A 56,096-nucleotide genomic window follows, 5' to 3' on the forward strand; every position below is an offset into this window, starting at 1 on the left:
CGCGAACGTCGGCCCGATACTGGCGCTGATGACCGCGCTCACGACGCTCGTCGTCGCCGTCGCGGTCGGGATCGCGGCGGTCGCGCCCGACCGCCGGGCGGCGCAGCTGCTCTACTCGGTCGCGGTGCTCGTGCTGTTCGGCGGCGCGACCGCGATGGCCGGCGGCCCCGCGAACGCGGTCGCGCGGCTGGCCATCGACAGCGCGGACGCGACGACCGGCGTCCTCGTGATCGCGTACGCGGGCATCGCCGCGGCCGCGTACCTCGGCGTCCGGCGGGTCGTCACCGCTGAGGGGTTCGGTCGGTGAGCCGCCGGTCGGCCGTGCGGCCCGTTCCGGCGGCTACGACTTCCCGCCGAGGCGCTCGGTGAGCTGCGTCGCCGTCGGGAGCCGCCAGCCGTACGCCACGGCGAGGAGCCGGACGCCGACGGTCACCGCCGCGCACGCCGCGGCCGCGACGCCCGAGGGCGCGCCGAGCGTCCCGACCAGCCAGTAGGCGACGCCGCCCAACACGGCGCAGCTCGCGTAGAAGTCCTCGAAGAGGATGAACGGGGGCCGGTCGAGGAGCACGTCGGCGAGCGCGCCGCCGCCGACGGCGTTGATCGTCGCAACCGCGACCACGCCGAACGCGGACACCCCGGCGTCGGTCGCGACGATCGCGCCGGTGGTGGCGAAGGCGGCGAGCCCGACGGCGTCCGCCGCGACCGTCAGGGGGTGTTCGTCCGGGGAGGCGAGCCGCGCGCTCAGTCCCACCGCGAGCGCGACGCCGACCAGCCCGAGGAGGATCTCGACCGGCGAGCGGAGCGCGAGCGGGACACGGGCGACGAGGAGGTCGCGGGTGACGCCGCCGGCGAACGCCATCGCCAGCCCGACGACCGCGACGCCGAAGAGGTCGAACTCCTCGCGGACCGCCTTGCTCGCGCCGACCAGCGCGAACGCGACCAGCCCGACCGTGTTCATCGCCGCGAACGGGTCGCCGAAGAGGACCGCGAGCACTCCCCCCGTCACTCTCCGAACGCGCCGAGGCTCGACTGTAGCTCCCGCTCTGGCACCGCGTCGGTCAGCTCGTGGCCGACGAGGTCGCGCGCGTCGACCGCGTACGTCGACCCGCCGCGGTCGAGCGCGAGCACCCGGCCCTTCCACCCGCGGACGGTCCCCGCCGCCATCGTCTCGGCGACGGGACGCTCGGCGAGGTCGAGCCCGTAGTCGAACTCGAACCGCTCTATCGGGTCGAACCGGTCGAGCAGCGCCTCCCACGCCGCCTCGTCGACTGCGCGCCCGAACCCGTCGAGTTTCGTCGGGACGCGGACGCGGTCGACGAGGTCGTCGCCGGCCGCCAGTTCTGACTCCACCTCGCGGGCGATCCGGCCGTCCGGGAACGTCCGAATATGCGCCGCGCGGTCGGCTCCCTGCTCGCGGAGCCGCGTTCGCAAGCGCCACTCGCGGGTCACGCCCACCTTCAGCACGTCGGGCGCGAACGCGGCGAGGTACATCGCGTGCGACTCGTGGCAGTCCATCTCGTCTTTCAGACACGTTCCGGTGCACCGCGCGCACACCCAGACGTGACTGTGGTCGTCGCAGTAGGGCGCGTCGGGCGCGTCGCAGGCGACGTGGTCGCCGTCGTGGACGGTTCCCGCGCAGCGCCGATCGCCGAGTCCGAACGCGAGTTCGGTCCCCGGATCCGCCTTGACGTAGTCGACGCTCCCGCCGCTCGCGACGTAGAGTCCGCCGCCGACGGGGCCGTCCGGGTCGCCGGTCTCGCCCTCCGCCGGACCGTCGTCCGACCCCGGCGAACCGCCCGCGACGCCCGTCTCGTAGCCGACGACCTGCACGCCGAGCGGTACGGGGAGCCGAGGCTTATAGCCGTCGTCGATCGGCGAGGTATTTTGTCCGGGCGCGACGCAGACGCGACCATGCTCGACGCGGCGCTCGCGGCGACGGAGACCGACGGCGGGGTGGCACTCGCGCTGCGGATCGAAAACGACGGGTCGGAGCCGGTGACGCTCGACTTCCGGACCGGGCAGCGCGCGGAGTTCACCGCGTACCCGGCGGCCGAGGAAGCGGACGACGAGACCGGGGACGCGGACGGGCCGGACGACGGTGGCCCGCCCGACGGCGACGCGGCCGACGGCGACGTGACCGACTCGGTCTGGCGGTACGGGGCGAGCCGGATGTTCACGCAGGCGCTCGGCAGCGAGACGCTCGCGCCGGGCGAGTCGGTCACCTACGAGGGGACGTGGCGGGACCCGCCCGCCGGAACGTACCGGATCGTCGGCGACGCGGCCGCGACGGACCGGGACGCCCGCACCGACGCGGTCGTCACGATGGAGAGATGAACGCGGTCGTCACGGCGGAGGCATAAACGAATAAGTGCCGCGCGGCGCGGCCTGCCGGTATGCGCACGGCAGCCCTCCCCCCGGTCGTCGCAGCGGTCGTCGCGCTCGCGGTGAGCGGAATCAGACGGCTCGCGCCGATCCTCCTCGAATCGTCCGTCTCGATCCGGCCGGCCGAGCGGCTCACGACGTACGTCATGGGCGGCCGGTTCGCGGCCTTCGTCCTGATCTACGGCCTGCTGTTCGGCGTCGCGCTCGCGGTCGGCACGCGGGACCCGGGCGTCTCGGCGGCGTCGACCGCGCTGGCGACGGGCGCGAGCGCGACCGTCGCGTTCCTCGTCGGCTCGGCCGCCGTCCTCTCGTACATCACCCCGGACCAGAGCGTGATCGTCACCGCCGTCTTCGCGCTCGGCGCGGCGCTCGGTATCGGCGTCCAGTTCGCGGTCGTCGCGTACGCGGGGGTCTCGCTCGGCGAAGGCCGCCGCCGCGACGAGTCGAAGCCGGCCGCCGCCTGACTCCCGCTCGGCCGACTCCGGCCCGACCCTACTCCTCCGGTCCGTCGCCGTGGACCGCGTGCTCGACCGCGGCCGCCAGTCGCTCGCGCGTCCGGTGGCTGGACTCGGCGTCGGCCTCGACCTCGATGAGGTGCGACCCCGCCGCCTGGTGAGCGCGGGAGACGGCGGCCGCGAGGTCGTCGGCGACCGCCGCCGCGCGCTCCGCCGGGTTCTCGCCGCGGTCCGCGACCGCCTCGGGACGCGCGTCGATCCGGGCGTATTCGAGCCCGTGGAGCTCCGAGAGCGGCTCGAACGCCAGCCCGTGCGGCGTCTTGAACGACTCGGTGAACGGGGGTTCGAACGACTCGATCGGCAGTTTGTGGAAGATGCCGCCGCCGTCGTTGTTGATCGCCACGATCGTCGCGTCGACGTCGCACCGGTCGATCGCCAGCAGCCCGTTCGCGTCGTGGTACAGGGCGAGGTCGCCGAGGACGAGCGTGAGGTCGTCGGTCGTCCCGGCCCCCGCGCCGAGCGCGCTGGAGACGATGCCGTCGATGCCGGAGACCCCGCGGTTCCCGAGCGCGGTGACGTTCGCGGTCGTCGGCCCGACGAACCGGTCGAGGTCGCGGACGGGCATCGAGTTGGAGACGAACAGGGTCGCGGGGTCGGGGAGCGCCTCTGCGACCGCGCGGAGCGCGTCGCCCTCGTGGAAGCCGGGAGCGGGCTCGTCGGTCTCGCCCGACTCCTCGTCGATCGCGTCGGTCTCGCGGGCGTGAACCGCCTCGGCGGTCCGGTCCGCCGCCTCCCACTGCGCGCGCCAGTCCGGGTCCCCGCTCCCGCCCGCGACGAGCCGCGAGAGGCGGGCGCAGAGCCGGCTCGGCTCGGCGACGACGAGGTCGGTGGCGGCGAACTCCGCCTCGCGCCAGCGGCCGGCGGGGTCGACCTGGTACTGGTCGGCCCCCGTCTCGGCGAGGTACTTCCGGAGCCGCTTCGAGGTCGGCGACGCGCCGAGCCGGAGGACCGCGTCGGGGTCGGCCCAGCCGTCCCCGTCGATCCCCGTTTCGGAGCCGACGTCGCCGTCGCCGGCGAGGCTGGCGGAGAGGTACGCGTCGTAGCCCCCGATCACGGGCGCGACGCGCGTGTGCCCCCCGTACCGGAGCCCCGAGAGCGGGTCGGCCAGCACGGGGAACCCGGTGGCGTGCGCGAGCGCCGTGACCGACTCCGGATCGATCCCCGGCGGGTCCGCGGGTCCGGCGACGATCAGGCCGCGGTCGGCGTCAGCGAGGCCGGTCGCGAGCGCGCGCAACTCGTCGTCGCCCGGCTCTGGCGCGCCGGGCGTCACGTCGACGTAGGGGCCGTCGCGCCCGCGCTCGGCAGCTTCCGGGAGGTCGTCGGGCACGTCGCCGGGGACCGGCGTCGGCTCCAGCGGCTTCGCGAACGGGACGTTGAGGTGGACCGGTCCCTGGTCGGCCCCCTCCGCGGCCGCGACGGCGCGGGCGACGGTGGTGCGGAGCGACCGGAGCGCCCGGTCCTCGGCGGCCGGCTCCGGGAGGTCCTTGTAGTACCGGACGGCGTCGCCGTACAGCTTCTCCTGGTCTGCGGTCTGGTTCGCGCCGGAGTCGCGGAGCTCCGGCGGGCGGTCGGCGGTGAGCGCGAGCAGGGGGACGCGGGCCTCGCTCGCCTCCATCACGGCGGGGTGGTAGTTGGCGGCGGCGGTGCCGGAGGTACAGATCAGCGGCGTCACTCGGCCGGTCCGTCGGGCGCGTCCGAGCGCGAAGTAGGCAGCGGAGCGCTCGTCGAGCTGCGAGAACACGCGGAGCTCCTCGTGGCCCGCGGCGGCGACGGTCAGCGGCGTCGAGCGACTGCCCGGCGAGGCGACGACGGCGTCGACGCCCGCGGCGACGAGCTCGTCGACGAGCGCGGTCGCCCACAGGACGTTCCGGTTCGGCGCGGTCATTACCGCCGCTTCGGCCTCCGGCGTAAATACTCCGGCGGGTTCGGTCGCGGGGGGGGTTCGGTCGCGGGGCGGGTCCGGCTGCGGGGCGATCCCGATCGCAGCGCGGGTCGTCCCCCCGCCTCACTCCGACTCGGTCTCCCGTCCGGTCACCTTCCGAACGCAGGAGGAGCCGAACGGGCCGAGTTCGCCGGCGTCCAGCTCGACGAAGTGGCCGGTCGAGATCGACGCGCCGCACCGCCGGCACTCGAAGTCGCCCTCGCGCGCGACGACCTGACTCTCGTACTCGACGTACGTGCCGCCCCGCCGAATCCGGAGCCGAGCGCCGTCGCGGTCGATGACCCCGCGCTTCTCGGCCGCGTCGAGGATGTCGCGGGTGAGTCCGGGGCTGGTCGTGATCGTCTCGATCCGGTCGACGGCCGCGGCGAGGTCGAGCTCCTCGCGTTCGAGGTGCGCCAGCAGCTCGACGCCGAGCTCCAGCTTCTCGTCGCGGGTCGACGGCTCCGTCACGCCCGGCGAAACGGCGCGGTCGCTCTTAAGTCGGCTGGATGCCGGTCCGGTCGGGGTCCGACCTGCCCGGCGAATTGCGCGTCCGCCGACCCGACCGCCGCCGACCGGCAGTTTCACGTCGATCGCCAGACACGTCGGGTCGTGAGCCGATCCCGCGACCGGTCCCGGCGTCGCCCCGCCTACCGCAGCCGCCCCAACGAGTTCTACTGGCTGTGGATCGCGGCGACCGCGACGTACGGCGTCGGGGACGTGGTCTCCACGATCGCGTTCCTGCGGTACGTCCCGACGATCGAGGAGGCGAACCCGGTCGTGGCGTTCTCGCTGGAGTCGTTCGGGCTCTCGGGGCTCGTCGCGCTGAAGATCGCCGTCTACCTCGTCATGCTCTGGATCAGCGTCGAGGGCGCGCGCGACGGGGACGGGCTGCTGTACTACTTCCCGCCGGTGTTACTCACCGCGACCGGGACGTACCTCACCGCGAGCAACCTCCGGCTGCTGTGGATCGCGTGAGCGACGGCCTCGATTCCGTCCGCTGACCCGCGGATCGGGTCTCCCGACGCTCCGGTCGCTTCTGCGGGCCCCGCCGATCGCTTCCGGCGACCCCGCCGATCGCTCCCACCGACACCGACTTTCCCGCGCGGCCCCGATCGGTCCCATGCTCTCTGACACCCCCGGACTCCACCACGTCACGGGGATCGTCGGCGACCCCGAGACCCACGCCGCCTTCTACGGCGAGACGCTGGGGCTCCGGCTGCTCCGCCGCACGGTGAACTACGAGGACATGCTCCAGTATCACCTCTACTTCGGCGACGCGACCGGCTCGCCCGGCTCCGTGTTCACCGTCTTTCCGGACCCGACCGCCGACCCCGGCCGGGTGGGGAAGCCCGGCTACGAGGCCGTCGCCTTCGCGGTACCGCCGGACTCGCTCGGCTACTGGCGCGACCGCCTCGCCGACCGCGGCGTCGAGTCGGGACCTCTCGACGCCGACGCGCGCTTCGGCGACCGGGGGCTGACGCTCGCTGACCCGTCCGGCACGCGGATCGAGTTGGTCGCAACGGAAAGCGACGGCTCCGACCCGTGGACCGACGGCCCCGTCCCAGCCCGGCACGCGATCCGCGGGCTCTACGGCGTGACCGCGCTCCCCGCGGACCCGTACGGGACCGCGAGCGTGCTGGAGACGCTCGGCTTCGAGTACGAGGCGGAGGTGGGCGACCGGGTGCGCTACCGTGCGCCGGGCGACCGCGCGACGGCCGTCGACCTGCTCGACCGCGACGTCGCGTACCTCCGCGAGGGGCCGGGCACGCTCCACCACGCCGCGGTGCGCGTCGCGGACCGCGAGACGCTGCTGGAGTGGCACGACCTGTTCCGCGAGCGCGGGTACGACGTCTCGCGCGTGAAGGACCGCCACTTCTTCCACTCGCTGTACGTCCGCGGTCCCGGCGGGCTCCTCGTCGAACTGGCGACCGAGGCCCCGACCGACGACGGACCGCCGGGTCCGGGGCTAGCGGACCCGGACGCGGCCGGACACGCGACGGACCTGTACCTCCCGCCGCGCTTCGAGGCCGACCGCGACCTGATCGAGTCGCAGCTTCCGCGGTTCGACGGTCCCGGTTCGGACGGCTCGGCGGCGCGCGACGCTTCCGATGACTCGGCGCGATGAGCCGCCGGATCCGCGGCGTCTCCGGACCGCACGCGGAGGCGACGCTCGTGACCGGCGGCGCGCCGGCCGCGGCCGCCGAGGCCGCGGTCGTGCTGGTCCACGGCCGCGGCGGCACGCCGGAGGGGCTGATCCGGCTCGCCGACGAGTTCTACCGGTCGGGCGTCGCCTTCCTCGCGCCCGGCGCGGTCCGGTCGACGTGGTACCCGGCCCCGCACGAGGCGTCGCTGTCGGCCAACGAGCCGGCGCTGACCGCCGCGGTCGACTGCGTCGCGGCCGCGGTCGACGCCGCGCGCGACGCCGGCGTCCCGCCCGAGCGCGTCGTCATCGTCGGCGTCTCGCAGGGCGGAGCGGTCGTCGCCGAGTTCCTCCGTCGTCGGCCCGGCCGGTTCGGCGGCGCGTTCGTCGTCTCGGCCGCGCTGCCGGGCGACGACCTCGGTGCGGCCGACGTTGAGGGGACGGAGCGAGAGGCGGACGGAGGCGGCCCCCTCGCCGGGACGCCCGTCGCGCTCGACAGCAGCGAGGCCGACCCGTACGTGCCCGCCGACCGCGTTCGGGCGACCGCGCGGGTCTTCGAGCGCGCCGGAGCCGCGGTCGATCTCAGGATCGACCCGGGGGACGGCCACGGACTCTCGGACGCGACGATGGCCCGGATCGGCGAGCGACTCGATGAACTGCTCGGCGACGGCGACTGATCCCGCTCGGCCGAACGTGTTCGCGCCGCTCGACATGTGACTGTGGCGTCGACGGTGAACTGCGATGACCGAACTCGACGTCAGGGAGATCCCGCCGAACGAGCGACACGACCGGATCCACGACGCGTTCGACGACTTGGAGCCGGGCGAGTCGCTCACGATAGTGAACGATCACGACCCGAAGCCGCTCTACTACGAGCTGTCGGCGGAGGTCCCCGCGTTCGACGACGAGGCGTACGCAGTCGAGCGCGAGGGACCCGAGCGGTTCGTCGCCGAACTGCCGAAGTCGGCGTCGGGATCCGAGCCGGAGAAGGTCCGGCTCGACGACATCGACGGCGAGCCGGCCGCGCAGGCGTTCCCGGGTACCGAGCCGAAGACGGTCCGGCTCTCGCTGCCGGCGGGAGAGGGCGTCGCGGAACACGACCACCCCCACAGGGACGTGCTGTTCCACGCGCTGGAGGGGAGCTTCGACGTCGCGCTCGGCGGCGAGAGCCACCGCGTCGAGGCCGGCGAACTGCTCCGGTTCGACGGCGAGCGACGCGTGGAGCCGACCGCGCGCGAGGACGCCACCGCGCTGATCGTGTTGGCTCCGCGGGGCGAGGCGTAGTCGGAGCCGGCCCCTCGGCGGGGTCCCGGGAACTCGGCGAGGCATCTGTGCCGAACATATTCGTCGCGTTCTCGATCGGCGACGCGGCGCGCAGGGCGTTACAAATGTACGCATCCAACTGACGACCGAACGCATGACCGACGACACCACACTCGATCGACGACGGTTCGTACAGGCGACGACCGCCGCGGGCGCGACGCTCCTGCTCGCCGGCTGTTCCGGCGGGGGCGGTGACGGCGGCGACGGAAGTGACGGCTCGGACGGAGGTGACAGCAGCGACGGCTCTGACGGCTCTGACGGCGGAAGCGGTGGCGACGGAGGGGACACGCAGTACCTCGCCGAGGAGCCGGACTACGGCGGCTGGTTCGACGGCGCGAACAACTACGAACAGACCGTCGACGCCACCGGGCAGGATGAAGTCACGGTCGATGTCGGCGCGGGAGACGGTCTCGCGTTCGGCCCGGCCGCGGTGGCGGTGAGTCCGGGGACTACTGTCGTCTGGGAGTGGACCGGGCAGGGCGGCGGCCACAACGTCGCCGCGGAGTCGGGCGACTTCGAGAGCGAAACGGTCCAAGAGGAGGGACACACCTTCGAGTACACCTTCGAGGAGCCGGGGACGTACGAGTACGTCTGTACGCCCCACAGTTCGGTCGGTATGAAAGGCGCTGTCGTCGTTCAGTAGGCCTCTCGACGACCGATCGCACTTCACTTCTCGGCTCGACGCCGGTTCGGTCGGTGGTTTTCGAACTCGGTCGAGACGATGACGTCACACGAGCGCGAACGGGGCCGGGAATCGAACGAGGGTTCCGTCTTGTTCTACTGTTGGTCCGGTATTCCGTCGAGACCGATTCCGGCGTTCCGGCGGTGGTTCCCGGCTCGGCCGATCAAGTCACCACGTCAGCCCCTCGTAGGTGATCCCGTCTCGGCGTTCGACGATCCGCCGGCCGTCGACGACGATCGGGTTCGTCATGGCGTCGAACTCCTCGTCGAGCGCGGCGAACTCGTCCCAGTCGGTGACGACGACCGCGCCGTCGGCGTCGGCGAGCGCCGCCGCGGCCGAGTCGGCGTACTCGACGTCGTCGAGGTACGCCTTCGCGTTCTCCGTCGCGACCGGGTCGTAGGCGGTCACGGCCGCACCGTGCTCCTGGAGCTGTTCGACGACGGGGATCGCCCGAGAGTTACGCACGTCGTCGGTCCCGGGTTTGAACGCGAGCCCGAGGACGGCGACGCGAGCGCCGACGAGGTCGAGGTGGTTCGCAAGGAGGTCAACCAACCGGCCCGGCTGGCCGTCGTTGACCTCGACGGCCGCGTTGAGGACCGGCGGTTCGTATCCCTGTTCTTCCGCGGCTGCGATGATCGCGGCGACGTCTTTCGGGAAGCAGTTGTGGACAACTAAGCCGTCAGTCGTCACGAACGTGTGATTGTCAGCGACTTCTAGTGAGTACACGTCTGCGGTGGTTTCTTCAACACTGACGTCACGGACGGGAACGGAGGTGAAGCCACCATCTGCGGTGTGACCTGTCGGTGCGATATCCCGATCGTACTCAGCGAGCCGATTTTCGATCCGATGCCGCTCTTCAGACAAGAACATCTCTTTGAGTGCCGCAATCTGTCGTTTTGAACTCACACGCAAGAAATGGGCTGGCTGCGTCGATTTCGCTGACTGGGATTTCTTATAACTCGGGACAATTTCAAGACTGTGTAAAAGCAGCGTCATGCCGTCAATAAGGTCCTCGCTTACCGACCCGTAATCGTAAACGACAGCGTTTGAGTGGTTGGTGTACTCAACGTGGCCATCACCTCGGAACAGCCCCGACAGGAGTGCCTTTCGCTCGTCTTCCGTCGCTTGGAACGCTTCGTCGGGGAGCGCCGCGGAGTAAGAGCCGGTTCCACAGCCGAGCCACTCCAAGAACTCGGCGAAGACACGGCTGGAAACAGAGACGGCCGTCGCGGTCTCCTGTTGTCTCGTCTGATACCGGACCCCGAGCGTCTCGTAGTATGATTCGACATCGCTGACGTACTCCGGCTCGTCGGTCGGATGAAAGCTCAGCTGGACTCGCCGTCGCGTCGTTGAGCCGTGGCCGGAGGTGTCGTCGTTGATGTGTCCCTCACTGAGGTAGTAGCCGATGAATCGCCAGAACTGCTCGTCGACAGGAATGATCGCCGGGATATACGTCTGTCCCCTGCCTCGCGTCGTGTACAGCGAGAGATCCGCCCTGTCGACGGGCAGCTCATCCTCGTATTTGAGGAACACATCAAGGGGGAGATAATTATCCCGAACGAGGTCGTGGACCTTGTGATAACTGAACTGTCGGTTGTACTCCCGGAGCGTCTCATAAAGCTCCTCTTTGACCGTCTCAAACGATGTCGACGGTTTCAGATAGACGCGATCGTTCTCGAAGGCGGACGACGCATCGACGATGTCGATGAGATCAAACGTTGAGACGGGGTCGCTCGGGATATCAGCCACTACGGGCAGTGAATCACCTGCTTCGAGCGCATCGGCTGGCTTGACGGTGGTTTCGTCGCCGTCAAGCGTAAGCATGGGGTGATCGTGGGTGACGGTGACGCGCTTGTTCATTTTTGTCTGAATCGTGTGGAGCGGGCCCTCGTACTCCCGACGTGTCGCCGCATCGACCGGGTTGAACGCGAACGTTCCATCCGCGGACCGACTGAGAACGGAGACATCCTCAAGCGTTCCTTCGGAGACGTATCGCTCGAAGAACTCGGCGAGCGTGAGATGCTTCGTCCCTGTGTCATCTTTTGCGACAACGTGTTGGTCGCCCGTGAGACAACTCCCGCCCCACCCCACGCCGCTCCGGAGGAACTGTTCGCCGATGCGGTCGTCGAGACCGATCGCGTCCGCGACCTCGTAGGAGTCGATGCCGAACTCCTTACAGATGTTTCCGATGTCGTTTATGAGGCTGATCTTCGCCGCGAGGAACCCGTTGTTGGCGTACTTGATCATCTCGGCGGTCCGGGTGTCGGTCTCGACGACCGGGGCGTCGGCTCGGTCGACGAGCGGGTCGAACACCTCGCGCACGTCGGCGAGCGCCCGCTCGTCGTCGGCACCGAGAACGACCTTGTCGGGGTTCCGGAAGTCGTCGACGGCGGTTCCCTCGCGGAGGAACTCCGGGTTCATCCCGACCCCGAACGCCTCGCCCGCGGTCTTGCCGCTCGCGTCTTCGAGGATCGGCGTGATTACGTCTTCCGTGGAGCCGGGGACGACCGTGCTCTTGACGACGACGGTGTGCCAGTCCGGCTTTTCGGCGAGCGCCTCGCCGAGTTGGGTCGCGCCCGCCTCCATGACCGAGAGGTCGATGCTGCCGTCGTCGTTCTGCGGCGTCGGCAGACAGAGGAAGGTCACGTCGGTGTCGCGGACGGCCGCGTAGTCGGTGGTCGCGCGGAGGCGACCGGTTCCGTCTGGACCGGCGTGGGAAGCGATGAGGTCGTCGAGGCCCGCCTCATGGATGGGCGCGTCGCCGGCGTTGATAGTCTCGACAATTTCCTCGTCGATGTCGACGTTGACGACGTCATGGCCGAGATCTGCGAAGCACGCCGCGACGGTCGTGCCGACGTAGCCGCTCCCGATAATTGAGAGACGCATTCTGGATGGCCGTTCGCGGGACCGGCACAAGAAACGTCTGGTCGGGGTGCTCTGTTCGGAGAAGAGAAGAATCGGGTCCGTCGTCTTCCGGGATCTCGCCTATGAGTCGGCGACCGCCTGATCTGCGTCGTCTTCCTCCCCTTCGGTCTCGGTTCCTTCCGTCTCATTGAGCCGTTCCTCTGCGCGGTCGCGGTCCTCGGGGTAGCCCACGTCGATCCGCCAGCCGTCGAGGCGGATCGCGTCGATAGTACGGCCGGATTGGATGAGCAGATCGATCGCGTCCGGGAGTTCGTATTCGCCGCGGTCGGAGGGCTGTACGAGGTGGCAGGCGTGGAAGATAGCGGGGGTAAACGTGTAGAAGCCGGTCATCACGAGGTTGCTCGGCGGGTCGTCTGGCTTCTCGACGACCTCGACGACCTCGCCGTACTCGTTGGTGTCCAAGACGCCGTAGCGGGAGGCCTCCTCGTAGGGGACTTCTTCGACGAGGAACGCGGCGTCGGCGCGCTCCTCCTGCTGGCGGCTCGCGACATCGCCGAGGTTCCCGCGGAACACGTTGTCGCCGAGCATCAGCATGAACGGGCCGTCGATGTGCGGCTCCGCTTGGAGGATGGCATGGGCGAGGCCGAGCTGTTCGCGCTGGTGCGTGTACGTGATCGGGACGCCCTCGTACTCGTCGCCGTAGCGGTCGATGATCTGTTCGGCCTTGTAGCCGACGACGACGACGAGTTCAGTCGCGCCCGCCTCGATCAGGTTGTCGAAGACATCCTCGATGAGCGGCGTCCCGTTCACCTCGACGAGCACTTTGGGCTTGTCGTCGGTGAGCGGGCGGAGTCGCGTTCCCTTCCCGGCGGCGAGTACGACTGCTTGCATACCTTCTGTATTTCCTGATGGTGGGAAATACTTTGTGAGCGCCGTATCACGTCACGTAAGCGAACTCGCTTATTCGATCGGTATTGTTACCGTGAGACGAATGGAAGCCCCAAGGGAAGGTTCCGGAAGACTGTCTCGCGAAATGTTCGAGAGAGACCGAGTAGGACCGCAAAGTAGGTCATAGCACCAATTCCGACGAGCAAGATGACAACCGCGAAGTTGTGACCGACCAGCCGATACGTGCTCTCGGCTCTGAGGCCAGTGTACACGGCCGCCGTCATCACGCCCGCGGCAGCGAACTGACGCACGATCTCGCCAATAGGTAGCCTGAAGTCGATGATCGCATCGACGTGCCAGTACGCAAGGACAAGACTCACAGCGACTGACGTTGCCGTCGCCACAGCGGCTCCGATCCACCCGTAAAGAGACACGAGGATAACGTTCAGCGAGACGTTAACCACGACGAAGACGAAATTCACCCGGAACGCAAGGTCGGGTCGATCAATCGCGTTTAGCGTGTTTAATAACTGGTTCTGATAGCCCATGAATAGGTTTGCCAGGATGAGAATATTCAGAATGACAGCACCCTCGGGGAACTCTGGGCCGTAGATCTGGAGAATCCGCTCACCGAGGAGGATTCCGCCAAACAGTCCGGGAATGAGAAATAGTCCGCCGAACGTCAGAGACTGTTCGACGATTTTGGAGACCGCCTGTGGGTCTTCATTCGCCGCAATCGAACTCATCTCGGGGAACAACGTCGACTGGAGCGTCCCGCTGAATAAAATGAGAAACTGGCCAACGTTCCACGCCGCCGTGTAGATGCCGATGAGTCCCGACGACACGAAGTACCCGAGTACCAGCACGTCAGTGTAGCTGAACATTCGCGACTGCAGGCTTCCGAGCCACGAGAACTTCGCAAAGTCGAAGAGTCGTTCGAAGTGCCGCCGCTCCGGCGCGCCAAGCGACGGCAGGTTCCTGAGCACGTAGTAGCCCCCGGTCGCGATAACGGCGATGAATCCCAAAATATGGCCGATGAACAAGGCCGCAGTACTAGCTCCAGCAACGATGAGGAGAATCTGTGAAACGGCCCGTCCGCCGGTCTTGATTGGCGAGAGAAGTCCGCTCACGTGAACGAGTTTGAGTCCGACAAGTAGCGCGTTCACGAGTCCACTCAGTAAGACGACAAGGAGAATTACGACGATGTAGCCGGCCGCCGGATACTCGACGTATCCGGCGACCTGCTCGCGAAAGACGACCACGCCGACGGCAACGAGGACGAACAGTCCGAGTATGATCACGGCACCAGCAACGGTGTACTCGCCCGGTTCATTCCCTTCGGAGACGCGTTTCGTTATGGCTCGTGAGGTTCCGACCTTTCCGAGAATCGCTAGCCACGAGACGAGACCGATGGCCACCTGATAGATGCCGAGCGGCTCTGGCCCGAGTATTCTCGCGATATAGACTGTCGCGACAAACCCCAGAACTGAGGAGACGAAACTGGAGGTAAAGTGAACGATAGAAGTCTGTCCGAGTTTCATCGAAATACCCCGAGGGATTGAGTAGTTGGCTGTCTTCAGAGAAATTCCTTTACTCCATCGGTTCGCGGACGGAATCCACGAGATTCTTACCCTACCCCCGGTTCGATCCTACTATGAGACATCACTTCGACCGGGCCAAGCGTGTTTATGAAGACCGTGGTCTTCTCGATCTCGCGAAGGCGGCGGTTGGATACGCTCCCATCGAAGTGAATAACGCGATCTTCCGGATGCGACACGGTACCGGTACGCATGTGATGGACGAGGACTGGGACACGCTGATCCTGCTCGACGCGTGTCGGTACGACATGTTCGAACAACGGGTGCCGTTCGACGGACGACTCGAATCCCGTATCTCACTCGGCTCGACTAGCGAGGAATTTCTCCGCCGGAATTTCGAGGATAGCCAATTTCACGACACGGTTTACGTGAACGCGAACGCGTTTCTCCCGCGAGTTGGTCTCGACCAAGATGGTACCTTCCACGCGGTTGTCGATCTCTTGGATGAGTGGGACGATGAACTCGATGTTTCACATCCCGAAACGGTTACTCAGGCTGCTATAAAGGCCCACGAGCAGTATCCAGATAAACGGGTCATCGTTCACTATATGCAGCCACATCTTCCCTTCATCGGCGAAGAGGGACTCAAATTTCGGGAGCAACTCTCACGACGTAACGTTTGGGCACCCTTCCGAGAAAGTAACGCCCCGTTCTCGGTCGATGACCTCTGGACGGGATATTACGAGAATCTGGAGATCGTGTTCGAATATACTGAAAGGCTACTTGATAATATCGACGGCAAAGTTGTTATATCCGCAGACCACGGAAATATGGTTAATGAACGCCAAGGTCCGTTGCCGACAAAACGAATGTTCGGTCATCCATGGGGCGTATACACTGAACAATTAGTAAAAGTGCCGTGGTTTGTGATAGAGACAGAGACGCGTCGAACGATAGTTGAGGATACGCCGGTTTCCAACCAACAACAGACTGAGGAGTTCATCGATGAGCGGCTTGAGGCGCTCGGCTACAGGTAGGAATTAATCCAACTTAGTCCGTATATCCAAGCGCCTCTAATCGATCCGTAATCTCGGTATCGTTCAGATCAGTCTCAGACTCAACCGGCTCCTCGCTCAACACCTCTCGGCGTTCCTCTGCATCCACGACTAGCCACGGAACTTCCCGCAGTTTCGGTGTATCGAATCCCTCCATGTGGCCCCAGACTCGCGTCGTGAAGGGAAACACGCGCTCGCCGAGCATCTCCCTGTGATCCGAACTCACAACGGACTTTCCGGGGAGCTCCGTTAGGAGTTCGTCGATGTGTTGAAGCGCTATTTCAGTACTCTCGCTGTATGCCTGACGGATTTCCTCAATCGAAACGTCTCCCTGCTTGACGGCCCCCCAAATTTGGATACCTTCGTCGTGGTCGCCGTATCCCTGTAAATCGAGCCGCCCCCGAAGTTTCTCCGCTGTCTCACCGATATACGGTCGGTGTGGCTGCATGAAATGGACAATGAGTCGCTTGTCCGGGTAGCGTTCGTGTGCCTCTATAGCGGCTGTCACAACTTCATCTGGTTGTACGGTCCCGATCCGGTCGTCCCACCGGGTCGCGTGGGGGTGTTCGACATCGAAGAAGGTCCTCTCTGGGATATCCGTTGAAAACGGGTTCGCAGTTACGTAGACGGTGTCGTGGAGTTCTCGGCCGACGAAGTTCTCCTCGATGAACTCCCAACTCTTCTTGCCTCGCGAAGCCTTCGTTCGAAGTTCTCCATCGGCATCACTCAACTCCTCGAAATAGTCGTACCGACACGCGTCAAGCAAAATCAGATTATCCCAGTCCTCGTCCATTACGTCGATGCTTTTGTCGTCGTATCGCAAATTAGTGTACTTCCCGTACGCTTGGTGAATCGGCCAGCTCGCTAGGCGAAACGCTTCTCGAGCAATGAGCACTGGGTTGTTAACAGCCCGCTTAAAATTATCGAGCGTGTAGTGGTTCTTCATTTACTACTCACCTTGAGTGGTGAAAGAGAAAAAATCTACTTGTTCTTGTAGTTGATAACTATGTTCGATAACCAAGGTTTTTGAGCTTTTGTTCAGTAGATCGACTTACTTGGCCCGATTCTTCATTAATATCGACGCGGTATTCCGGTGAATATTCCTCGGTGTCTTTTCCCGTTGTGACACTCCAAGGTACCCTACGCAGACAATCTAATCTAGACGCACCTGGGTGTCCCCATTTTCCTCGTTCCCCAAGTGCTTGGCCATGGTCAGATGAAATGATGACACGTTCTGCCTCAAGATTTGATAGCAGCGTTTTGAGATTGTCCAGAACGTACCTAAGGTTACTCAGGTGTAGTTCCCAAAGTTCTTTTTGACTGTATCCCTCGCTGGCTAGGTCCTCTACAGATTTATCTATCCCGACATCATCAGGAATGAATGGCGGGTGAGGCTGCATATAGTGTAAAATGGTACGTTCAGGGTCGAGTTCACGATGAAGTGCTATTGCTCGGTCGGTGATCTCGGATGGTAAAACAGTAGCGTGTTCATTGCTCCATCCGTCCCGCCAGACTTCATTTAGATGTAAAAAGTCATCTTCATCAACCCATTGTTCTGTGTTTGGGTTTCCCGTTATATGTAAAGTAGAATTCATTTCTTCAGCATACTCCGGCTTAAATGTCTGCCGCATCCAGGCTGCCGAACTAGTTCCCGGAGTCATATGTTCTCCAACTCTACTTAAGTATTCGTATTCGGATAAGACAGAACGAAGCATGTCTCTACGGGTACAGTCCAGTAAAATTAGTACATCCCATTTTTTTTCGTAGATATTTTGCGCATTACGCCGAGCGATGGGACCGTAGTACTTCTCGTAGAGATATTGTCCAACTCCGCGGATTCCGAACTCTTTGAAATTTTGAACTATGGAGTTAGTTGTTCTCATAGAGCTATAGATCAGAGTGACAGAGCCAAGTACAAAGCGATTTCTACCCACGAAATGGTAGTATTCGAATAAACAGGTTCCATCCAAAGGCGGAGGAATTGAAGCCAACTTTTGATGGTGTCTGCTTTGTCATGATTAAAATTTGTGAACTGATTAGTTTGCCTTTTACTTCATGAAGCCACGTTCAACGCTATTCCGATTCTCATGTGTGAAGAGTTAAAATAGGGGACGTGACGATGGCAGATTGCCTGTAACCACGGCTCATCACCAATGAGAAGGATCGCATTGTCGATCTGATGTTTATATCATAGTTCTGATATAAACATTAAGAAATCGTATTTGTCCCGTTGGATACAGCCAAACGTGGAGCAGGCGGTTCGTGTTGAGATCGGAAACAGTGTACAGCCGATATCACTCAGTACCGAGCTGAACCTCTATCTTATTGACTGTAACGTGACTCCGATCGGCACCGTTTGTTAGCTGTAGATCGGACTTCTGTACCTAACGATGACGGTGTTCAGATAAGGTTTGAAAGTGAGGCGGTGCGTTTTCAAAGTGTTCTATGCCAGAAAACGACCGCCTCAGCGGCTGTTTAGACGAGATCAACTTAGAGTTTGTGGAGCGAGAAGCAACACCGAAGCTGTTGATGAAGCTCAGTATTCAGCTCCATTTGTCTGGACTATCGCTTTCGAATACTGTTTCGTTTCTTGAGGTATTCGGTGTTGATCGAGTTCGATCGACCGTTCATAACTGGGTTCATAAAGCCGACCTACAGCCGGAATCGGATCGGAACCCGAATCACGTCGCGGTTGATGAGACCGTGATTCAACTCGATACTGAGCAATATTGGCTGTACGCTGCTGTCGATCCCGAATCAAATGATCTGCTACACACACGGCTTGAACCGACGAGAAATAACGCGATCGCAGATCGGTTTTTCGCGGAACTCCGCGAAAAACACGACGTAGATGACGCGATCTTTCTCGTTGATGGTGCGGCTCCACTTCAGCGAGCCTGTCGTAAACACGGCCTCGATTTCAGATACGAACGACATGGAAATCGGAACAGCGTCGAACGTGTCTTTCGTGAGGTAAAACGCAGAACTACCAGTTTCTCAAACTGTTTCAGCAACGCCGAAGCAGAAACAGCAAACGAGTGGCTCAGATCCTTTGCCTTCGCATGGAATCAGCTTATCTGAACACTACCCTAACGATGGACGGTAGTCTAATTGCGGTCAACACCTCATTTCTCAAGAATTAGAACGTGTCCGAAAGATGTAATCTAACCAGCTGGACTCGGGTACCAAGCTTCATTCCCGGCTTATGTGTCTCTTTTCGCTCCAAGAAATTTAACTTGATACGACCGCTATCACCGCTGAGACGCTCGAACAATAGCATAGACAACTCAATCTTTTCACCGCCTCGTCCCTCGATCTTTGCGCAACACCGACTGTATAGCTCGCCTTAACGCTTTTGAGTGTGTAGTGGTTTCTCATCCCGATGATGAGGCAGGTTAGGCCATTTCAAAAGAAAAATTCCCCTAATTAACGTAGTGGTGATGTATTTCTGGGAGAATAGTACTGCGAGATAGAGGAACACTCTTTTGTTAGAGTTAGCTTCATACGAGTGGTATGGCTCCGACACATTTTTCATTTAGAAAACTCAGACGAAAACTACATCAAGACGGCATTAAAAAAACAGTTTGGGACTCCGCTGAGGCTTTCTACCGTCGTTCTCTATATCCGCATATATTTCAGATTCTATCCAAAACGAACAGACTTCAGGTTCTAGATGGAGAGTGTATCCGGAAAGTAGCAAATAATACTGTTGATATAGGTTTGGAAAGTCATGGACCAATGCATGAACTTGATGAGGGGTATATATTTTCGGCTACTGGATTGATCATGACTAAAGATAATAAAGTAGTTTCTCAGAGTGTAGGGTCTCCCGAGTTATCTGAGAAATTTACGATTGAATCTTTGGCTCACCAAGATTTCAGTAAAACTCCGGTTACCCCTAAACTACTCCGTTCTAATAGAGGACAAATATCTTATTCATATATCGATAAAAACGTATGTCCACTTATTCCTCGATACGATAACTACTATCACTGGATGATCGGGACCGTCCCAAAGATTCGATATATAGAAAGATACGAAGAAGCAGCAGATGAACCTGTGACCTATCTTTTACCTAATAACTCCCCTTCCTGGGTTCAAGAAACACTCTCACTTCTGGGTTATCCTATGGATAAGTTTCGGTTGGCACAATCACCCATCTACAAACCAAGACGGTTGATAGTTCCACCACATCCATTTCCTGGCCAAAAAGAGGATTACAGATGGATAAAACAGAATATATTCAATAACATAGATGGTACTAATGAGAGATCAACTGAGAGAGTATTTATATCACGAAACAAAGCTATTGGACGGCGGGTTTCGAATGAGAGTGAACTTATGGATGTACTATCGGATTATGGGTTTGAGAAATACTACTTAGAGGATCAAAATATTTCAGAGAATATCCGGCTGTTCTCCAATGCGGATGTGGTGGTTTCCCCACACGGAGCAGGGTTAACAGACATCATATTTTGTCAAGACACAACAATAATAGAGCTATTCGGGTCACAAAAAACCAATTCCTATGAAACGGTGGCAAATACTTTAGAAATTCCTTACCGTAAAGTCGATTGTGAGCCAGATTCAACCGATATTCTAGTCGATCTTAATGTAATTAAAGATACTCTTGAAGATGTTTTAGGTTCGTAGTTCGGAATGGGATAGCTGATCATTCATTAATCTAAAATTCTGCTCCGAATCAGATAATATCGTGTCTCGATTAGATGGCTGCTTGAATTTTAACTTAATTTCCTCATAAGGTTTGAAGCAAGGTATGTCTGCTCTATTCGCTAGCTTTGCCACCTTGGGGGAATATGCGATAGCAAGAGAGGGTTTATTATTTAGAATTGAAAACACAAGCGAATGATACCGCATACATATCATTCTGCTAGCATTTGATACTTGACGCAATGTGTCGTTAACGTCATATGCGTATGGGAAGGATTCAACATCATAATCTTCTACGAAATCCGAGTCAAAATGGTGGAAGGGAATATGTTTAACATTCCTGATTTTGGTTAATATATTTTTTATATTCTCTTGGTACTTTTCTTTAACCTCGTTTATTGACAATGAATTATTGTATTTGAGTTGGTGTCGAAATATCCTGTTCTTCTCCTCTTCAGACGAGATTCCTTTAACGGGTAGTGGTCTTAATGAAATCCCTGTATAATCTTGTGTTGTCGTGTTTGGTGTATCCAATTGAAAAGCTGGGCAGGCAAGCGAATGTACCTCTTTATCTGTTATATCCTCCAGAAGTTGCTTTGAACGCTGATCTCGAACGGTGACAAGTGAAACTTCTTTTATTTTGTTTCTGATTAGCTCTCTTAACTCTGGATCAAATACTGGGGAAACCCCAACGCCAACTATCATCGAGTTTTCATTCAAAAGATCGAAGTCTCGTTCAATTTTTTTTCTACGATACTGGTGGATAACCCCACCACCACCCAAAATCCGAACTGGAGAATTTATACCTCTGACATACCGAGAGAAATATGTCGCATCAAACCCGGAATTAGTTAACTTATCAACAATACTCTTGCCTATCGCTTTGTCACCCACGTTCCCACTTGCGTAAGATCCAATTACGGATATACCACTTTTTTTAAATAAGCAGCGAAATTGCATTTGAGATAGAATAGCCCCTTTCTGGAATTTTTTAAATGCCATATGGGCTTGATCTGGGACATCCATACGACCTGTGGAAGGTTTGGGAATAAATATTCTAGGGGTTGGATACGGCGGTGTTAAGTTAAGAACGAGGCGGCCGGTGTTTCGAATGCTCTATGTCCGAATCCAACCGCCTCGACGGCTGTACAGGATGGATCGACTTGGAGTTTGTGGAGCGTGAGCGGACACCCCACGAGATCATTGAAACCGGTATTCGACTCCATCTTGCCGGACTATCACTCTCGAATACCAAACAGTATCTTGAAAGGTTGGGTGTCGAGCGGAGTCGAACAGCAATTCACAACTGGATTCAAAAGGCCGACCTACAGCCAGTTGACGGTGCGAGCCCGAATCGCGTTGCGGTTGATGAGACTGCGATTCAGATCGATTCGGACAGATACTGGCTGTATGCTGCTGTAGATCCTCGCACAAACGAATTCCTCCATGTTGACGTATTTCCCGTCCAAAGCAAACAATTCACGCTGGTATTTCTCCGCGATCTTAGAGAGAAACACCACGTTGAGGATGCGCTATTTCTCGTTGATGCTGGCGGACACCTCACAGCAGCACTCTCACGAACCTCACTTCGATTTCAAATCACTCGTCATGGAAATCGGAATGCCATCGAACGTGTCTTTCGAGAAGTAAAACGACGGACCTCTTCGTTTTCAAATACGTTTAGAAATGCGGAGCCGACGGCAGCAGAATCGTGGCTCCGAGCCTTCGCCGTCTGCTGGAACCGATGCTTAAGTTAACACGACCGTTGGATACAGCTATTGTGTAAAAGAAGGGGTATCTGTGACGGTCAGTTATTTATAACCGTGCCTCACACTGCCTCATAATGGATATTTATCAATGGAACGTCGCACAGATTGGTAGTGAGCCAACAGGAACGGCCAAATATGAACACGCTCTATCGCAGAATCACTCGGATATCGACGGGATTGAGGTTCATCAAATAAGGCGGCACGCTGAGGGATTTATGAGTACGATGCCCATTTCGTGGCTACTCCAATACAGATGTCACAACGCTGACCTCGTACACGCTACGTTCCAGACGGTTGCGCCTGCGGCTTTCGTTCATCGCCCAGAAAACTTTGTCGTGACTATTCACGATCTCGCGCCACTAGTGTACCCGAGTGAGGTTCGTGATATATCTCTTCGCCTCCAGTGGCAGTTGACGCCGCGGGCACTCAAATTGTCCGACAAGATAATCGCGATTTCAAACTACACCAAACAAGAGATTCAGCGCTTAACGGACATCTCTGGGTCAAAAATAGAAGTCATTCATCAGGGCATCGACCACAGTCATTACAGACCGTTAGAGCAACAAAAGGCCCGAGATAGGTTGGGACTCAGCCATCAAGACACCTTCGTGTTAGTCGTATCTTCCAGTTTGGAACACAAACGAATGGAGGAGGCAAAGCCAATTCTGGAAGCAGTAAGAGAGAAGCATCCTGACGTGAAGCTGCTGAAAGCCGGATACGGAGAGGAGCTGACGGGGGAACACGTGGTCAACACAGGGTGGATCGATGAAGATGATATGCCAGCCTTGTACAGCGCCGCAGACGTATATCTTCACCCGTCAGAGTATGAGGGGTTCGGGCTGCCCGTGCTTGAGGCAATGGCATGTGGTACGCCGGTCGTCGCCAGAGACGTGGCCAGCATCCCGGAGATCGTCGGTGATTGTTTCGACCTCGTTTCGCCGGATGCGCACCCTGAGGAGTTTGCCGATGCGATTTTCTCTAACTTGGATGTGGACTTACCGTATAGAGATGCCGTTGAGCGAAGCAGACACTTCTCGTGGGACAAGACGGCACGAGAAACTGCTGATGTGTATCGTAGTCTTCTGGACTAAGCATCTGCCCGTAGAAGTGAATGCCTGTTATCGATATCCCAAGCGCTTCAACCTCTTCTCAACCTCTTCCGGGTCGTAATCTCTCTGCTGATACTCGTTAGGAGTGATTGTAGCGTTATCTGTCGCTGTCGTTTCAACCCAGGGGACGCGACGCATTGAGGGGTGATGAACACCTCGACTGTGATCCCAGAGAAAACGTTCGCCCAGTGAGTTACCGTGGTCGCTGGTAATGGCCACCTTCGGAGCGTCGACATTGTTCAGAAGATTCTCAACCTCTTCTAGAACGTATCTCAGGTTTTCGACAAATCCGTCTTCTATATCTTCTTTTGTTAGTTCTCCAGCGAAGTGTTTCCGGTACATTTCATAGCCAAGTGACCACTCCTCTGCCAGTTCTACTTCTGTTCTATCGCCGGTGTGCTTAAGAAACGGCTTATGTGGTTGCATATAATGAACGATACACTTCTTCCAGTTATTGTCTCGAGTAGCCTGTATCGCTCTGTCGGTCACCACATGCGCTGGGGGTGCCGGAAGTTCGTCAGAATATCCCTTATAGTCGTTCACATTGTCAAAATACTTAAAATTCTGTTTGTCCATCCACTTGGCGTGATGGTTTCCAGTAATATAGACTGTATCTGAAAGTATGTCGCCATACGATTTGTCGAAGGTGTTGTCGATCCATTCGTCAGAGTGCCCACCCACCGAATAGATACTACCAACCGATTCGATAAACTCGAAATCGTCGGCAACACGCTCTACCCATTCTGCCCGACATGCGTCGAGGACGATAAGTAGATCCCAGTCTCGCTCCCAGACAACAGTCGGAGACTCACCGGAGACAATATGACGATAAATCAGCTCAGACGCTAATAGTGGAACTCCGTGCCACCCATAATTTTGTATAGGTCGAATCGGACGAGCAGCCTCCTCTAGTATTAGACTTGGATCCCTAACAGCTTTTTTTAGATTATTCCAATTATATCTGTCCCTCATCTGACTCCACACGAGCGCATGTCACACATTCGTACTTCAAAATCCCTGCGACGGCGTAAAACCGTTACGGGAATCTAATTGATGTCACGTTCTACTGTTTGAGTGGCGATTACGCTGTCGCCCTTACCGGAAGTTGTATATTTACTGGTTTAATTTGTAAGCATAATGGGGTTGCTGAAGCGGACCATATCTGCTGTTCGTGATCAGGGACTTATATACGTAGTACGCGAAGCGCTACCTCACATCCACAATCATTACATACGGGAACGCCTGTGGAGGAAAGAAAAAGTTTTGAACGGAATCAAAACCCGCTCCCACCGCATTGGGGACAACATTGTGCCTTGGCAAGCAGGACACCCTGACCCAGATCTCTACGAAGCAGCAATTATTGATAGTTTACGAGACCATGTACGGAATGGAGATAGCGTACTGATTGTCGGCGGCGGATGGGGCGTTTCAACGGTAGTAGCAGCCAAAGAAACAGGTGAAGCAGGAAACGTCCATACATACGAAGCTTCACCAAAATACTCTGGATATGTTCGCGAAACTGCGGCATTGAATGATGTCCAAGATACAGTGACAGTTACGAACAAGGCAGTATCTCACACAGTGTCTACCTTCGGAGATGACAATTCGGCTAACCCGCTACATCCGTCAGAGCTAACAGAATGTGACGTACTCGAACTAGATTGTGAGGGTGCTGAATTATCGATTATTTCGAAGATGGATATCCGGCCACGGACTATTATCGTCGAAACACATGGTGTCTACGATTCCTCAACTGAGGAAATAACGGAAATTCTCAATGAGATAGGTTACATAGTACAGTCGGTGGAGTTGGCGGAACGCGGTAATCTGGAGTCAATGTGCCGCAATCAGGACGTCCGAGTGGTCGTTGCTATTAGGGGAGAAATATGTTAAAATTTCTGAAAAACACACGAAGTAATTCTAACACCCAAGTTATTGATAAACGAATCGCCGTCGCGCACTGGGGCGAACACGCCAACGGCGGCGGCGACCGACTCGCATGGGAATTGTCTCGGGTGTTCTCCGACGCGCCGTTTTACGTGGGATACCGCGATGCCAATATTGAACCCGATGACATCGAATCGACGCAGCTCATTACGGGTCGGTTTCTGGAGCGGGCGCTGGAACGCGGCGGGATAGCTCGACAGTTCGCACACCTCTTAGGGTGGCAGTTGGCCGAGCCACTTCGCGAGTACGACGTGCTGGTCACGTCGGGAAACGAACCGTTGTTCTACGTCCCGCCGGACGACCAGGTCTGGGTGGCGTATATCCACCACACGAATCGGCGACAGTCCGATCAGATCGCGGAAGTGGCATCGTCACGCGTCCGCCCGCTGAAGCTCCTGTTGTACTACGCGATGCGGGTCGCGTACGATCACAACACACACAAACCGGACCGATTCGTCGTGAACTCGGAGATCGTAAAGCGCCGTGTGGTCAGATACTGGGGAGTCCCCGAAGAGAAGGTGGCTGTCGTGTATCCGCCGGTAGCGACAGACGAGTATTCACCGACCGAGGAGCCGACCGGCGACTACTACCTAACGCTCTCACGCCTCGACTGGCACAAGGACATTGACGGGATAGTCCGAGCATTCAACGAGTCGGGCCACCGACTGGTCGTGGCCGGTGACGGGCCTGAACGCGACCGACTCGAATCGATCGCCGACGAAAACGTCGAATTTGCCGGATTCGTGTCGGAAGCACAAAAACGAGAGTTACTCGCGGGAGCGAAAGCGTTCGTGTTCAACGGTCGCGACGAAGACTTCGGGATCGCGCCGGTGGAAGCACTCGCTTCGGGAACGCCGCTACTCGGTGTTAAGGAAGGAATGACGCAGTATCATGTTGTCCCCGGAAAGAACGGCTATCATCACTCACGATCGGGAGTTCCTCAGTCGATCGTCGATTCCGTGGAGAGGTTCGAATCGCAGGGAGTGTCGTGGGCTCCAGATCGGATCGCGGAGTTCGCCGATCGATTCTCCGTGTCGGCGTTCCACGATCGAGTTCACGAGGTCGTCGAACAGACCATCGACGAAACGGATGTTGAACCAGACTGGTACGCGGACCTCGCGTGAGGATGAATCAGGCGTTCGCCTTCTCCACTAATTCAGGAGTCACCATCGCGTACAGATACCCCAGCCCGACAGCCATAGTGAACGCTCCGATCGCCCCGAGTTGTGTCACCGCCGCCGTCGACGGCGACCGAACTAATCCCTCTATCCGCCGCGGCACTCGGTCTGTCAGCAACCACTTCAGGTAGTCTCCCTTCGCGTCGGGCGCGTCCGGATACAGGAGGTCCATCACACGTTTGGAATACCCTTGCCAGAACGACCGGTACAGGAGCCACCGGAACTCCCCACGGTACTCGAATAGCGTGTGATGAACGACCGCATCCTCGGTGTACACCATTCCCTGTCCAAGCTCTTCCAATAGGCGGATTCCCACCGGAGCCTCGTGCGCCTGAAGGTGTTTGTCGCCCTTTCGACCCGTTTTCGGGTCGTATCCGCCGACTTTCAGAAATGCCTCTCGCCGATACGAGATGTTCGACCCGTACGTGTTCCGGACTTCCTCGCCGTCCTCAGCGAACCCCGGTTCAACGCAGCCGACGAGCCAGTAGAACTCTTCAGGGAAGAAATCGGGGCGTTCGCCCTGCCAGTTCGGCCGTACATCACCACCAGCAGCAATCGCATCAGTTTCCTCGTACACCGCAACGAGGTTCGCAATCCAGTCCTCCTCGGCCACACCGTCGTCGTCGATGAACGCGACGATTTCGCCCGAAGCCAACTCCGCGCCCTCCGTCCGACTGTACGAGATTCCGCGGTTCTCGTCGTTGTCGTGAATCACGACGTTTTCACGATTCCCAAAGTCGTCGACTGCGTGCTCGTACACCTCGGGATTTCCGTCGATCACCAACACGACCTCGATCGGGTCGTACGTCTGCGCGAGGGCGCTCTCGACGGCTTCGGTGAACACGTCGTAGCGCTCCATCGTGTACGTACAGACGACGACGGAGACCTTCATTGGACTCAAATTTCCGCCCGGATCAATAAGGATTCTGAACGCGTCGTCGGGCGGTATATAACAAGCCTTATGGAGGTTTTGGTGTTCACCACGTACAATGAGCGCGCAAACAGACACCGACGAGGACGGAGAGCGGTCTGCTCTCGACGTCCTCCAACGGTGGTACCACGTCCCGCTCCTCCTCGGGGCCGTGGCCTTCATGCTGTGGACTCGCCTCCGGTCGTACGGCAACTTCACTCAAAACGGCGAAGTGTACTTCCGCGGCAACGACCCGTGGTACCACCTCCGCGAGACGACGTATCTCATGGAGAACTATCCGAACACGCTCCCGTTCGACCCGTGGACCGGGTTCCCAGTCGGCCGAAGTGCCGGCCAGTTCGGGACGCTCTGGGACCACATCATGGCGGTGGGCGTCTGGATTGCCCGTCCGATCATGGGCAGCACCGAGGAAGTCATGCTCGTCATGGCTCCGATCGCGGGCGCACTCGTCGCGATCCCGACGTACTTCATCGCGCGCCGGTTCACCGGTCGCGTCGCCGCGCTCGGCGGGGCCATTACTCTCGCGCTCCTCCCCGGAACCTTCTTCAGCTACTCGCTTGTCGGCTTCCCCGACCACAGCGCAGCCGAAGTCCTCTTCCAGAGCATCGCCGTCCTCGCGTTCCTCGTCGCCTTCGCCGTCGCAGAGTGCGAGAAACCCGTCTGGGAACTCGTCGTCGACCGCGACTTCGAGGCCCTGAAACGCCCCGTCTCGTACGCGGCCGCCGCCGGCGTCGCGCTCGGGCTGTACATCTGGACGTGGCAGCCCGGCGTTCTCCTCGTCGGGATTACCGGCATCTACCTCGCGGTGAAACTCACGAGCGACGTCTACCACGGCCGGAGCCCCGAACCGGTCGCGTTCGCCGGTGCGGTCGCGATGACCGTCACGGCTGTGATGCAACTGATCGCGCTCGACACGTTCGGATTCAATACGACCGCCTACTCGCTCCTCCAAGTCATTCTCCCGCTCGGCGTCGCGATCGGCGCGGTCTTCCTTGCGTGGCTCGCCCGCGAGTGGGAGGCGCGCAACCTCGACGTCTCGACGTACCCGCCGGCTGTCGGCGGACTTATCGTCGCGTCGGCGGGCGTCGTCTGGCTCGCCATCCCCTCGCTGTGGTCGACGCTCACCGGGAACCTCCTCAACTTCGTCGGGTTCAGCTCCAGCGCCACCTTCCGGACTATCGGTGAAGGAGGCCCGCCGCTCCAGGACGCCACGTTCACGAACTTCGTCCTCTCGCAGTACGGGCTCGCCTTCTTCCTCGCGCTCGCCGCAATTCTCTATATCCTCGCGCGCCCGCTGTATCGCTCCGACGACACCAACCACACGCTGTACATCCCGGCCGCGCTCGCCGTGGTCGGCTCCGTCTACGCGGTCCCGCAGGCCTACGACGCGATCGGCGGCGTCGTCGGCGTGAGCTGGCAGGTGGTCGGGCTCGTCGTCGCCGCGGCGTTCCTCGTCGGGGCGACGTTCCTCGTCGAGTACGACGCCGAGGAGCTGTACTTCGTCGTGTGGGCCGCGTTCATCGGGAGCGCCGCGTTCACCCAGTCCCGGTTCAACTACTACCTCGCCGTCGTGGTCGCGGTCGGGACGGCGTACTTCCTCCAGGTCGCGCTCGACGCCTTAGATCTCACGTCGCTCGACGCCGTCCGCGACATCGAGGGCTGGCAGGTGCTGACCGTCGTCGCGGTGCTCGCCGTCCTCCTCGTTCCGCTCGTCGGCGTCGCCACGCCGGTCTGGACCGCCGGCAACTCCAGTAACCCCGGCAGCGTCGTCCAGTGGGACGAGAGCCTCCAGTGGATGAACGACGAGACGCCCCAGCCGGGCGAACTCGAGGGCGCGGACAACGCGATGGACCCGTACGACACCTACGAGCGACCCGCAGACGGCGACTTCGACTACCCCGAGGGAGCGTACGGCGTCCAGTCATGGTGGGACTACGGCCACTGGATCACCACCCGCGCTGAGCGCATCCCGAACGCGAACCCGTTCCAGCAGAACGCCGGCGAAGCGGCCGACTACCTGCTCGCGCCGAGCGAAGAGCAGGCGGCCGACGTGCTCGCGAGCCAGAGCACCGAGGGGAACCAGACCCGCTACGTGATGGTCGACTGGCAGATGGCGTCGCCGAACTCCAAGTTCAACGCGCCGGTTACCTTCTACAGCGGCAACGAGACGGTCCGCGACTTCAACGAGCTGCTCTACCAGCGCGTCCAAGGCCAGAACGGCCAGCAGGGCGGGCTTCGGGCCGCGATCCAGACCCGCACCCAACGCTATCACGAGAGCCAGATGATCCGGCTCTACCAGCACCACGGGAGCGCGGTCGAACCCGATCCGGTGGTGTTGGACTGGGAGCCGCAGACGGCCGAAACGCAGTCCGGCGAACAGGTCGACATCAAGGTCCTCCCGAGCGAGGGACAGCCGGTCCAGCGGTTCGACAACCTCTCGGCCGCCCGGTCGTACGTCGAGGAGGACGGCTCGGCGCAGATCGGCGGCGTGATGGGCGTGCCCACCGAGCGCGTCGATGCGCTCGAACACTACCGGCTGGTTCACGCCACGCAGGCTCCCGGCCGGTCGCCGTACGCGCAGCAGGCGCACATCCTCGCCCAGCGGTTCGGCGTCGACCTCCAAGCGACGTTCGGCGAGTCGCTGTTCGGCGCGTTCAGCGACGATTTCGTCAAGACGTTCGAACGCGTGCCGGGCGCGACCGTCGAGGGCTCGGGCGCAGAGCCCGGTCAGGAGGTCGAGGCGACCGTCGAGATGCGGAAGCCGAACGGGCAGACGTTCGAGTACACGCAGTACGCGACCGCGGACGAGAACGGCGAGTTCGAACTCACGCTCCCGTACTCGACGACGGGCTACGACGAGTTCGGCCCCGAGAACGGGTACACGAACACGAGCGTCCGCGCGACCGGTCCGTACAACGTCACCACCGCGCAGACGACGGGTGAGGACCTGTACACCACCGAGCAGTTCGGGCAGGTCGAGGTGACCGAAGGGCAGGTCGTCGGCGAGGACGACGCGACGGCGACCGTCGAACTCGAAGAGCGGATCGTCGACTGCCCGAGCGGCGACCCCGCGTGTCCCGTCGACGACGGGGGCGACGAGGGCAGCGACGGCGGCGACACGACGAATTCGACCGACTCCGCGAGCGTGTTCGGCGCGGCCGAGCCGGTGACGGCGGTCGACGCCGCGAGCGCGACGGCGACCGGCGACGCCTCCGCCTGAGTCCGGGCCGTTAACTACCGCCGCACTGTTTTCGACGCATGGACGACCCCCGCGACTGGCTGGCGCTGTACCTGAAAGGCGTCGCCATGGGGAGCGCGGACGCGGTTCCCGGCGTCTCGGGCGGCACCATCGCGCTCATCGTCGGCATCTACGAGCGACTGATCGCGGCCGTCACGGCGATCGACCCCGGCAGAGTCCGCCGCGTGCTGGCGGGGGTCCGGCCGGGGAACCTCGCGGACGCGCGGGCCGCGTTCTGCGAGGTCGACGGCGCGTTCCTGCTCGTGTTAGGGGCGGGCATCGGCACCGCAGTCGTCGCCGTGTTGAGCGCGGTGAACTACCTGCTCGCGACGCGGCCCGTCGCGACGTACGGCTTCTTCTTCGGGCTGATCGCCGCCAGCGCCGCGGCCCTGCTGGGCGACGTCGACCTCGGCACGCCGCGCCGGAAGGCCGCCGCGCTCGCCGGGTTCGCGCTGGCGTTCCTCGCCTCCGGGGTCGCCTCGACGGGCCTCGGTAGCCCGTTGCCGCTCGTGTTCCTCGCGGGCGGGGTCGCGGTCAGCGCGATGGTGCTGCCGGGGGTCTCCGGCTCGCTGCTGCTCGTCGTCCTCGGTCAGTACGAGTACATGTCCGGCGTCGTGAGCCGGTTCGTCGACGGGGTGGGCGCGCTCGCGGTCGGGAACGGTTCCGACGCGCTCGTCGAGACGCTCCCGCCGGTCGCGGCGTTTCTCGCCGGCGGCGTCTGCGGGCTGTTCACGGTCGCGCACGCGGTCCGCTACGCGCTCGCGAGGGCGCGCGCCGCGACGCTCGCGTTCCTCGTGAGCCTCGTCGTCGGGGCGCTCCGCGCGCCGCTGGTGGAGGTGTCCGCGCGACTGGCCGAAAGCGGCGAGTCGTGGCGCGCGGCCGCGCCGCGGTTCGCGCTGGCCGCGCTCGTCGGTGCCGGGCTCGTGGCCGTTCTGAATCGGTACTCCGCGACCATCGAGTACTGAGCAGTGGGTCCGGTCGCGGTTACGAAGGGAAAGCAGGTCACAGTCCGTCTGTCGTCAGCACCCACCGCTAAATGGGTGGCATTGTCGGTGGACCCGGTTCTGGCCAACCCTACAGTGAACAGAAGAGAGAGCCCACGACAGTCGTGGGACGAAGTCAAGCTGGTTCGGTCCGGAACCGAGTGATCGCGACATCGGTGACGTCGTCGTAGTCGTCGTCGGCACCGACCAAGAGCACCCCGTCGACGTGCGCTGCTGTCCCGAGTGCAAAGGCATCACCGAGTGCTGGCGAGTAGCGGAATTTGAAGTCGGCTGCCAACGCCCATGTCTGTTCGGTGTCGACGCGACGGATGCCACTTTCCTCGAGGACGTCGACGACGGCATCAGCGCGCTCCTCGCCGTCGATCGCCCGCACGATGTAGTGGATCTCGGCAAGGTTGGCCGCCGAGATGTAGCCGTCTGCTGCGCCTTCGATGGCGTCAACGTACGTTTCGACGGTGTCGCTCCCTGGTTCGTTACAAAAATAGGCGATGAGTGGTTCGGCGTCGAAGACGATCGCTTCGGGAGTCCTAGCCCCGTCCGTCATGCGTCAGCCTCGTCGTCACCGGCGTAGCGCTGCCGCAACTCTTCTTCACTGGCTTTGTCCGCTGTACGTTCCTCTTGGAGGCGCTCGGTTGCTGAGCGCCCCTGCTCGTCGGTTTTCCCTTCCAGAACCCCGCGCAGGTCTGTAACCGAGTGGATGGGGCGAACAACGATGTCGCCCTCTTCAGTCCGAATGAACTTCACACGGCCGGGCGTGTCGATACCCAACTCCTCACGGAACTCCTTCGGGATTGTGGCTTGCCCGCGCGACGATACGGACACCACTTTTTCAGACTCTGCCTCACTCATACTATTTTCTATTATTACTTTTGTTCAGGCCTATAAAACACCAGCGTTGAATTAGGTAGTTAATATGTAAGATCAGTCATTGATTCGCCGGTCTCGAGTGTACGGCTCGTCGTGGATCTCTGACTCGACACCTGAAGTGGCTCGCAACGCCTTTTCGGCTCCCAGTCGTACGCCCGACCGACATGGTCCAGACCGAATCCGAGTCCGAACTCGACCGCGGCGACACCGCCCCCGACTTCGAACTGCCCGGCGCGGACGGGGAGACGCACGCGCTCGACGAGTTCGAGACGGACGCGCTGCTCGTCGTGTTCACCTGTAACCACTGCCCGTACGCGAAGGCGAAGATCGACCTGCTGAACGAGCTGGCGGCCGAGTACGACGACCTCGCGGTCGTCGGGATCAACCCTAACGACGCCGACGAGTATCCCGAGGACTCCTTCGAGGCGATGCGTGAGGCCGTCGCCGACGGCACGGTCGCGTACGACGCGTACCTCCGGGACGAGACCGCCGAGGTCGCGGCCGCGTACGACGCCGTCTGTACGCCCGACCCGTTCCTGTTCGGTCGCGCGGACGGCGCGTGGAGACTTCGCTACCACGGCCGCCTCGACGACGCGCTCAACCCCGACGACGAGGCGACCGAGTTCTACGTCCGCGACGCGGTCGACGCCGTCCTCGCGGGCGAAGAGGTCGACATCCCCGACCGCCCCTCTCGGGGCTGTTCGATCAAGTGGCCGGACGCGTAGGGGACCGGCCGCCAGGCCCGAACCGGATCCGCGTTCCGACGGAGACGGGTTAACAAGGGACCGGCCCGAACGGCTTCGCATGAGCATGAAAGGCGACGACCCGGACCTCCACGAGATCGATCGGTACGACGGCGGCGTCGGTTGGATCGCGTACCCCGACGAGACGATGGAGCGCGCGAGCCACGCGTTCGCGGTACACAACGAGGAGAGCGACGAGGACGACGTGTGGGTCGTCGACCCGGTCGACGCGCCCGGCGTCGACGACCTGCTCGCCGAACTGGGCACCGTCGCCGGCGTCGTGATCGGGCTCGACCGCCACGTGCGCGACAGCGACACCCTCGCCGCGCGCCACGACGTACCGGTGTACGTCCCCGACTGGATGACCGGCGTCGTCGGCGACCTCGACCCGGAGGTCGAAGTCGAGCGGTTCGGCTCGCGGCTCGCCGACACCGGCTTCGAGGCGGTCCGGATCCGCGACTCGTCGGTCCCGCCGTGGCAGGAGGTCGGGCTGTTCGACGGCGAGACGCTGATCGTCCCCGAGTCGGTCGGCACGGGATCGTACTTCCGGGGGGACCGAGAGCGACTCGGCGTCCACCCAATGCTCCGGCTCACGCCGCCGACGAGCGCGCTCTCGGGGCTGAACCCGGAGCGCGTCCTCGTCGGCCACGGCGTCGGCGTCCACGAGCGCGCCGCGGTCGCCCTCGAAGACGCGCTCTCGAACTCTCGGAGCAAGGCCCCCGGGCTGTACGCGAGCACGCTCCGGTCCGCGCTGCCGTTCTGACGCGACTCGGCGGCGACCGAACCGGTCGGGCCGTGCGTGCCCTTTTGTCACCCCGAACCGTAGGAGGGCCGACTAGTGATCTACGTCACCCGCGACCTGTTGACCGTGCTGCGGGAGCGCGCCGCGAGCGAGGACCCCGACGAGGTGAACCTCCGGCTCTCGGCGACGCCCGCCGGCGAGTTCGAGACCGACCTCGGGCTCGACCCGGAGACGCCGGTGGTGACCCACTTCACCCTGCCGTCCGTGGGGGGCTCGGTCAGCTCCGTGTTCGGCGTCGACCTCGGCACGCCGGCCGGCGAGGGGGGCGCGCGGTTCGTCTCGCACCCGGACGGCTTCCTCGGGGTGTCGCGGACCGACGACCTCGCGGGCGTGGTGTTCGTCGCTGTTCCCCCGTACGACGAGGACTCGGTCGCCGCCTTCGACCGGTCCGGGGACGGCGTCGAACTCGCCGTCGTCGACGCGGTCCCGCCGACCGAGTCCGTCCCGGAGTGAGAGAACAGGGGTTTCAAGCCGCCGGAGGAAGTAGGCCGCGGCGATGGCAGCACGGCCACCCGGCGGCGGCGATACCGACGAGCCCGAGGCGATCGAGTTCGGCATCGCGGCCCTCGACGCCCGGATCGACGAGGCGGAGGTGTCGTTTCCCGCGACGGCCGCGGAGCTACGCGACGCGCTCGGCGACCAGTCGATCCCCTACGACGCGCACGGACGGTCGCTCACCGTCTCGGACGCGCTCGACCGCGTGCCGCAACGGGAGTTCGAAAACGAGACGGCGCTTCTCAACGCGCTCTATCCGGTGTTCGACGAGGCGCGCCGCGAGGAGCGCGGCGTGATCGCCAGCCTGCGCGACGCGCTCCCGTTCTGAGACGGGGGACGAAAGGGCGGATCGATCGAAAGTACCTATCTGGGTTCCGAGCGGGCGACGTCCTCGGCCGCCTCCTCCTCCGGTTCGCCGGCGTCGTACCGCTCGATCACGTCGTTGACTAAGACGATGTCGCCGACGGCGCGGACCCAGCGGTACGGGACGATGACGCCGGTCGAGCCGCCCACCTCCCCGGCGAACAGCTCGTGGTTGAGCTCGGCGAGCGCGAGGCCGGTCACGGCGCGGGCGTCCAGATCCAGCTGGATGTCTTCGATCTCACCGACGAAGACGCCGTTGCTGGAGTACACCTCGCGGCCGACGAGCGACGTGATCTCTTCGGGGGCTGCGTTCATACTCGATACGGTCACGAGCGCGCCTAATAAGCGTTCGTTGTCGGACGACGCGCGTCGGACGCTCCGTCGATTCGCGGGTCGGACCTCGGGTGCTTCACCGGTCGCGTGACCGTCACTCTCGCGGGGCGATCACCTCGATGGGGTGCATCGGCGTCGACTCCAGCAGGGCGTCGAGCTGTTCGGTACAGGACGTGCCGGGCGCGACGACGGTGCGCTCGGTGTCGCCGAACTGCTCGCGGAGCGGCTCGCCGACGTCCATGCTCAGCTCGTAGTAGTCGGTCTTGTAGCCGAACGAGCCGGCCATCCCGCAACACTCCGTGTCCGAGACGCGCACGTCGTAGCCGAGCCGTTCGAACGTCGCGGTCGCGTACTCGCCCACCTCGACGGTGCGGGCCTGACAGTGCGGGTGGTACGCGAGCCGCCGGCCGGCCGCGACCGGCCCGGTCCCTTCGCTGGGCGCGCGCAGCGCCGCGGGGTCGCCGCCCGCCTCCAGCAGGCCGAACACGTACTCCATCGCGTCGTAGCTCGCCGCCGCGAGCCGCTCGTGGGAGTCGGCCGGGAGGAACCGCTCGTACTCGCGGCGGAACGTCGCGAGGTCGCTCGGCTCGATCACGACCACGTCGCGCCCGGCGTCGAGGTGGGGTGCCAGCCCGGCGTACACGTCCTCGGCCGCCGACTCGGCGGTGGCGACCATCCCCTGCGAGAGCGGCGGCCGCCCGCTGCCGGGGAGGTCGGGGACCCGGACGTGGACCCCAAGCGCCTCCAGCGCGCGGACCGTCGCCTTCCCGCGCTCGACGTCGACGTAGTTCGTTGCCGTGTCGGGGTAGACGACGGCCTCGCGGTCGGCCTCGGCGGGCGCGACCGACGAGCCGCCCCGGGCGTCGAACCACTCGACGAGCGACTCGCGGGCGAACTCGGGCAGGTCGCGGCGGCGATCGATCCCGACGACCCGCTCGGCGAGCGCGCGCGCCGGACCGAAGTTCGCGAGGCGGTTGGCGACCGGCGCGGTCCTGTGTCCCCACTCCGCGAGCGTCGCGTAGTTGCCGACCAGCCGGGTCGACAGGTCGAGGCCGCCCGGCTCCTCGTCGGGGACCAGCTCTTCGAACGCCCAGTCGAGCTGGCTCGGGTCGGCCTCGCCCCGGTTGATCCGGTCGCGGACCGCGGTGTTGATCCACGGGATGTCGATGCCGACCGGACACGCCGGTACACAGCGCGAGCAGCCGGTACAGAGGTCGTTGAACTCGGCGGCGGTGTCGAGCCCCTCGACGCCGGCCTCCCAGCCCGTGGCGATGCCGCCGGAGTACGTCTCGCCGCCGAACGCGTGGCCGCCGACGCTCTGGAAGTTGCCGCAGGCGTTCGAGCAGGCCGAACACCGGATGCAGTACAGCGTCTCCTTCAGCGTCTCGTCGTCGCGCATCGCCAGCCGCCCGTTGTCGATCAACACGAGGTGGAACTCGCGGTCGTCCGCGGAGCCGTCCGCGAGCGGCTCGCCGTCCGCCTCGAAGTTCGGCACCGGCGACGCGACGGGCGGTGTCAGCGTCGAGATGTAGGAGGTGACGTCCTGGCCGGTCCCCGAGCGCCCGATCAGCTCGACGAACGGCGCGAACTCCTCGACGGTCGGCACGAGCTTCTCGACGCCCGCGACCGCGACGTGGGTGTCCGTCGCGGTCACCGTCTTCCGGGCGTTGCCCTCGCTGGTGACTAGCAACATGGTCCCCGAGTCCGCCGCGACGAAGTTCGCGCCGGTCATCCCCAGCTCGGCGTCCTCGATCAGCTCGCCGAGCCGCTCGCGGGCGAACATCGTGAGCTCCTCGGCGGTCTCGGGCGGGTCGTCGAGGTCGAACCGCTCGGCGAACAACTCGGAGATCTCCTCGCGGGACTTGTGGATCGCCGGCGCGACGATGTGCGAGGGCTCCTCGTCGGCCAGCTGGAGCACCCACTCGCCGAGGTCCGTCTCCAACACGTCGACCCCGTCGGCCTCCAGCGCCGCGTTCACCTCGATCTCCTCGGAGGTCATCGACTTCGACTTGATCGCGCGCTTGGCCCCGCGCTCGGCGGCGACCTCGCGGATGTACCGGTTCGCGTCCTCGGCGTCGTCGGCGAGGTACACCGTGCCGCCGTTCGCCTCGACCGACTCCCGCACCTCGTCGATGAGGTCGGGGAGCCGCTCGATCGCGTCCTCCTTTATCGCCCGCGCCCGGTCTTTCAGCGCCTCGTAGTCGTCGAGGCGACCGGTCGACTCGTAGCGCCCCGCGTTGAACCCGCGGGTGTTCTCCGCGACCGCGTCCCCCTCGGTCGCCAGTAGCTCGCGGATGCGCCCGGCCTTCGTCTCGCGGTCGAGGCCGTCGGCCGGCTCGGTCGCGGCGTCTCCGGTCGAGTCGCCACCGGCGGTCTCGCTACTCATCGGCCGCCACCTCCGCGTTCTCGACGGCGTCGCCGTCTTCCCCGCGTAACAGCACGACGTGGACCTCCTTCGGGCCGTGCGCGCCGTGGACGAGCCCCCCCATGTCCGCGGTCGCGCTCGGGCCGGTCGCGAACACCACGTCGGTCGACTCGTCGCGGGCCCGCGGACCGAGCCACGCGAAGGCGTCGGGCACGTCCGGCACGAGGTCGGCCTCCCGGAGGACGACGACGTGCCGGTCGACGAAGAGGCTCACCGGCTCCGTCCCGTCGGCGTCGGCCTCGACCGCGACGCTTCCGTAGCTCGCGATCCCGAGCGACGCCGCGGTGACGCCCGTGTGCGCGGCGCGCAGGTCGGCGGTCGTCGGGTCGGTCTCGACGCGCTCCGGCAGCGACGCCGCCGAGTCCGCGAGCGCGTCCGGTCCGGACCGACCCAGCGGCACCCCGACCGCGGGCTCGCCGGCGGCGGCGTCGACCAGCGACGCGCACGCCGCCGCCGGCCCCTCCGAGACGGTGACGCCGAAGTCGTCGAGTCTCCCCGTGAACGTCGACGTGTCAGCAGTTGCCATGGGAATCGGTTCGACGGCCTCCGTGTTGGGTGTTGCGGCGGGATCGGAGGTGGCTTTTTCATCGCTCGACCGTGAGAGAGTCACATGGCGACCAACCCGGAGCCGGACCCGACGGACGGCGGGGACTTCGACTACGCCGGCGGTGCCGTGGAGCGGCCGGACCTCGTCGACGCGCTCGACCGCCGCGTCGACGGGGACGTGCGGTTCGACGACTACTCCAAGCGGCTGTACGCGACCGACGCCTCGGCGTACGAGGTCACCCCGATCGGCGTCGTGATCCCGGAGTCGACCGCGGACGTGGCGGCCGTCCACGAGTACTGCTTCGAGGAGGGGATCCCCGTCCTCCCCCGCGGCGGCGGCACGTCGCTCGCGGGCCAGAGCGTCAACGAGGCGGTCGTCCTCGATCTCACCGCCGAGATGGACGCGGTGATCGAGACCGACCCGGACGCGGGGACCGCCCGCGCGCAGGCCGGCGCGTACGTCGGGGACCTCAACGCCGCGGTCGAGCCGCACGGGCTGAAGTTCGCCCCCGACCCGGCGTGGCGCGACAAGTCCGCGCTCGGCGGGGCGATCGGGAACAACTCCACCGGCTCCCACTCGCTGAAGTACGGCAAGACGGACCACTACGTCGAGGAGGCCGAGGTCGTCCTCGCTGACGGCACCGTGACGACGCTCGGCGAGGTCGCGGTCGATGACCTCCGGGTGTCCGCCGACCCCGACGCCGACGACCTGTTCCCCCGAATCCACGCCGAGATCGTTCGGATCCTCGACGAGGGGGCGGCTGAGATCGACGAGCGGTACCCGGAACTGAAGCGGAACGTCTCCGGCTACAACCTCGACCGCCTGCTCGCAGAATACCGGGGGGAGTACGGGGAGGAAGGCGTCGTCAACCTCGCTCGGCTCATGGCCGGCAGCGAGGGGACGCTCGCGACGGTGACGGAGGCGACCGTCTCGCTCGTCGAGATTCCGGAGACGAAGTCGGTTGCGCTGCTGACCTACGACGACCTCCTCGACGCGATGGAGGACGTGGCGGCGTGTCTCGAACACGACCCCGCCGCGGTCGAGGTGATGGACGACGTCCTCCTCGGCCTCGCAGCCGACACGCCGGAGTTCGCCGACGTGGTCGGCATGCTCCCCGACGGCACCGACTCGGTGCTGCTCGTCGAGTTCTACGCCGAGAGCGACGCGGAGGGGCGTCAGAAGGTCGCCGACCTCATCGCGGACCGCGTGGGCGTCCGAGATACGGCGGCCGAGCCGGGCGACGGCGCGGCCGAGACCACGAGCCAGCCGCGGCGCGCGGTCGACGCCTTGGAGGCGCACGACCCCGACGAGCGCGACCGCTTCTGGAAGATGCGGAAGGCGGGCCTCCCGATCTTGCTCTCGCGGACCACCGACGAGAAGCACATCTCCTTCATCGAGGACTGCGCGATTCCGCCCGAACACCTCCCCGAGTACACGCGGGAGTTCCAGCAGATCCTCGAAGACAACGACACGTTCGCCACCTTCTACGCGCACGCCGGGCCGGGCGTGCTCCACATCCGCCCGCTGATCAACACGAAGGACGTCGACGACGTCGAGGCGATGGTCGACATCGCCGACCGCGTCACCGACGCCGTGGTCCGGCTCGGCGGCTCCGTCTCGGGCGAACACGGCGACGGTCGCGCCCGCACCCAGTGGAACCGGAAGCTGTACGGCGACGGCCTGTGGGAGGCGTTCCGCGACCTGAAGACGGCCTTCGACCCCGACTGGCTGCTCAACCCGGGTAACGTCTGCGGCGACGTCGACATGCGGGAGAACCTCCGGTTCGACGCGGAGTACGAGTACGACGCGGGATTCGACCCCGCGATGGAGTGGGCGGTCGACAACGGGATGCAGGGGATGGTCGAACTCTGTCACGGCTGCGGCGGCTGCCGCGGCCCGCAGGAGACGACCGGCGGCACCATGTGTCCGACCTACCGCGCCGCCGAGGAGGAGATCCAGTCCACGCGCGGCCGGGCGAACATGCTCCGCGGGGCCATCTCCGGCGAACTGCCCGACGACCCGACCGACGACGAGTTTGTCACCGAGGTGATGGACCTCTGTGTCGGCTGTAAGGGGTGTAAGGTGGACTGCCCGAGCGGCGTCGACATGGCGAAGCTGAAGGCGGAGGTGGAACACGCCCACCACGAGGAGCACGGGCTGGACCTCCGCACCCGACTGCTCGGTCGGTTCGAGTCGCTCGCGCCGCTCGCCTCGAAGTTCGCCCCGCTCTCGAACCTCCCGAACAAGCTCCCCGGGAGCGGCCTCATCGCGGAGAAGGCGCTCGGGATCGCGCGGGAGCGCGACCTCCCGACGTTCCGCTCGGAGACGCTCGTCGACTGGTTCGAGGCCCGCGGCGGGGCGAGCGTCCCGCGCGAGGCGGCGGACCGCGACGTGCTGCTGTTCCCCGACGTGTACACCACCTACACCAACCCCGGCGCGGGGAAGGCCGCGGTGCGCGTGCTGGAGGCCGCGAACTGCCACGTCGAGATCCCCGACGTGGACGGCAGCGGCCGCCCGCCCCACTCGAAGGGGATGCTCGACGTGTCGCGCGCGACGGCGAGAGACGCCGTGGAGGCGCTCGCGCCGCGGGTCCGGGACGGCTGGGACGTGGTCGTCGTCGAGCCCTCGGACGCCGTCATGCTCCAGTCCGACTACCACGACCTGCTCGACGGCGACGCCAGCGACGTGCCCGACGCCGACGTGGCCGCCGTCTCCGAGAACGCCTACGGGGTCATGGAGTACGTCGACGCCTTCCGGCTCGACGAGTCGCTCGCGCTCGACGCGCCCACCGAGTCGCTCACCTACCACGGCCACTGCCACCAGAAGGCGACGAAGAAGGACCACCACGCGGTCGGCGTGTTGCGGCGCGCGGGCTACGGGGTCGACCCGCTCGACTCCTCGTGTTGCGGGATGGCCGGCTCGTTCGGCTACGAGGCCGAACACTACTCGATGAGCGTGGCGATCGGCGAGACCCTGTTCGAGCAGGTCTCGGCGAGCGACGGCGACGGCCTCGTCGCGCCGGGCACCTCCTGCCGGACGCAGTTGGAGGAGGGCCCAAGCGAGGTGCCGGAGCCGGACCACCCCGTCGAGAAGCTGGCGACCGCGCTGGCGTAGAAGTCACTCGGTATCGCGTCGCTCCGCGCCCGCCACCGCGTCCCGCTCGCGCTCGCGCCGTCGCGCCAACAGCCGCTCGACCCCTTTCCCCGGCCCGCCCTCGATCGGCCACCCCTTCGTGCGCCACTGGGGCGGCTCCGGCGAGAACTCCCCGCAGGAGCCGGAACACTCCCGCGCGGTCGGGGTCTTGTCCTTCGCCGCGCAATGGGGGACGAGCGCCCGCCCGTCTCGGCGGAGCTCGAAGTGGCGGCAGTCCGGTCGCATCGTGTCGTGGAAGGAGCGCCACCCCTTCCCGTAGGCGCGCTCGGCGATCTCCAGCCGCAGCGTCTCCGTCTCGGCGTCGCGGCGGCTCGCCTCACCGTCGTCGCCGGGGCCCGCGGGCGAGAGGTCGCTCGGGTGCCACGCCACGTCGGCCGCGTCGGAGCCGACCCCCGCGGAGAAGTCCGTGGCGAGGATGCCCGCCTTGACCGGCATCTCGCGGAGGAGGGCGGGCTCGACGCGCTCGCCGGTCGTCTCGGTCGCCAGCCACGCCTCGTCGGCGAGCGCGGTCGTCACGTCGTGTTCGAGCTGGTCGGCGAGGCGGTCGGCCGCCGAGCGGTCGAGGTCCGGCTTGTTCTCGACCGCGACGATCCGCTCGACCCAGTCAGGGTACGGGCGCACCCGGCGGATCTCGATCCGATTCCCGTCGCGGCGCTTCTCGATCAGGTCCCGCCCCGCGGCGCGGTGGACCGCTTGCCGGACGTAGCGCCACGGGTAGCCGGGGTCGGGCAGCGCGTCGCGGTACCACGCCCACTCGGCGGGCGCGTGACGGACGACGTGGAGGAGGTCGGAGTCGATCGGTCGGTCGCCGAACGCGCGCCGGACCGCGAACGCCTCGGGGTCGACCTCGATGACGAGCGTGTCCCAGCGGCGCTCCTTGGTGCCGAGCTGTCGGGAGACGATCGCGGGGCGGGGACCCTCGCTCGGGTGCCACGCGAGCTCGGCGTACCGACAGACGAGCAGTTCGTAGCCGAACTCGGCGTCTGGCGTCACTGCCCGAACGGTCGTCGGGGGCGGACAAAAGCGGACCGCTCGGCGGCGGCGCGACCGACCGGTCCGGTCGTCGCGGCCGAGGCGACACGCGCGGCCGAGATGGTGCGCGCGACCGTCAGACGTACTTCCCGCTCTCGTCGTCTTTCCGCTCGTCGAGGTACTCGTGAGCCTCCTCTAAGATCTCCCGGGGACCGTCCTGCGTGATCGTGTTGAGCGCCTGGTCGTAGTCGCGCCACTGGAGGTCGCGGTGTTCCTTCGAGAGTTCGGCGCTCGCCTCGAACGAGCGGGCGATGAACAGGTGGACCGTCTTGTGGATGGTCTTCCCGTTCGCCTCGAACACGTAGTCGTACTCCTCGCGGAACCCGTCGATCAGCCGGAAATCCTCGATCCCGGCCTCCTCGCCGACTTCTCGTATCGCCGTCTGCTGGAGCTCCTCGTCCCCCTCGACCCCGCCTTTGGGGAACTCCCAGTCCCCCGGTCGGCTCTTCAGGAGCAAGTACTCCCGTTCGCCGCGGGTATCGCGGAAGAGGATGGCTCCGGCACTGGTCGCTTCGACCGTCATTGGCCGCAGGTAAGCGATCACCCCTAAAGAGCGTGTCGGACTCCCGAACAGATCCGAACGACGCGGCGGGATCGACCGGTCTCACGGCCGGACTCGCGACCCGAGCGCGCGCGTCGACCGCGGGTAGATGCGTTTTTACCGCTCGGGCGGCCATCCACGGACGACCCCCAGCCATGACCTTCGTCACGAAACTCGACTTCGCGTCCGGCGACCGGGACGTGCTCGTCGAGACCGTCCAAGAGCTCAAGGAGACGCTCGAACGCAAGGGCGCGGAGTGTAAGGGACCGCACGCGACCCCCTCCGAGACCGTCACCGTCCCGCTGTACAAGAACCTCGCGCCCGGCGACGAGTTCTCGCCGTGGCGCTACGACGTGTACCGGCGCTCGATGGAGATCCACGGGGCCGACGACATCGCGCGCGACGTCGTCGGCCGCGACTTCCCCGACTCGATCCACGTCGAGGTCGAGGTCGACCAGAAGAAGCCGCTCGGGCACCGCCGCGACTGACGCGCTCGATCCGGTCACGGCTGCGGTTTTCTCGCGGTTCGCGTCGACCCCACACCGCCCAGCGGCGCACCTGGGTCGGATTCTCGCCCGTCAGCCGAGCGTCCGCAGGTTCTCCGTCTGGACGCGGTCTGGCAGCCGGTCGAGCGCGCGGTCGCACCACGCGTCGTGGCCGAGCGTCAGGCCCGTCTCGGGGTTGGCCGCCGCGAGCGCGGCGACGCCCTCCGCGGCCGCGACCTGCGCCGCGTCGTCGGTCCGCTCCGGCACCTCGGCGGTGAGCGGGTACGTCTCCGAGAGCGCGGGCGGGTACGGCCCGAACGGCGGTTTCACGCGCCACACCGCGTCGTAGTCGTGGTCCGAGGGGGGCTTCGACTCGGTGAGCAGGAGGCTGTCGGGCGTCGCCAGCCGTTCGAGGCGGTCGCGGTGTCGGCCGACCTCCGGCCGCCGGGTCGCCTCGTGAGAGGTGTGGAAGAACGCGTCCTTCGAGCCCGGGTCGGTGCGCTCCAACTCCTCGGCGTGGTCGAGCAGCGCGCGGTACCCGTCGAGCATCGCCGGGTGGCCGCGGGCGCGGCGGTCGACCAGTTCGAGCAGGTTTCCGGAGCGGATCGCCTCCTTCACGCGACGTAGCTCCTCGAAGGTGACGTGGAGGTTGTGCTCGGCGAGCAGCCGCTCGGCGGTCGGGCCGCCGTCGCCGTCGCCGAGTTCCCGCAGGTCCGCGGGCGTGTGTTCGGCACACACCGGACACGAGCAGGGGAAGTAGTCGAGGTCTTCGAGGTGTTCCGTCCCCGAAACGGTGAGGTAGCGGCCGTCGCGGGCCATCAGCGCGTAGGCGGCCGAGTCGAACAGGTCGCAGCCGGCCGCCACCGCGAGCGCCAGCATCATCGGGTGGCCGGCCCCGAACAGGTGGACCGGCGCGCCCGGCCCGAGCCCGCGCTTCGCCGCCCGCACGGCCTCGACGGTGTCGGCGTAGCGGTAGGAGTTGAGCAGCGGCACCATCGCGCCGACGGGGAACACGTCGAGGTCGGTCCCCGCCGCGTGCCGGCCGGCCTCCTCGCGCAGGTCGGCGTACGTCGACCCCTGTACCGGCGCGTTGACGAGCATCTCGCCGGTCTCGGCCGCCTCGGCGTCCGCGAGCGCCTGCTTCGTCGTCGCCAGTTCGCGCTCGGCGCGGTCGCGGTCCGCGTCCGGCGGGGTCGGCACGTCGACGGGCGTCGCCACGTCGCTACCGATCCGCCGCTGGAACTCGATGATCTCGGCGGTCGTCACGTCGATGTCGCCGTACTCGGCCAACTGGAAGGAGCCGGAGTCGGTCATGATCGCCCCGTCGAAGCCGAGGAGCTCGTGGAGCCCCTCGTCGACGACCCGGTCGCGGATGCGTTCGGTGCTGCGGATGATGTAGGAGTTCGTGATCAGCATCTCCGCGCCGAACTCCGATTCGAGCCGCGACGGCTCGATCGTGAGCACGTTCGGGTTGACCACGGGCAAAAGCGCCGGCGTCTCGACGGTGACGTCGGCGCGCGGGACCTCCAGCCGGCCGATCCGCCCGGCGGCGTCGTGGTCCCGGATCTCGAAGTGATCGCGCATACCCCGACTGCGCGGACGCGAGCGGTAAGAGTTGCGTTCGGCGGCGAGCGCTCGTCTCCCCGCGGGGGCTTACAGTCCCGTCGGGTGCGAGACGTACGCCGTCTCCAGCCCCCACTCGCTCGACAGCGACTCAAGCGATCGGACGCCGAACGTCTCGGTGGCGTAGTGGCCCGCGAGGAAGACGGTGAGGCCGGCCTCGCGCGCCTCGTGGTACAGCTTCCCCTTTCCCTCGCCGGTGATCAACGCGTCCGCGTCAGCCGCGACCGCCTCGTCGAGCCAGTCCGCGCCGGAGCCGGTGACGACCGCGACGCGCTCGATCCGGTCCGGGCCGAAGTCGATCACGCGCGTCGGCGACGCCTCGCCGTCCGGCTGGCCCTCGAACCCGTCGAGCGTCTCGCGGATCGCGCCCGCCGACAGCGGCTCCGCCGTCTCGCCGATCGTTCCGATCGTCACAGGGCCGATCTCGCCGAACGGCTCGCGGTCGCCCAGCCCGACCGCCTCGGCGACGCCCGCCGCGTTGCCGAGGTCCGGGTGGCCGTCGAGCGGGAGGTGCGAGACGTACAGCGCCAGGTCGTTCTCGATCAGGGCGGCGATCCGGTCGTGCGCCCGCCCGGTGACGCGCTCGATGCCGCCCCACGAGAGCCCGTGGTGGACGACGAGGAGGTCGGCTCCGGCGTCCGCGGCCGCCTCGATCGTCGCCCGGGCGGCGTCGACCGCGAACGCGACGCGCTCGATTTCGCCCTCGTCCGAGCCCACCTGAAGCCCGTTCGCGCTCGCGTCGACGTCGCCGTACGCGGCCGTGTCGAGTCGGTCGTCGAGTCGGTCGACGTACTCGGAAAGCTCCATACCGATCCGTGACTCGGGCGGGGAATAAAGCGCGGCGGTCCGCCGGAACCGGTCTCGGTCGGGGGGAGACGGCCGCTTATACGTGGTTGATGCGGTGGCGCGCGCCTCCGAGGCCGCATTGCGGCCGAGGAGCGCGCGCGAGGGAGTCGGTCGCCGAGCGGAGCGACGGCGACCGACGAGGCTGGGGAGGCGTGAGGTGCGGTCCCGCGAGCGACCGGAGGGAGCGAGCGGGAGCACGGAAGTCGTAGCCCGCGCAGCGAACGCAGTGAGCGAGCAGGACCGTCTTCCGGCGGTTGCTGTGGCGGGGGGACTCGAAGGGGCGGCCGCGAGGTGGGGGCAGGCGACGGCAGGACCGCAGGAGCGAGCAACGCGAGCGACGAGGACCGCACCGAGCGTGCGCCCACCTCGCGGCTGGGGCTTCGGCGGTCTCGGCGGTCTCGGCTGTCGTGTCGTTTGCGGCGGTCTCGGCGGTCGTGTCGTTTGCGGCGAGAACAGCCACGTACAGCCGAGTGGCTGGGGACTCGGCGGTCTCAGTTACCGAGTTGTTCGATCCCCTGCCAGCCGCGATGTGTTCGGAGCCGGTGCTCCGCGACAGGATAGCCCAGAAAAGCCAGTTCGCACCGAAAACGGCCTAATCGTCGAGTTCCTCGGCGACGGAGTCCGGGACCGCGTCGGGACCGGCGTCCGCGCTCGCGTCGACCTCCTCGGAGCCGGCCGCTTGCGACGTGAACTCGGGGTCGAACAGGCGGAGCGCGGTGCGGATCGTCTCCCAGTCGTCCTCGCCGGCCGCGTCCCGCAGCGACCGGGTCGGTGCCGCGAGCAGCTGGCCGACGAGGGCGTCCGCGAGGTCCTCGACCGTCTCGCGCTGCTCGTCGGTGAGACCGCCCTGCGCCTCCAGCCTCGACATCGCGCGGTCGAGCTCTCTGGCCTTCACCTGGTCCGCGCCCGCGTACATCGACGAGATGGCGTCGTCGGCGCGCTTGCGCTTGTACGCCTCCAGGATGCGGTCCAACTCCTCGTCGATGATCGCCTCGACGTCGCGGGCCTCCTGCGCCCGGCTCTCGCGCGTCCGGCGGGTGACGTCTTCGAGGTCGTCGATGTCGTAGACGGTCACGCCCTCGCGGGCCCCCGCCGCCGGGTCGACGTCGCGGGGCTGCGCGATGTCGATACAGACGAGGCGGCCGGCGCCGTCGACGTACGAGGGGTGGACGATCAGGTCCGGGCTGCCGGTCGCCGTGACGACGAGGTCGGCGTCCGGGATCATCGCGGGGAGGTCCGCGAGCGACACCGCCTCCGCGGGGGTGTCGACCTCCTCAGCGACGAACTCCGCGTTCGGGACGGTGCGGTTCGCGACGAGTATCTCCGAGACCGGCGTGTCGTCGAGCGTGCGGGCCGCCAGCGTCCCCATCTCGCCCGCGCCGACGACGACGGCCGTCCCGTCGGTCAGGTCGATCTCGCTCGCCGCCAGCCGGACCGCCGCCGAGCCGAGCGAGACGACGCCCTCGTTGATCTCGGTCTCCGTGCGGGCGCGCTCGCCGACGTGGAGCGCCTTCGTCACCGCGTCCTTGAGGACCGGACCGATGCCGCCGGCGGACTTCGACTCCTCGTAGGCCTCCCGCAGCTGGCCGATGATCTGGTCTTCGCCGAGCACGAGCGACTCCAGCCCGGACGCGACCCGCATCAGGTGCTCCAGACTCTCCTCGTGGTCGAGGCGGCGGACCGCGCCGCCGCGCACGTCCGGCGCGAACGTCGAGAGGGCGGTCGCGCCGTCGATCGTGCGGTCGGTGACGACGTACGCCTCCGAGCGGTTACACGTCTGCACCGCGAACGCCTCCTCGACCCCCTCGCGTGCGAGCAGGTCCGAGACGGTCGCGCGGACGCCGTCGCCGCCGGCGGCCTCGATCTCGTCGACGGTCGCGTCGGCGTGGGCGACGCTCACGCCGGCGATCGCACCCGTCTCTCTCATCGGTCGAGTACCTCCTCGATCACGGTGTCAGCCTCTTGCCGTCCGTAAGATCTCCCCTTTTGTAAAGCCTTCCAAACCCCCCGCGATCTGACGACGCGCCGGACCGCTTCGCGGCGCTTCTCGGGCGCGATCCCCTCCGCTTTCAGCTCCTCGCGGACCTCCCCGGAAAGCCGCGCCATCTCGCCCGCACCGTCGATCTCGGCCTCGATCCGCTCGCGTAACGCCTTCGCCAGCGCGGGGCTGGTCCCGCCCGTCGAGAGCGCCACGGTCACCGGGTCGTCCTCGACCGTCGCGGGCACCACGACGCTCCCGGGGTCGCGCTCGCCCGAGACGTCGGTCCGGTTGACCAGCACGCCTCGGTCGAGCGCGGCCGACTCCACGGCGGCGTTGACCGCCGCGTCGTCGGTCGCGGCGACCGCCAGCGCCGGGTCGAGCCGGTCGAGCCAGTCTCCGACCGCGTCGGCGTCCGGAGCGGCGCGGACCAGTTCGACGGACGGGCCGTCCGCGGGTTCGGACCCCTCGTCCGACGCCGTCTCGTCGCCCGCGAGCGACCGCAGCCGCTCGTCGAACGCCGGGCTGACGACGACGACGCGGGCGGCGTCGTCGAACCCGCGCGCCTTCCGCGCCCCGACGGAGCCGCCGCCGAAGACGACCACCGTCTCGCCGGCGAAATCGTGGTACAGCGGAGTCACGACGCACCTCCGGGCGTCGGCGTTCGGCGGGTCACGCCGTGTTGCTGTCCGCCCGGTCCGCGATGCGGATGCCGGTCTTCTTCAGGATGCGCGTCGAGAACAGGGTGTCCCAGTCGTCGGCCCCGACGTCCCAGTGCTCGTCCATCAGCTCCCGCACCTCCGCGATCCGGCGCTCGCTTTCCGCCTCCGTCCGGCCGTGCGTCATCGCGAAGAAGTTGTACTCCCAGACGCCCGCGTGCCGGGGGCGCTCGTAGCAGTGCGTGACGAACTCCAACTCCGCCACGGCGGGACCGACCTCGTCTAACACGTCCTCCGGCACGTTCCAGACCGTCATCCCGTTCTCCGTGTACCCGAGCGCGTAGTGGTTCGGGATGACGCCGACGCGGCGCACCTTCCCCTCCCGCTCGAACCGCTTCACCGTCTCGATCACCCAGTCCACGTCGGCGTCGAGCGCGGCCGCCACGTCGGCGTACGGGGTCTCCGTGACCGGCAGCCCGCCCTGAATCTCGACGACGAGGTCGCGCTCGTCCGGGGTGAGCGTCCCGCGGTCGCTCGGCGCGACCTCGGGACCCAGCTCCGACAGGTCGACGTCGCCGTCGGGGACCGGCCCGTCGACGAGGAACTTCGCGCCGACGTGGAACTCCCGGAGCTTCGGGAGGTTGTACGTCTCCTGGCCCGTGGCGGACTCGATCTCCGCCAGCACCTCCTTGACGCGGTCGCTCCCGTCCTTGTCCGGGTCCGGGTGGTCCGCGACGCTCACCACGAACCACATGTTGAGGTGGGGGTGTTCGCGCTCGTAGTTGTGCGCGACCGCGGTGAACTCGTTGACCGTCTCCGCGATCTCCTCGTAGCGGTCCTCGGGCGCGTGCATCGCCACGAGCGACGCGGCTCCGCCGATCTCCTCGGCGTTGACGAGCGCGCCGAACCGCGAGAGGATCCCCTCCTCGTCGAGTTCGCGGACGCGCTCGCAGAGCTCCGGTCCCGTCACGTCGACGCCGCGCTCGCGGAGCGCGGCCGCCGCCGCGTCGAAGGGCCGCTCCGCCACCGGGAAGCCGCCCTGGAACGCGTTGATGATCGCGCGGTCGAGCGCCGTCAGGTCCGCGTCGACCTCTTGCATGGGGGGAGATCGGAGCCGAGCGAGAATAAGCGGTTCGACCTGTCTCGGCGGACCCGCGCCGCCTCCGGGTGGCGGCGTCCGGCGGGGGTGCCCGGCGGCGTCCGGCGGAGCTACCCGTCCACGTCGCGCGCGATGTCCGCGAGCGACGATCGGGGACCGCGGTTCGCGTCGTAGACGGTCCGCTCGCCGGGGATCCGGAGGCCGTACAGCTCGCCGGGCACCACCACGTCGAGGACGACGCCCTCGCCCGGCTCGCGGCCGTTCGCGTCGAGCCACTCGACCAACCGGTTCGTCCCCTCGCCGGCGTCGCGCGCGAGCCGCCGGTTGTCGAACGCGCCGCGCAGGAGCCGCCCCTTCGAGTCGCTCGCAACCCGCGCGTGGTACTCCTCGCGGTCGATCGCGACCCGAACGAGGTCGCCCCCGCTCACGCCGAGCGCGTCGCAGGAGCCGGACTCGACGCGGCCTTCGAGCGAGTCGTCGTCCGGGAGCCTGACGCAGGGACGGCGAGTGCCGCCGCTCCGGGCGAGCGAGACGCGAACGGAGGCAACGTCCTCGCCGTCGGAGGGGACGCGAGGCATCGGGAGTCCTTACTCGTCGGCTTCGTCGTCGTCCGCGTCGCCCTCACCGAGCGCGGCCGCCACGTCGCCGTCGCCGTCGACGACGGTCGCGTTGATCTGCGCGACGTCGTCGTCGATCTCGCGGCCGCGGACGGTGATGCGCTTGCGCTCGCCCTCGCGGGACGGCTCGAAGCCCACGCCGCCTTCCAAGAGCAGTTCCTTCAGGCGCGTGCCGGAGACGTCCTCGCGCATCGGGCGGCCGGTCTCGTCGGAGCCGCCGGTGAGTTCGATCGTGTGCTCGGGGAGTCCGACGGCGTCGCCGCCGATCTCGTCGCCGAGTTCGCGGCCGAGGAATCGGTTGGCGTCCTGTCCGTCGACCTCTCGCTGGAACGTCTCGCCGGTCTCGGGGTCGGCGACGACGACTTTGAATTCAGCCATGCGCGAACCCAGATGCCCGCGCATAAAAAGCACGTCGAAACGTCGGAACCGCGCGGCGCGCCGGGCTCAGCCGTCTCCCTCGTCAACGCGGACGATCCGACGCTCGCCGTCGCCCCACGGCCCGTCGACGAACGCGTCCTCGACCGCGCGGGCCACCCGGTCCGGGTCGTCCGGGCCGCCGGCGTCGGCGACGCTCCCGACCGACCCAGGGTCGAACGGCACGCCGAGCGCCTCGTAGACCGGCTCCGTCACCCCGGCGATCGCCTCGGGGTCGGCCGCCGAGACGACGAGGACGCCCGCGACGAGCGCCGCGTCGGCGCGGACGCGCTGGGCGAGTCCCGCGACCTTCCCGCCGCACTCTGCCTCCGCGTCGCTGCCTGCGGGGTCCCTGCCGCCGGCGACCCGCAGGGAGTGGTCCCCCGGACAGAAGGACTCCGGCGGCTCCCCGCGGACCACGTCCGCTCCGAGGTCACGGAGCGCGTCGCGGAGCGTCTCCGTCGCGGTCTCGTACCGCGCGTCGATCGACCCGCGCCCCTCGCCCGTCGGCACCGCGACCCCGAACGAGAGCGTCGACCCGGTGTACGCGACCGCGCGGCCGCCCACGTCGCGCTCGACGACCGGGAACCCGGCGTCGCGGGCCGCGCGCTTCGCCCGATCGAACCCGGACTCCCGGGCGTCGCGGCGGCCGAACGCGACCTGCCGCGGCGGCGCGGTGACGCGGACGGCCGGGACGCCCTCGGCGGCCGACGCGAGCATCTCGGCCGTCGGGGCGCGGTCGGCGGCCGGCGTCGCGAACTCCCCCCTGTACACGCGCATACGAGGGCGGAGGGCCGCAGCGCCGAAGCCCTTTGCGCTCGCTTCGAATCTCCCTCCCGCGTCGTCCCCGAACCCCTTCGAGCGCCGCGAACGCCGTCCCGTGACACAACAGTTTTGTCGGGGCTGAGAGTGATACCGATATCGATGAGCGACCTGAGCGCCCTGCCGGTCCAAGCGTACCTCATCGCCTGTCTGCTGGCGGGGGCGATCGGACTCTGGCTCGGTCGGGTCGCGTGGCACGAGCGCGACGAGCCGGGAGGGCTGGAGGTCGCGCTCTACCTGCTCTGTGGCGGGGGCGTCGCCCTCCTGTACGCCTTCCGGATCGCGCTCCCCGGCGAGGTCGGGATGACGGTGGCGCTCAACCTGGCGACGCCGCTCGTCGGGGCGCTCCCCGTCCTCTGGATCTGCTTCGCGCTCGCGTTCACGGGCCACGAGCGCTGGCGGACGGAGCGCCGGATCGTCGGGATCGCGACGCCCGCGTTCGTCTGGGTGCTGCTCGCGTGGTCGAGCGAGACCCACGGGCTGGCCCGCGGGCCGGTGACGGCCGTCGTCGACGGCCCGTTCACGCTGCTCGGGTACGGGTTGGGACCGGTGGGGGGCGCGTACGTCCTCCTCGCGTACGGCCTGTGTGTCGCCGGCGCGCTGCTCGTCGTCGACCTCTACGAGCGGACCGGGAACCGCTACCGGCTCCAGACGTTCGTCGTGCTGCTCGGCACGCTGTTCCCGTTCCTCGCGGGGGTGGCGACGTTCGTCGACGTGGGGAGCTACGCGCACCTCTCGTGGCTGCCGACCGCGTTCGTGATCCACGGCGTGTTCCTCTACGGCACCGTCTTCTGGCTCGGGACCCTCGACGCCGCGGTCGTCGCGCGCGACACCGCGGTCGAGGTGATGCAGGACCCCGTGATCGTCTCCGGCTCGGACGGCCGGATCCGCGACCTCAACCCGGCGGCCGAGGCGCTCCTCCCGCCCGACGCGGTCGGCTCGTCGCTGTCGGCGGTGTTCCCGCGGCTGGAGGACGGCTCGGAGCACCCGATCGCGATCGGCGACCGCCAGTTCGACATCCAGGAGAACCCCATCACCGACCCGCGCGGCACCGACCGCGGGCACGTCTTCCTGCTTCGCGACGTGACCGCGCGGGAGCAGCGACAGGCGGCGCTCGAACGCCGCGAGTCCGAACTCGAACGCCAGAACGAGCGGTTAGAGGAGTTCGCGGGCGTCGTCTCGCACGACCTCCGGAACCCACTCGCGGCCGCGTCCGCGGCCGTCGAACTGGCCCGCCAGCGCGGCGACGACCCCGACGGCTCGCTGGAGCGGGCCGCGAACGCCCACGAGCGGATGGACGACATGATCGAGGGACTGCTCGCGCTGGCGACGGCGGGCGAGACGGTGGACGGGCTCGACCGCGTCTCGCTCGACGGGGCCGTCCGGCGCGTCTGGTCGCGCCTGGAGACCGCGGACGCGACGCTCACTGTCGAGGGCGACGCGACCGCCCTCGCCGACCGCGACCGGCTCGAACAGCTGCTCTCGAACCTGTTCCGTAACGCGATCGAACACGCGGGCGCGGACGCCGCGGTCACCGTCACCGTCTCGTCCGACGGCGACGGCGTCACGCTCGCCGTCGGCGACGACGGCCCCGGGATCCCGCCCGCGGAGCGCGAGAACGTCACCGAACGCGGCGTGTCGCTCGGCGGCGGCACCGGGCTGGGGCTGGCCATCGTCGGCGACATCGCCGAGGCGCACGGCTGGACGCTCGCCGTCGGCGAGTCCGACGACGGCGGCGCGCGGTTCGTCATCGAGGGACTGGAGGCGGCGGACCCGTGACGGGAGCGTCGAGCGGACGCGACGACGAGAGCGACGGCGGTGTCGACGGCAGCGGCAACGACGCCGGCGACGACGACACCGATTCCCCGCCGAACGCGACAGTGTCGCTTCCGGCCGACGTCGTCGGGCGCTATCGGAAGTTCTCTCGGTTCAACTCCCCGTACCCCGCCCACCGGCGCGGCCGGGCGATCGACCTGTACCCGGGCGACGGGGTCGGCCGGTCCCCGGTGGCCGGGACCGTCCGCGAGGTCCGGAGCGTCGGCTGTCCGGACCGCCCGTACGCGGCCGACGAGGACCACCTGATCGTCGTCGACCTCGCCGAAGAGTGGTGCGCCCGCGCCGGCGCTCCGCCCGGCACCGTCGCGCGGATCCTCCACGTGATCCCCGAGGTGTCGCCGGGCGATCGGGTGGCCGTCGGCGACGCGCTCGGCCCGACGACGCGCTCCGGCTTCTTCGGGCAGTGGGTCGACGACCACGTCCACCTCGGCTTCCGTCCGCCGGACGCGAACCCCCTCAGGGCGAGCGGATCGCTCCCGGTCGCCGTCGACGTCCCCGTCGAGCCGGTCGCGTGGGACGGCACCGGGTCGGTCGTCGAGCGCGGTCCGACGCACGTCGTTCTCGACGGCCCGCGACGGGAGGATTCGCGCCGTGACGGTTCGAACCGGGACGAATACGACGCGGGCCCGGCGTTCGCGGCGCTCGCGAGCGACGAGGGGGTTCCCGTGGACGGCGGACTGGCGCATTACGCCGGCGGCGGGACGTTCGGCGTCGGGGAGGGAGCGGCCGCGACGGCCGGATCGGCGCTGTCGCTCCTCGGCACCCGGATCGGGACCGCGACCGAACACGATTCGGGGGCCGAGCCGGGAGCGCCGCGCGTCGAGTGGGCCCCGGTCGACGTCCTCGCGAACGGCGAGCGCGTCGTCGGCCTCTCGCTGTTCGCCGCGCGCGGCGACCGCTTCGGCGTCAAGGTCGTCTGCCCCGACGCGACATTCGAGGTCGGCGAGTCCGTGACGGTCGAGGTCGTCCACAGCGACGACCCGATCCGGCTCGGCGTCGGGTGAGCGACCGCTTGCGCGCCCGGACCGACCAATCCGCGAGCGGACGAGGCGACCAATCCGCGAGCGGACGAGGCGACCAATCCGCGAGCGGACGAGGCGACCAATCCGCGAGCGGACGAGGCGACCAATCCGCGAGCGGACGAGGCGACCAATCCGCGAGCGGACGAGGCGACCAATCCGCGAGCGGACGAGGCGACCAATCCGCGAGCGGACGAGGCGACCAATCCGCGGCCCGTTGTCGGGCGTTTCCGGGGGCTACAAGCCGTCCGAGAGCGACGCCCGGGACATGGACCGCACGGAGATCGCGGCGATGGACCCGCTGCCGTCGGAGGCGACGGCGTTCGTCGAGCGGAAGCTGGAGGACGAGCACGGCTACCTCTCGTGGCTGAACACGTCGGTCGAGGTCATCGAGCGCGGGCGCGTCGTCCTCTCTATCCCCTTCGACGACAAGCTCACGAACGCCGACGGGCGGACGATCCACGGCGGGGTCGCGGCGACGCTGATCGACACGGCGGGCGGCGTCGCCCAGCGCACCGCGTTCGAGGATCCCCTCGACGGCGGCGTGGCGACGGTGAACCTCAACGCGAACTACCTCCGGCCCGCGACCGGCGACCTCCGCGCCGAGGCCGAGGTGGTCAGGGCCGGCGGCTCGATCGGCGTCAGCGACATGACCGTCACGACCGCCGCCGGGGGTGAGGGGGCGGACGGAGAGGGCGACGACGGTGGAGACGAGGCGGGGGCCGACCGCTCCGAGGTCGTCGTCGGTCAGGGGTCGTTCCGGCTGTTCCGCGAGTAGCCCGGGAGGCCGTCGAGGATCGCGTCGAGCGCGGGGTCGGCGTCGTCCGAACCGGCTTCTCGGCCGTCCGCGGACAGCTCCGCCGCCAGCGCCGCGACCGGCTCGCGGTCGACGCGGTCCGGCGCGGCGCGGACGACGACCGACTGCTCGCCGAGCGGGACGAACCCGCAGCCGAGTCTGGCCGCCGTCTCGCGGAGGCCGAGCCCGACGTCCGCGTCGCCGGCGACGACCGCGCGGACCGGGCTCTCGAACGCCTTCGCGGTCCGCTCGTGGCCGTCGATCCGCTCGGCGAGCTCGCGGCGGTCGGCGTCGCGCTCGTCAGCGAGCGAGTCGAGCGCCCCGTCGAGGCTGCGACGGAGCCCCGAGACCGTCGGCCGGTTCCGGAACCGGAGGTCGCGGTCGACGAGGTCCGCGAGTCCCTCAACGCCGTCGGGGTTCCCCTCAGGGACGACCAGCCCCCACTCGCGGGTCCACCCGCCCAGTTCCTCGGCGTCGACGTCGCGGTCGGTCGGCCCCGCGGTCACGGCCACGTCGGGGACGCCGTCGCGGAGGCGACGCAGTCCCTCGCGGGAGCCGACGGCAAGGTAGCGCGGGTTCGCGAGCCGGTCGAGCAGGCGGTTGAGCGCGGGGTCGTCCTCGCCGACGCCGAGCAGCGTCGGGGGGCGCACGTCGGGCGAGAACAGGTCGACGGAGACGGTCTCGCCGGCGTCGAGGTACTCCGTGTCCGGGTCGACCGCGACGACCCCGTCGGCCTCGACGAGGCTCGTCGTCGCGCCGGAGCCCTTGTCGACCGGGTAGACGAGCGGGCGGTCGTCCCCGTCGCCGTCGCCGTCGCTCGCGTCGAGCAGGCCGACCGGCATCAGGCGCATGCGGCCCTCGCCGTAGCGCTCGCCGACGCCCATCCGGCCCTCGACGGTCGCGGTCGCCGGCTCCGGCTGGCCCGCGGCCTCGCGGATCGCGGGCGCGACGAACGTCCGGAAGATCGTGAGCGCGGACACCGGGTAGCCGGGGAGTCCGATGTACGCGGACTCGTCGCCCCGCGAGCCGTCCGCCTCGTCGGTGCGATCGAGTCGGCCGACGAGCATCGGCTTGCCGGGCTTGACGGCGACCCCGTGGAGGAGGAGTTCGCCGCGCGCCTCGATGACGCGGTAGATCACGTCGACCGCGCTCGCCGAGGTCGACCCCGAGGAGAGCACGAGGTCACACTCGTCTGCCGCCCGGCGGAGCAGCCGCTCCATCTCCTCGTAGTCGTCGCCGGCGTGCGGGTAGAGCACGGGCTCGCCGCCGGCCTCCTCGACGCCCGCGGCGATCGTCGTCGAGTTCACGTCGTAGATCTCGCCGCGGTCGGGGTTCAGCGCCTCGCCCGGCCGCACGAGCTCGTCGCCGGTCGAGACGATCCCGACGCGCGGCCGCCCCGCGACCGGGACCTCGTCGACGCCGAGCGCCGACAGCAGCCCGAT

The 56,096-nt window shown here is 65.7% G+C and carries 53 protein-coding genes and 3 pseudogenes (2 of these 56 running past the window's edge); 26 read left to right on the top strand and 30 right to left on the bottom strand.

Annotated features, from left to right (window positions below; genetic code table 11):
• Positions 1–307 carry the 3' portion of an ABC transporter permease gene (locus NAF06_RS14580; protein WP_008586491.1) on the top strand. The gene continues 740 nt to the left of window position 1, outside the view, so only the last 307 of its 1,047 coding nucleotides appear in the window; its start codon lies off the left edge, out of view; its stop codon occupies positions 305–307.
• Between the two features lie 33 nt (positions 308–340).
• On the opposite strand, the gene NAF06_RS14585 is transcribed toward NAF06_RS14580, so the two are convergent.
• Both NAF06_RS14585 and NAF06_RS14590 read right to left on the bottom strand, forming a co-directional pair.
• Positions 341–1,006, bottom strand: a complete 666-nt coding sequence (locus tag NAF06_RS14585) for a trimeric intracellular cation channel family protein (protein WP_049908866.1) — start codon at positions 1,004–1,006, stop codon at positions 341–343.
• Positions 1,003–1,830 carry a DUF2797 domain-containing protein gene (locus NAF06_RS14590; RefSeq protein ID WP_008586487.1) on the bottom strand — a complete coding sequence of 276 codons (828 nt, stop codon included), beginning with the start codon at positions 1,828–1,830 and terminating at the stop codon, positions 1,003–1,005. Before NAF06_RS14590 ends, NAF06_RS14585 begins: the two co-directional genes overlap by 4 nt.
• Before the next feature lie 81 nt (positions 1,831–1,911).
• Here NAF06_RS14590 and NAF06_RS14595 point away from each other — a divergent pair, with 81 nt between their 5' ends.
• Both NAF06_RS14595 and NAF06_RS14600 read left to right on the top strand, forming a co-directional pair.
• Entirely contained in the window at positions 1,912–2,334 is a 423-nt protein-coding gene (locus NAF06_RS14595) for a BsuPI-related putative proteinase inhibitor (protein ID WP_049908865.1), read from the top strand.
• Between the two features lie 59 nt (positions 2,335–2,393).
• The gene (locus NAF06_RS14600; protein ID WP_008586483.1) at positions 2,394–2,846 is read left to right on the top strand and encodes a hypothetical protein; all 453 of its coding nucleotides are present in this window, start codon (positions 2,394–2,396) and stop codon (positions 2,844–2,846) included.
• 28 nt (positions 2,847–2,874) lie between these two features.
• On the opposite strand, the gene menD is transcribed toward NAF06_RS14600, so the two are convergent.
• Both menD and NAF06_RS14610 read right to left on the bottom strand, forming a co-directional pair.
• Complete coding sequence (menD, locus tag NAF06_RS14605; protein ID WP_251106169.1) at positions 2,875–4,782, bottom strand: 2-succinyl-5-enolpyruvyl-6-hydroxy-3-cyclohexene-1-carboxylic-acid synthase; 1,908 nt, start codon at positions 4,780–4,782, stop codon at positions 2,875–2,877.
• A 120-nt stretch (positions 4,783–4,902) separates the two neighbouring features.
• Entirely contained in the window at positions 4,903–5,289 is a 387-nt protein-coding gene (locus NAF06_RS14610) for a DUF5830 family protein (RefSeq protein WP_008586478.1), read from the bottom strand.
• A gap of 141 nt (positions 5,290–5,430) precedes the next feature.
• On the opposite strand from NAF06_RS14610, the gene NAF06_RS14615 reads away from it, so the two are divergent.
• From NAF06_RS14615 to NAF06_RS14635, 5 genes are all read left to right on the top strand, one after another.
• Entirely contained in the window at positions 5,431–5,796 is a 366-nt protein-coding gene (locus NAF06_RS14615; protein ID WP_008586475.1) for a DUF5658 family protein, read from the top strand.
• A gap of 145 nt (positions 5,797–5,941) precedes the next feature.
• Positions 5,942–6,946, top strand: coding sequence for a VOC family protein (locus NAF06_RS14620; protein WP_008586473.1), 1,005 nt, complete (start codon positions 5,942–5,944; stop codon positions 6,944–6,946).
• The gene (locus NAF06_RS14625) at positions 6,943–7,638 is read left to right on the top strand and encodes an alpha/beta hydrolase (protein WP_008586471.1); all 696 of its coding nucleotides are present in this window, start codon (positions 6,943–6,945) and stop codon (positions 7,636–7,638) included. The genes NAF06_RS14620 and NAF06_RS14625 overlap by 4 nt, the downstream gene beginning before the upstream one ends.
• 64 nt (positions 7,639–7,702) lie before the next feature.
• Positions 7,703–8,245: a DUF2249 domain-containing protein gene (locus NAF06_RS14630; RefSeq protein WP_008586469.1), complete on the top strand. Its 543-nt coding sequence runs from the start codon at positions 7,703–7,705 to the stop codon at positions 8,243–8,245.
• Between the two features lie 133 nt (positions 8,246–8,378).
• Positions 8,379–8,927, top strand: coding sequence for a halocyanin domain-containing protein (locus tag NAF06_RS14635; RefSeq protein ID WP_008586467.1), 549 nt, complete (start codon positions 8,379–8,381; stop codon positions 8,925–8,927).
• A 207-nt stretch (positions 8,928–9,134) separates the two neighbouring features.
• On the opposite strand, the pseudogene NAF06_RS14640 reads toward NAF06_RS14635, so the two are convergent.
• From NAF06_RS14640 to NAF06_RS14660, 5 genes and pseudogenes are all read right to left on the bottom strand, one after another.
• Positions 9,135–9,629 (bottom strand): annotated as a pseudogene (locus NAF06_RS14640) (UDP binding domain-containing protein); the annotation flags it as partial.
• 27 nt (positions 9,630–9,656) lie between these two features.
• Positions 9,657–10,979 (bottom strand): annotated as a pseudogene (locus NAF06_RS15575) (LAGLIDADG family homing endonuclease); the annotation flags it as partial.
• A 45-nt stretch (positions 10,980–11,024) separates the two neighbouring features.
• A pseudogene (locus NAF06_RS15580) lies at positions 11,025–11,852 on the bottom strand (nucleotide sugar dehydrogenase); the annotation flags it as partial.
• 99 nt (positions 11,853–11,951) lie between these two features.
• A complete protein-coding gene (aglF, locus tag NAF06_RS14655; RefSeq protein ID WP_008586464.1) occupies positions 11,952–12,722 on the bottom strand; it encodes a UTP--glucose-1-phosphate uridylyltransferase AglF in 771 nt (256 codons plus the stop codon).
• An 86-nt stretch (positions 12,723–12,808) separates the two neighbouring features.
• Positions 12,809–14,260: an oligosaccharide flippase family protein gene (locus NAF06_RS14660; RefSeq protein WP_049908864.1), complete on the bottom strand. Its 1,452-nt coding sequence runs from the start codon at positions 14,258–14,260 to the stop codon at positions 12,809–12,811.
• A gap of 113 nt (positions 14,261–14,373) precedes the next feature.
• On the opposite strand from NAF06_RS14660, the gene NAF06_RS14665 reads away from it, so the two are divergent.
• Positions 14,374–15,294, top strand: a complete 921-nt coding sequence (locus NAF06_RS14665; protein WP_100243525.1) for an alkaline phosphatase family protein — start codon at positions 14,374–14,376, stop codon at positions 15,292–15,294.
• 13 nt (positions 15,295–15,307) lie between these two features.
• Here the strand turns inward: NAF06_RS14665 and NAF06_RS14670 are convergent, their stop codons facing one another.
• On the bottom strand, positions 15,308–16,258 hold the full coding sequence (locus NAF06_RS14670) for an alkaline phosphatase family protein (protein ID WP_239638723.1): 951 nt from the start codon (positions 16,256–16,258) through the stop codon (positions 15,308–15,310).
• Between the two features lie 58 nt (positions 16,259–16,316).
• Entirely contained in the window at positions 16,317–17,195 is an 879-nt protein-coding gene (locus NAF06_RS14675) for an alkaline phosphatase family protein (RefSeq protein WP_008586455.1), read from the bottom strand.
• 562 nt (positions 17,196–17,757) lie between these two features.
• On the opposite strand from NAF06_RS14675, the gene NAF06_RS14680 reads away from it, so the two are divergent.
• A complete protein-coding gene (locus NAF06_RS14680) occupies positions 17,758–18,393 on the top strand; it encodes an IS6 family transposase (protein ID WP_251106145.1) in 636 nt (211 codons plus the stop codon).
• A 432-nt stretch (positions 18,394–18,825) separates the two neighbouring features.
• Positions 18,826–19,965, top strand: a complete 1,140-nt coding sequence (locus tag NAF06_RS14690) for a glycosyltransferase family 61 protein (RefSeq protein WP_080507169.1) — start codon at positions 18,826–18,828, stop codon at positions 19,963–19,965.
• Here NAF06_RS14690 and NAF06_RS14695 read toward each other — a convergent pair.
• Positions 19,954–21,009, bottom strand: coding sequence for a polysaccharide pyruvyl transferase family protein (locus NAF06_RS14695; RefSeq protein WP_080507168.1), 1,056 nt, complete (start codon positions 21,007–21,009; stop codon positions 19,954–19,956). The two genes, NAF06_RS14690 and NAF06_RS14695, sit on opposite strands and share 12 nt — an antisense overlap.
• 92 nt (positions 21,010–21,101) lie before the next feature.
• On the opposite strand from NAF06_RS14695, the gene NAF06_RS14700 reads away from it, so the two are divergent.
• Both NAF06_RS14700 and NAF06_RS14705 read left to right on the top strand, forming a co-directional pair.
• Positions 21,102–21,740, top strand: coding sequence for an IS6 family transposase (locus NAF06_RS14700; RefSeq protein ID WP_008586413.1), 639 nt, complete (start codon positions 21,102–21,104; stop codon positions 21,738–21,740).
• 236 nt (positions 21,741–21,976) lie between these two features.
• A complete protein-coding gene (locus NAF06_RS14705; protein WP_239638722.1) occupies positions 21,977–22,843 on the top strand; it encodes a glycosyltransferase family 4 protein in 867 nt (288 codons plus the stop codon).
• 27 nt (positions 22,844–22,870) lie between these two features.
• Here the strand turns inward: NAF06_RS14705 and NAF06_RS14710 are convergent, their stop codons facing one another.
• Positions 22,871–23,833 carry an alkaline phosphatase family protein gene (locus NAF06_RS14710; protein WP_008586408.1) on the bottom strand — a complete coding sequence of 321 codons (963 nt, stop codon included), beginning with the start codon at positions 23,831–23,833 and terminating at the stop codon, positions 22,871–22,873.
• A 165-nt stretch (positions 23,834–23,998) separates the two neighbouring features.
• Here NAF06_RS14710 and NAF06_RS14715 point away from each other — a divergent pair, with 165 nt between their 5' ends.
• Together NAF06_RS14715 and NAF06_RS14720 are read left to right on the top strand one after the other, a co-directional pair.
• Positions 23,999–24,754 (top strand): FkbM family methyltransferase, encoded by a 756-nt coding sequence (locus NAF06_RS14715; RefSeq protein WP_204365289.1) that lies wholly within the window; start codon positions 23,999–24,001, stop codon positions 24,752–24,754.
• 122 nt (positions 24,755–24,876) lie between these two features.
• Positions 24,877–25,932, top strand: coding sequence for a glycosyltransferase (locus NAF06_RS14720; RefSeq protein WP_008586404.1), 1,056 nt, complete (start codon positions 24,877–24,879; stop codon positions 25,930–25,932).
• Positions 25,933–25,939: 7 nt separating this feature from the next.
• Here NAF06_RS14720 and aglG read toward each other — a convergent pair whose 3' ends face one another.
• Entirely contained in the window at positions 25,940–26,878 is a 939-nt protein-coding gene (gene aglG / locus NAF06_RS14725) for a glucosyl-dolichyl phosphate glucuronosyltransferase (protein ID WP_008586402.1), read from the bottom strand.
• Between the two features lie 97 nt (positions 26,879–26,975).
• On the opposite strand from aglG, the gene NAF06_RS14730 reads away from it, so the two are divergent.
• Together NAF06_RS14730 and NAF06_RS14735 are read left to right on the top strand one after the other, a co-directional pair.
• Complete coding sequence (locus NAF06_RS14730; RefSeq protein WP_008586400.1) at positions 26,976–30,137, top strand: oligosaccharyl transferase, archaeosortase A system-associated; 3,162 nt, start codon at positions 26,976–26,978, stop codon at positions 30,135–30,137.
• Positions 30,138–30,175: 38 nt separating this feature from the next.
• Positions 30,176–31,120, top strand: coding sequence for a DUF368 domain-containing protein (locus NAF06_RS14735; protein ID WP_008586398.1), 945 nt, complete (start codon positions 30,176–30,178; stop codon positions 31,118–31,120).
• Positions 31,121–31,274: 154 nt separating this feature from the next.
• On the opposite strand, the gene NAF06_RS14740 is transcribed toward NAF06_RS14735, so the two are convergent.
• Together NAF06_RS14740 and NAF06_RS14745 are read right to left on the bottom strand one after the other, a co-directional pair.
• Positions 31,275–31,703 carry a PIN domain-containing protein gene (locus NAF06_RS14740; protein WP_008586396.1) on the bottom strand — a complete coding sequence of 143 codons (429 nt, stop codon included), beginning with the start codon at positions 31,701–31,703 and terminating at the stop codon, positions 31,275–31,277.
• Entirely contained in the window at positions 31,700–32,008 is a 309-nt protein-coding gene (locus NAF06_RS14745) for an AbrB/MazE/SpoVT family DNA-binding domain-containing protein (RefSeq protein ID WP_008586395.1), read from the bottom strand. The genes NAF06_RS14740 and NAF06_RS14745 overlap by 4 nt, the downstream gene beginning before the upstream one ends.
• A gap of 182 nt (positions 32,009–32,190) precedes the next feature.
• Here NAF06_RS14745 and NAF06_RS14750 point away from each other — a divergent pair, with 182 nt between their 5' ends.
• The 4 genes from NAF06_RS14750 to NAF06_RS14765 all read left to right on the top strand — a co-directional run bounded on the left by NAF06_RS14750 (position 32,191) and on the right by NAF06_RS14765 (position 34,394).
• A complete protein-coding gene (locus tag NAF06_RS14750) occupies positions 32,191–32,751 on the top strand; it encodes a thioredoxin family protein (RefSeq protein ID WP_008586393.1) in 561 nt (186 codons plus the stop codon).
• Positions 32,752–32,836: 85 nt separating this feature from the next.
• Positions 32,837–33,532: a hypothetical protein gene (locus NAF06_RS14755; RefSeq protein ID WP_008586390.1), complete on the top strand. Its 696-nt coding sequence runs from the start codon at positions 32,837–32,839 to the stop codon at positions 33,530–33,532.
• A gap of 75 nt (positions 33,533–33,607) precedes the next feature.
• Positions 33,608–34,024 (top strand): JAB/MPN domain protein-containing protein, encoded by a 417-nt coding sequence (locus NAF06_RS14760; RefSeq protein ID WP_008586388.1) that lies wholly within the window; start codon positions 33,608–33,610, stop codon positions 34,022–34,024.
• 43 nt (positions 34,025–34,067) lie between these two features.
• Entirely contained in the window at positions 34,068–34,394 is a 327-nt protein-coding gene (locus tag NAF06_RS14765) for a DUF5789 family protein (RefSeq protein ID WP_008586386.1), read from the top strand.
• A gap of 35 nt (positions 34,395–34,429) precedes the next feature.
• Here the strand turns inward: NAF06_RS14765 and NAF06_RS14770 are convergent, their stop codons facing one another.
• From NAF06_RS14770 to NAF06_RS14780, 3 genes are all read right to left on the bottom strand, one after another.
• Positions 34,430–34,744: a PRC-barrel domain-containing protein gene (locus NAF06_RS14770; protein WP_006628481.1), complete on the bottom strand. Its 315-nt coding sequence runs from the start codon at positions 34,742–34,744 to the stop codon at positions 34,430–34,432.
• A 112-nt stretch (positions 34,745–34,856) separates the two neighbouring features.
• The gene (locus tag NAF06_RS14775; protein WP_008586384.1) at positions 34,857–37,148 is read right to left on the bottom strand and encodes an LUD domain-containing protein; all 2,292 of its coding nucleotides are present in this window, start codon (positions 37,146–37,148) and stop codon (positions 34,857–34,859) included.
• Positions 37,141–37,713 (bottom strand): LUD domain-containing protein, encoded by a 573-nt coding sequence (locus tag NAF06_RS14780; RefSeq protein ID WP_008586381.1) that lies wholly within the window; start codon positions 37,711–37,713, stop codon positions 37,141–37,143. The genes NAF06_RS14775 and NAF06_RS14780 overlap by 8 nt, the downstream gene beginning before the upstream one ends.
• A gap of 84 nt (positions 37,714–37,797) precedes the next feature.
• Here NAF06_RS14780 and NAF06_RS14785 point away from each other — a divergent pair, with 84 nt between their 5' ends.
• Positions 37,798–40,848 carry an FAD-binding and (Fe-S)-binding domain-containing protein gene (locus tag NAF06_RS14785; protein ID WP_008586379.1) on the top strand — a complete coding sequence of 1,017 codons (3,051 nt, stop codon included), beginning with the start codon at positions 37,798–37,800 and terminating at the stop codon, positions 40,846–40,848.
• A gap of 3 nt (positions 40,849–40,851) precedes the next feature.
• On the opposite strand, the gene NAF06_RS14790 is transcribed toward NAF06_RS14785, so the two are convergent.
• Both NAF06_RS14790 and NAF06_RS14795 read right to left on the bottom strand, forming a co-directional pair.
• Positions 40,852–41,880 carry a DUF5787 family protein gene (locus NAF06_RS14790; RefSeq protein WP_008586377.1) on the bottom strand — a complete coding sequence of 343 codons (1,029 nt, stop codon included), beginning with the start codon at positions 41,878–41,880 and terminating at the stop codon, positions 40,852–40,854.
• A 115-nt stretch (positions 41,881–41,995) separates the two neighbouring features.
• Positions 41,996–42,442 (bottom strand): bis(5'-nucleosyl)-tetraphosphatase, encoded by a 447-nt coding sequence (locus NAF06_RS14795; RefSeq protein WP_006628487.1) that lies wholly within the window; start codon positions 42,440–42,442, stop codon positions 41,996–41,998.
• 173 nt (positions 42,443–42,615) lie between these two features.
• On the opposite strand from NAF06_RS14795, the gene NAF06_RS14800 reads away from it, so the two are divergent.
• Positions 42,616–42,948 carry an uS10/mL48 family ribosomal protein gene (locus NAF06_RS14800; protein WP_008586374.1) on the top strand — a complete coding sequence of 111 codons (333 nt, stop codon included), beginning with the start codon at positions 42,616–42,618 and terminating at the stop codon, positions 42,946–42,948.
• 90 nt (positions 42,949–43,038) lie between these two features.
• Here NAF06_RS14800 and tgtA read toward each other — a convergent pair whose 3' ends face one another.
• From tgtA to NAF06_RS14840, 8 genes are all read right to left on the bottom strand, one after another.
• A complete protein-coding gene (gene tgtA, locus NAF06_RS14805) occupies positions 43,039–44,529 on the bottom strand; it encodes a tRNA guanosine(15) transglycosylase TgtA (RefSeq protein ID WP_008586372.1) in 1,491 nt (496 codons plus the stop codon).
• Between the two features lie 69 nt (positions 44,530–44,598).
• Positions 44,599–45,375 carry a Nif3-like dinuclear metal center hexameric protein gene (locus NAF06_RS14810; RefSeq protein ID WP_008586370.1) on the bottom strand — a complete coding sequence of 259 codons (777 nt, stop codon included), beginning with the start codon at positions 45,373–45,375 and terminating at the stop codon, positions 44,599–44,601.
• Positions 45,376–46,006: 631 nt separating this feature from the next.
• Positions 46,007–47,341 carry a glutamyl-tRNA reductase gene (gene hemA, locus NAF06_RS14815; RefSeq protein ID WP_008586368.1) on the bottom strand — a complete coding sequence of 445 codons (1,335 nt, stop codon included), beginning with the start codon at positions 47,339–47,341 and terminating at the stop codon, positions 46,007–46,009.
• Positions 47,338–48,033 carry a precorrin-2 dehydrogenase/sirohydrochlorin ferrochelatase family protein gene (locus NAF06_RS14820; RefSeq protein ID WP_008586366.1) on the bottom strand — a complete coding sequence of 232 codons (696 nt, stop codon included), beginning with the start codon at positions 48,031–48,033 and terminating at the stop codon, positions 47,338–47,340. The genes hemA and NAF06_RS14820 overlap by 4 nt, the downstream gene beginning before the upstream one ends.
• 31 nt (positions 48,034–48,064) lie before the next feature.
• Complete coding sequence (ahbB, locus tag NAF06_RS14825; RefSeq protein ID WP_008586364.1) at positions 48,065–49,150, bottom strand: siroheme decarboxylase subunit beta; 1,086 nt, start codon at positions 49,148–49,150, stop codon at positions 48,065–48,067.
• A 110-nt stretch (positions 49,151–49,260) separates the two neighbouring features.
• Complete coding sequence (locus NAF06_RS14830) at positions 49,261–49,728, bottom strand: DUF7112 family protein (RefSeq protein WP_008586362.1); 468 nt, start codon at positions 49,726–49,728, stop codon at positions 49,261–49,263.
• Positions 49,729–49,737: 9 nt separating this feature from the next.
• Positions 49,738–50,145: a 30S ribosomal protein S6e gene (locus NAF06_RS14835; RefSeq protein ID WP_008586359.1), complete on the bottom strand. Its 408-nt coding sequence runs from the start codon at positions 50,143–50,145 to the stop codon at positions 49,738–49,740.
• Positions 50,146–50,211: 66 nt separating this feature from the next.
• A complete protein-coding gene (locus NAF06_RS14840; protein ID WP_008586357.1) occupies positions 50,212–50,961 on the bottom strand; it encodes a lipoate--protein ligase family protein in 750 nt (249 codons plus the stop codon).
• Positions 50,962–51,105: 144 nt separating this feature from the next.
• On the opposite strand from NAF06_RS14840, the gene NAF06_RS14845 reads away from it, so the two are divergent.
• From NAF06_RS14845 to NAF06_RS14855, 3 genes are all read left to right on the top strand, one after another.
• Positions 51,106–52,782: a sensor histidine kinase gene (locus NAF06_RS14845; RefSeq protein ID WP_008586355.1), complete on the top strand. Its 1,677-nt coding sequence runs from the start codon at positions 51,106–51,108 to the stop codon at positions 52,780–52,782.
• The gene (locus NAF06_RS14850) at positions 52,779–53,843 is read left to right on the top strand and encodes a DUF8155 domain-containing protein (protein ID WP_008586353.1); all 1,065 of its coding nucleotides are present in this window, start codon (positions 52,779–52,781) and stop codon (positions 53,841–53,843) included. Before NAF06_RS14845 ends, NAF06_RS14850 begins: the two co-directional genes overlap by 4 nt.
• Positions 53,844–54,126: 283 nt before the next feature.
• The gene (locus NAF06_RS14855; RefSeq protein ID WP_008586351.1) at positions 54,127–54,636 is read left to right on the top strand and encodes a PaaI family thioesterase; all 510 of its coding nucleotides are present in this window, start codon (positions 54,127–54,129) and stop codon (positions 54,634–54,636) included.
• Here the strand turns inward: NAF06_RS14855 and NAF06_RS14860 are convergent.
• On the bottom strand, positions 54,606–56,096 hold the 3' portion of the coding sequence (locus tag NAF06_RS14860; protein ID WP_049908856.1) for a molybdopterin biosynthesis protein. The gene runs 579 nt beyond the window's last position; only the last 1,491 of its 2,070 coding nucleotides appear in the window; the start codon falls outside the window, past its right edge; it ends in the stop codon at positions 54,606–54,608. The two genes, NAF06_RS14855 and NAF06_RS14860, sit on opposite strands and share 31 nt — an antisense overlap.

Origin of the sequence: Halorubrum hochsteinianum, from assembly GCF_023702125.1 — an archaeon.
GTDB lineage: Archaea > Halobacteriota > Halobacteria > Halobacteriales > Haloferacaceae > Halorubrum > Halorubrum hochsteinianum.

What these genes read in the sequence shown, in the direction of transcription:
- NAF06_RS14595 (WP_049908865.1), top strand. Translation starts at nt 1,912, where the DNA reads ATGCTCGACGCGGCGCTCGCGGCGACGGAGACCGACGGCGGGGTGGCA.
- NAF06_RS14600 (WP_008586483.1), top strand. Translation starts at nt 2,394, where the DNA reads ATGCGCACGGCAGCCCTCCCCCCGGTCGTCGCAGCGGTCGTCGCGCTC.
- menD (WP_251106169.1), bottom strand. Translation starts at nt 4,782, where the DNA reads ATGACCGCGCCGAACCGGAACGTCCTGTGGGCGACCGCGCTCGTCGAC.
- NAF06_RS14620 (WP_008586473.1), top strand. Translation starts at nt 5,942, where the DNA reads ATGCTCTCTGACACCCCCGGACTCCACCACGTCACGGGGATCGTCGGC.
- NAF06_RS14625 (WP_008586471.1), top strand. Translation starts at nt 6,943, where the DNA reads ATGAGCCGCCGGATCCGCGGCGTCTCCGGACCGCACGCGGAGGCGACG.
- NAF06_RS14630 (WP_008586469.1), top strand. Translation starts at nt 7,703, where the DNA reads ATGACCGAACTCGACGTCAGGGAGATCCCGCCGAACGAGCGACACGAC.
- NAF06_RS14635 (WP_008586467.1), top strand. Translation starts at nt 8,379, where the DNA reads ATGACCGACGACACCACACTCGATCGACGACGGTTCGTACAGGCGACG.
- aglF (WP_008586464.1), bottom strand. Translation starts at nt 12,722, where the DNA reads ATGCAAGCAGTCGTACTCGCCGCCGGGAAGGGAACGCGACTCCGCCCG.
- NAF06_RS14660 (WP_049908864.1), bottom strand. Translation starts at nt 14,260, where the DNA reads ATGAAACTCGGACAGACTTCTATCGTTCACTTTACCTCCAGTTTCGTC.
- NAF06_RS14665 (WP_100243525.1), top strand. Translation starts at nt 14,374, where the DNA reads ATGAGACATCACTTCGACCGGGCCAAGCGTGTTTATGAAGACCGTGGT.
- NAF06_RS14670 (WP_239638723.1), bottom strand. Translation starts at nt 16,258, where the DNA reads ATGAAGAACCACTACACGCTCGATAATTTTAAGCGGGCTGTTAACAAC.
- NAF06_RS14675 (WP_008586455.1), bottom strand. Translation starts at nt 17,195, where the DNA reads ATGAGAACAACTAACTCCATAGTTCAAAATTTCAAAGAGTTCGGAATC.
- NAF06_RS14680 (WP_251106145.1), top strand. Translation starts at nt 17,758, where the DNA reads ATGCCAGAAAACGACCGCCTCAGCGGCTGTTTAGACGAGATCAACTTA.
- NAF06_RS14690 (WP_080507169.1), top strand. Translation starts at nt 18,826, where the DNA reads ATGGCTCCGACACATTTTTCATTTAGAAAACTCAGACGAAAACTACAT.
- NAF06_RS14695 (WP_080507168.1), bottom strand. Translation starts at nt 21,009, where the DNA reads ATGGATGTCCCAGATCAAGCCCATATGGCATTTAAAAAATTCCAGAAA.
- NAF06_RS14700 (WP_008586413.1), top strand. Translation starts at nt 21,102, where the DNA reads ATGTCCGAATCCAACCGCCTCGACGGCTGTACAGGATGGATCGACTTG.
- NAF06_RS14705 (WP_239638722.1), top strand. Translation starts at nt 21,977, where the DNA reads ATGCCCATTTCGTGGCTACTCCAATACAGATGTCACAACGCTGACCTC.
- NAF06_RS14710 (WP_008586408.1), bottom strand. Translation starts at nt 23,833, where the DNA reads ATGAGGGACAGATATAATTGGAATAATCTAAAAAAAGCTGTTAGGGAT.
- NAF06_RS14715 (WP_204365289.1), top strand. Translation starts at nt 23,999, where the DNA reads ATGGGGTTGCTGAAGCGGACCATATCTGCTGTTCGTGATCAGGGACTT.
- aglG (WP_008586402.1), bottom strand. Translation starts at nt 26,878, where the DNA reads ATGAAGGTCTCCGTCGTCGTCTGTACGTACACGATGGAGCGCTACGAC.
- NAF06_RS14730 (WP_008586400.1), top strand. Translation starts at nt 26,976, where the DNA reads ATGAGCGCGCAAACAGACACCGACGAGGACGGAGAGCGGTCTGCTCTC.
- NAF06_RS14735 (WP_008586398.1), top strand. Translation starts at nt 30,176, where the DNA reads ATGGACGACCCCCGCGACTGGCTGGCGCTGTACCTGAAAGGCGTCGCC.
- NAF06_RS14740 (WP_008586396.1), bottom strand. Translation starts at nt 31,703, where the DNA reads ATGACGGACGGGGCTAGGACTCCCGAAGCGATCGTCTTCGACGCCGAA.
- NAF06_RS14745 (WP_008586395.1), bottom strand. Translation starts at nt 32,008, where the DNA reads ATGAGTGAGGCAGAGTCTGAAAAAGTGGTGTCCGTATCGTCGCGCGGG.
- NAF06_RS14750 (WP_008586393.1), top strand. Translation starts at nt 32,191, where the DNA reads ATGGTCCAGACCGAATCCGAGTCCGAACTCGACCGCGGCGACACCGCC.
- NAF06_RS14755 (WP_008586390.1), top strand. Translation starts at nt 32,837, where the DNA reads ATGAAAGGCGACGACCCGGACCTCCACGAGATCGATCGGTACGACGGC.
- NAF06_RS14765 (WP_008586386.1), top strand. Translation starts at nt 34,068, where the DNA reads ATGGCAGCACGGCCACCCGGCGGCGGCGATACCGACGAGCCCGAGGCG.
- NAF06_RS14770 (WP_006628481.1), bottom strand. Translation starts at nt 34,744, where the DNA reads ATGAACGCAGCCCCCGAAGAGATCACGTCGCTCGTCGGCCGCGAGGTG.
- NAF06_RS14775 (WP_008586384.1), bottom strand. Translation starts at nt 37,148, where the DNA reads ATGAGTAGCGAGACCGCCGGTGGCGACTCGACCGGAGACGCCGCGACC.
- NAF06_RS14780 (WP_008586381.1), bottom strand. Translation starts at nt 37,713, where the DNA reads ATGGCAACTGCTGACACGTCGACGTTCACGGGGAGACTCGACGACTTC.
- NAF06_RS14785 (WP_008586379.1), top strand. Translation starts at nt 37,798, where the DNA reads ATGGCGACCAACCCGGAGCCGGACCCGACGGACGGCGGGGACTTCGAC.
- NAF06_RS14795 (WP_006628487.1), bottom strand. Translation starts at nt 42,442, where the DNA reads ATGACGGTCGAAGCGACCAGTGCCGGAGCCATCCTCTTCCGCGATACC.
- NAF06_RS14800 (WP_008586374.1), top strand. Translation starts at nt 42,616, where the DNA reads ATGACCTTCGTCACGAAACTCGACTTCGCGTCCGGCGACCGGGACGTG.
- tgtA (WP_008586372.1), bottom strand. Translation starts at nt 44,529, where the DNA reads ATGCGCGATCACTTCGAGATCCGGGACCACGACGCCGCCGGGCGGATC.
- NAF06_RS14810 (WP_008586370.1), bottom strand. Translation starts at nt 45,375, where the DNA reads ATGGAGCTTTCCGAGTACGTCGACCGACTCGACGACCGACTCGACACG.
- hemA (WP_008586368.1), bottom strand. Translation starts at nt 47,341, where the DNA reads ATGAGAGAGACGGGTGCGATCGCCGGCGTGAGCGTCGCCCACGCCGAC.
- ahbB (WP_008586364.1), bottom strand. Translation starts at nt 49,150, where the DNA reads ATGCAAGAGGTCGACGCGGACCTGACGGCGCTCGACCGCGCGATCATC.
- NAF06_RS14830 (WP_008586362.1), bottom strand. Translation starts at nt 49,728, where the DNA reads ATGCCTCGCGTCCCCTCCGACGGCGAGGACGTTGCCTCCGTTCGCGTC.
- NAF06_RS14835 (WP_008586359.1), bottom strand. Translation starts at nt 50,145, where the DNA reads ATGGCTGAATTCAAAGTCGTCGTCGCCGACCCCGAGACCGGCGAGACG.
- NAF06_RS14840 (WP_008586357.1), bottom strand. Translation starts at nt 50,961, where the DNA reads ATGCGCGTGTACAGGGGGGAGTTCGCGACGCCGGCCGCCGACCGCGCC.
- NAF06_RS14845 (WP_008586355.1), top strand. Translation starts at nt 51,106, where the DNA reads ATGAGCGACCTGAGCGCCCTGCCGGTCCAAGCGTACCTCATCGCCTGT.
- NAF06_RS14855 (WP_008586351.1), top strand. Translation starts at nt 54,127, where the DNA reads ATGGACCGCACGGAGATCGCGGCGATGGACCCGCTGCCGTCGGAGGCG.